Source organism: Brevibacillus sp. Leaf182, from assembly GCF_001423865.2.
GTDB classification, from domain to species: Bacteria; Bacillota; Bacilli; order Brevibacillales; family Brevibacillaceae; genus Brevibacillus; species Brevibacillus brevis_C.
Window position 1 is genome coordinate 115,344 of the sequence record NZ_LMPN02000026.1, and the last position, 57,671, is coordinate 173,014.

A 57,671-nucleotide genomic window follows, 5' to 3' on the forward strand; every position below is an offset into this window, starting at 1 on the left:
AATGGAGCCGTCTCCTTTCGCCGGGAGAAGTACGTACCGCTGGGTGGTCCAGCGGGTGGAGATGGCGGTCAAGGTGGAGATGTCGTATTTGTCGTGGATGAAGGTCTGCGTACACTGGTAGATTTCCGCTATCAACGACATTTCAAAGCCCCACGCGGAGAGCATGGCCGCAACAAATCTCAGCACGGAGCAGGCGCGGAGGATATGGTCGTGCGCGTTCCACCGGGAACAACTGTCATTGATGATGATACCAAAGAAGTGATTGCCGATCTGGTGGAGCAGGGCCAACGTGCTGTGATCGCAAAAGGCGGACGTGGAGGACGAGGCAATATTCGTTTTGCCAACTCTTCGAATCCAGCCCCACACATCTCGGAGAACGGAGAGCCAGGTCAAGAGCGTTACATTGTCATGGAGCTCAAGCTGATTGCAGATGTGGGCTTGGTTGGCTATCCGAGTGTAGGAAAATCCACGTTGCTGTCCAGTGTAACAGCGGCGAAGCCAAAAATTGCGGCGTACCACTTTACGACGCTGACACCGAATCTGGGTGTTGTGGACTTGGGCGAGCAGAGCTTTGTTATGGCTGACTTGCCAGGATTGATTGAAGGTGCGCATGAAGGTGTGGGTCTTGGTCACCAATTCCTGCGTCACGTAGAGCGGACACGCTTGATCGTCCATGTGATTGACATGGCAGCGGTAGATGGACGCGATCCATACGAGGATTATTTGCAGATCAACCGAGAGCTGACGATGTATAACCTGAAGCTCGAAGATCGTCCGCAAATTGTAGTCGCGAACAAAATGGAACTGCCAGAAGCAGAGGAAAACCTGCGTATTTTCAAGGAAAAGGCTCCAGATGTGAAGGTGTACGAGATCTCTGCTGCAACCCGTCAAGGCGTACAAGAATTGATGTATGCGATCGGGGATACCTTGGCGACGATTCCGGACAAGCCTGCTGTCGAGGAAGTTGCGGAAGTGGAAGAGCGCGTGGTGTTCCGAGCGGAAAAAGAACCAGAGGCATTCGAGATTACGCGTGATAACGAAGTATTCGTCGTCAGCGGTGAAAAGATCGAGAAGCTCGTACGCATGACCAATCTGAACAGCTATGATGCAGCCCAACGTTTTGCAAGACAAATGCGCAGCATGGGTGTAGATGATGCTCTGCGTAAGCTGGGAGCAAAAGACGGGGATACCGTTCGGATCGGCAAATTAGAGTTTGACTTTGTGGAGTGACAAAAACCATGATTGATATCCCATCACTGAACCCATTTTTGGGGGATAAACGACTCCAACGCGGTGCGGCGCTACCGCTAATCATCTCCAAGCAGGTGAAGACACCTGTCCAAGTTTTGGTTGAACATGCAAAGGGCAGTTATCTCGTAGTTTCCTACGAGATGAAGCCTGAAACAAAAGCAGAGCTTCTCGGATCAACTGTACGCATTCGTTGGGAGACGGATGCGGCAGTGAATACCATTGATTTGGAAGTAGTTTCGGAGCAAACGCTTTGGCCGATCAAGCTTTTAGGGATGATTCCGATTAGTGTAGGGGTAGAAATTACACAAAAGCGCAAGCAGGATCCCATCTCCCCAGATCTCGGTATTTCTGTCCCTTACAAGGTGATGGGAGCCAGACCGATCGAAGAAAAAGGCGAGGCAGTGTTGCTAAAATTCTCTCCTACCCGTCTTGTTTTGGGAACGGACGGTTATGTGTCGAAGGGCGATTTTCTCCACTTGTCTTTCAAGATACCGAAGCAAGCGCAGGAGATCGTCATGATGGCGAAAATCGTGGAAAAAACGTTCCAAGACAAGCAATCAATCATTGAATTAATCTTTACGGATATCAATGAAAAGCACCATGAACTCATCAAAGATTACTATAAAAAGCTCTCAACTACCGCTTCTTCCTAAGGAAGCGGTTTTTTTCCTTTGATGTTCCTGTGAAGAAGGTATATAGTAGAGTACATAGAGTTCTAAATCGAGCCTGTTCACTTCATGATTTGTTGTGTACGCTTTCCTGAATAAATACATGTGAAATCATTCACTTTTGATTATTCGAATCCGTTGTCTGCTTTACTTTGTGAAAAATGTTACAAACAATTTTTTACCGGATTTTCAGGGAGAATAGCGGCCGTTACTCGTATGAACAGGCATCGAGAATGAAAGGCCTCTATTCCAAAGCAAAGGAGGACGTTTTTTTTATGTCTCAAACAACTACGCAACAAGCTCAAGCTGCTGCTGAAGTAGCAAGCACTGCAACTCTGGCACCAGCGCAGCAACAAGATGTACTCGATCAGTTGATGAAACCGGAAATTCAAGAGTCACTGAACGTATTGGTGGCGAACCTGCCTAAATTGGCAGAACTGACTACTCTTTTGACCAAAACATATGATTTGGTACAAACAGTAGCCAATGATCATGTGTTGATCGACGACATCAAAGGCGGAATGGAAGAGTTCGTAAAACCGATCTCTGATAAAGCGAAAGGTATTGCGCAAGCAGCCATTGAAGCCAATGACCGTGTTCATGTAGAAGAGTCTACTATCGGTTTGTTCGGTATTCTCAAAATGCTCAAGGATCCGCAAGTACAAAAAACATTGCGTTTCGCACAAGCATTCCTGGAAGTATCAGCAGAACGTCAACAACAAAAACGCTAGTTTTTTTATTATGGAATGGAAGACAAGGACGGAGGATTGGGCATGGCGAAGCATATTCTGATTCTAGGCGGCGGTTATGGCGGTTTGCTCAGCGCATTGACCGCACGTAAATACATGACGGCTGAAGAAGCGTCGATCACGGTGGTAAACCGTTTTCCTACTCACCAAATCATTACGGAACTGCACCGCTTGGCAGTAGGAAACCTGTCTGAACAAAACGTGGCGCTCCCTCTGGAAAGATTGCTGCGTGGCAAAGAGATTAACCTCGTAGTAGATTCGGTAGAAAATATTGGCCTCGATTCCCAACGCGTAACATTGGCGAGCGGCGAGTCCATCAAATACGATGCTTTGGTAATTGCGCTGGGTAGTGAAACCGCATTCTTTGGGATCCCAGGTCTGCAAGAGTACAGCTTTACACTGAAGTCTGTAGAAGAAGCAAATCGTCTGCGTGCACACCTCGAAGAGTGCGTGATTGAATACAAGACGAGCAAAAATAAAGCAGATGCTACCTTCGTTGTAGGTGGTGGCGGTCTGACAGGTATTGAGCTGGTTGGGGAATTCGCTGATATGTTGCCAAATCTGTGCCACAAACACGGCGTTGACTTTACAGACGTATCCATCTACTGCGTAGAAGCAGGTCCATCCATTTTGGCTGGTTTTGCTCCTGACCTGGTTGAGCGTGCGAAAACGAGCTTGGAAAAACGCGGCGTTCAGTTCCTGACAGGCGTACCTGTAACGGAAATGAAAGAAACCACGGTTTGCCTGAAAGATGGCGGTACCATTGAAACCAAAACAATGGTATGGACAGGTGGCGTACAAGGAAATCGCGTAGTGGCGGAGTGCGGCGTGGAAGTAAACCGCGGACGTGCAACTGTTACCGAATTCCTGCAATCCACTTCTCACCCTGATGTATTCCTCGCAGGTGACAGTGCGGTCGTAATGGGGCCAGAAGGCCGTCCATTCCCTCCAACTGCGCAACTGGCATGGCAAATGGGCGAAGTAGTGGGACACAATCTCTTCGCGCACTTCAACGGCACCAAAATGGATACCTTCAAACCGGTATTCTCCGGTACATTGGGTAGCCTGGGCCGTAAAGACGCGATCGGAACAATTGGTGCAAGCCAACTGAAGCTGAAAGGCCTGCCAGCAACCTTGATGAAAGAAGCGAGTAACGTTCGCTACTTGACTCATATCAACGGTCTGTCCTCTTTGGCATACTAATCGAATCAGGAAAACCCGGGATCATGGTGTCCCGGGTTTTTTTGCGCTTGTTTATCCGTTTCCACTCGGATCTTCAATCACGTTGGGGGATTGTGCCATCTTTTTGCCCCGCATGTCATTGCCAAACTGTTCAAGACTGCTTGGCTTACCCGCTGGGTGATTGTTACGGCGCTCCGATTTATCTGACTTTCCACGTCCGGCCATTTGCCTTTCACCTCCTCCATACGATACGCATTATTGTGCGCGAAGAAGCTCCCCCTCATGTAATCAAAGAAAACCAAATATGATCCGATGAAAAAAAGTGACGGATAAGGATTGTCACATTACATGCTATCCGTTATAATGTCCTCTATGAAGAAACAACTGTTTTTCTCAGGAGGACACAACGCATGAAAAAGGAAGAAAAATTCTACTTGATTCGATCTGACATCCTGCCAGAATCGATTGCCAAAACGATTGAAGCCAAGAAGATGCTGGAATCAGGCGAAGTGGATACCGTGAATGAAGCGGTTGAACGCGTGGGATTGAGCCGCAGTGCTTTTTATAAGTACAAAGATGGCGTTTTTCCGTTCAATGCGATGATGAGCGAAAAAATTATGACGTTTACGTTCTCTTTGGATCACATGTCAGGTTACTTGTCCAAAGTGCTCACATATGTAGCCGATCAAGGTGGAAACGTGTTGACCATCAATCAGACGATTCCACTTCAAGGGATTGCTACCATATCCATGTCAGTCGATATGGCTAATCTTCGCGTATCTAGCACGGAGTTTTTGGATAACTTGCAGTTGATCCCGGGCGTTCGCAAAGCGATGATCGTCGGTAGAGGCTAAGTAAAAAAATAAAGAAAAGGCAGGGGAGAGACATGGAGAAGCAGAGCATTAAATTGGGATTAATGGGATTTGGGACAGTCGGGACTGGTGTCGTCCGCATTATTCAAGCACATCAAGAGGATTTGCAAAAGCAAACCGGCCTCAGTATTGAGATTTCCCGTATTCTTGTTCAGGATGCGGAAAAATCTCGGAATATTTCATCCATGGTGGGTGCGCTGACCACTGACCCTGCTAGTCTTTTGGATGATCCGGAAATTGAAGTCATCGTAGAAGTAATTGGTGGAATTCACCCTGCAAAGGAATACATTTTGGGTGCACTCGAACGGGGCAAGCACGTAGTAACTGCCAACAAGGATCTGATGGCGTTGCACGGGGCCGAAATTTTAGAGAAGGCGCAAGAAAAGGGCTGTGACGTCTTCTACGAGGCAAGCGTGGCAGGTGGCATACCGATCTTGCGCGCGTTAGTAGAAGGGTTCTCCTCAGACCGCATCGCGAAAATGATGGGGATCGTCAACGGGACGACCAATTACATCATGACCAAAATGAGTCAAGAGGGCGCAGAATATAGCGAGGTATTGAAAGAAGCGCAAGCACTGGGCTATGCGGAGCAGGACCCTACCTCCGATGTAGAAGGCTTTGATGCCGCCCGCAAAATGGCCATTCTGGCAACCCTGGGCTTCCGTGTACCGATGAAGCTCGAAGATGTGGACGTAAAAGGGATCAGTTCCGTGAGCAAGGAAGATATCGCCTATGGCAAACAACTGGGCTATGAAATCAAGCTGCTCGGACTGGCTCGCCGTGACGAAGAGGCGATTGAGGTAAGTGTGCAGCCGACTCTGGTTCCAAAATCTCATCCACTCGCTTCCGTAAATGGCGTCTTTAATGCCGTGTACGTACATGGGGAAGCGGTAGGGGAGACCATGTTTTACGGGCCGGGCGCAGGTGAATTGCCGACTGCTACCGCCGTTGTGTCAGACCTCGTCACTGTCGTCAAAAACAGAAAGCTAGGAGTGAATGGACGCGGAATGGTTGCTCCATACAAAGAAAAAGTATTGAAAGAAGACAGCGAAAAATTCTCGAAATACTTCCTGCGCATCGTCGTTGCGGATAAACGCGGTGTTCTTGCTCAAATTACTCAGCTATTGGCAGATAAAAATATTTCCCTTGAGCAGGTCATCCAGCAACCGTTTAACAACGGTGAGGCGGAGATTATCATGATTACACACCTGTCCTCAAAAAGTGATATGGATGCGGTACTGGCTTATATGGAGCAGATGGATATCGTATCAACTGTGCAGAGCTGCTACCGTGTAGAAGGGGGAGACAAATAATGGCATCTGATCGACAGTCTGGCATCCTTGCACGCTACCGGGAATTTCTCCCGATCACAGAAAAAACTCCGCTGGTTAGCTTGCATGAAGGAAATACTCCCCTGATCCATGCCCCGAACCTATCCAAACAATTGGGGGTGGAGCTGTACGTCAAGTATGAGGGACTCAATCCGACCGGCTCTTTCAAAGATAGAGGCATGGTCATGGCTGTAGTCAAAGCGGTAGAAGAGGGAAGCAGTACGATCATGTGCGCTTCGACGGGGAATACATCAGCAGCAGCAGCGGCGTATGCGGCACGCTCAGGATTGCGTTGCATCGTTCTGATCCCGAACGGCAATATCGCACTGGGTAAGCTGGCGCAGGCTATCGCCTATGGTGCAGAAGTCATCGCGATTGACGGTAATTTTGATGAAGCGCTGGATATCGTTCGCGAAATCACGGCGAAAGAGCCAATTACACTGGTGAATTCCGTGAACCCTTACCGAATTGAGGGACAAAAGACCGCGGCATTTGAAGTGTGCGATGCGCTGACGGACGCACCTGACATTTTGGCCATTCCAGTTGGCAATGCAGGTAACATTACAGCATATTGGAAGGGCTTCGAGGAATATTTCGCAGCCAAAAAATCGAGTCGCTTGCCTAAGATGTACGGATTCCAGGCAGCGGGAGCAGCTCCGTTAGTTCATGGCGAACCAGTAGCCAACCCTGAAACGATTGCGACAGCTATTCGCATTGGCAACCCGGCGAGCAAGGATGGCGCCTTGAATGCCATTTCGAAATCAAGCGGTCTCGTCGATAGCGTGACGGACGAAGAAATTTTGCATGCCTATCATTTACTTGCGAAGAGTGAAGGTGTGTTTTGTGAGCCTGCTTCGGCAGCATCGTTGGCTGGCATTATCAAGCTGCATAAGGCTGGAAAGCTTCAACCCGGCAGCCAGATCGTATGCGTGCTGACTGGAAACGGACTAAAAGATCCAAATATCGCTTTGAAGCTGGTAGGGGAAGAGCCACGCTCTGTTCCAGCGACACATGAAGCTGTTATGGAGCTGGTTCGTCAAAGTGGGAGAGAATTTGTATCATGAATGGGCAACGTGTAAAAGTAACCATACCGGCAACGACAGCGAATCTGGGACCGGGATTCGATGCGCTGGGAATGGCTTTCCAGTTGTATTCTGTCGTAGAAATGGAAATCAGTGATCATACGACAGTAGAGATGATGGGCAAGGAGCTACAAGGAACACCGACTGACAAAAACAATCTTCTGTACAAGGTTGCGGCGAGAGTGTTTCAGGAAGCAGGTCTCGCCATTCCTGAGCTCGCGATCCGTGCTTCCAGTGACGCTCCTCTGACGAGGGGCTTGGGGAGTAGTGCTGCTGCGATTGTAGGTGCACTCGTAGCAGCGAATCATCTCGCTGGCGAACCATTTACTCGTGAGCAACTGTTTGAAAAGGCAACGCGTCTGGAAGGGCATCCGGATAATGCGGGTGCTTCGATGTTTGGCGGTATCATTGTTGCGACGATGCCTGAAGTAGAAGGAGACCCCATTCCTTATGTGCGGTTTTCCGCTCCTGCGGGATTGCAAACACTCGTCGTGATCCCAGAATTCATGCTCGCGACAGAAAAAGCGCGGAACGTCTTGCCACAGGTGTACAGCAGAGAGGATGTTGTATATAATGTGGGTCATAGTAGTTTGCTAGTTGCTGCACTGGCACAAGGCAGACTAGACCTGATGGGACGGGCAATGTCGGATCGGTTGCATCAGCCGTATCGAGCAAAGCTTGTGCCTGGCTTGAACGAAATCCTGGACAAAGCGACTGAACACGGGGCACTGGGAGCTGCTTTAAGCGGCGCTGGACCAACGATCCTCTGCTTTTTCTCTTCGGATGAAGAATTAGAGAAGCTGCGTGCATTTGTGGACAGAGTGATGAAAGGGCACGACATCTCGTACCGCGTGATGATCTTGCAACCGGACGAAAATGGCGTACAGGTAGAAATCCATCAGAGATAGACCATAGTGGATAGGAGTAGCCATGGAGAAGAAACTTGCTTTTCTAGGACCGCGTGGAACGTTTACCGAAGAAGCAGGGCGGATATTGTCGCTCGGACAAAAGCTGTCTTTCGTTCCGTACCCAAGTATTATTGAAGTACTAAACGCTGTTTCCAAAAAGGAAGTGGCATACGGTGTCGTACCGATGGAAAACTCCATTGAAGGTACAGTCAATTCTACACTGGATTGGCTCATTCACGAAGTAGATTTGCCTATTTTGGCGGAACTCGCACTGCCTATTACGCAAAACCTGCTGGTGGCAAAAAGAGAGCAACCATTGCCATTGTCAGCGATTACGAGAGTGCTGTCACATCCTCAAGCGATTGCACAAAGTCATAACTTTTTGCGTGAGAATTTGCCAGAAGCAGCGATCGAAACGGTAAACAGTACGGCATTGGCCGCAAAAATGGTGAGTGAGCATCCAGAAGAGCCGTGGGCTGCTGTTGGTACTCGATTGAATGTAGAGATTTATCCTTTGGAGTTTGCGCGTGAACAAATTCAAGATTATTCGAATAACTACACGCGCTTTGTTCTCGTCGGTCAGGAAAGTCTGGATCTACCGGTTTCCCGCAAGGAAAAGACGACGATACTAGTCACGCTGCCAGAAGATTTTCCGGGAGCATTGTATCAAGTACTGGCTGCTTTTGCTTGGAGAAAGGTCAACTTGTCTCGCATCGAATCACGTCCGACGAAAAGAGCACTCGGAAGCTATTATTTTGTTATCGACATTGAACAGAAGATGGACGACGTCTTGTTGCCAGGAGCGTTTGCGGAGATTGAAGCCATTGGTTGTCAAGTTCGTCAGCTCGGGACGTATCCATTTTATATGCATCAGACCAATTCCTAGAGGGATTGGTTTTTTCTTTTTCTGCTCCTTCCCAACAAAGGAGTGGCGTCAAGGAGCAAAACGCCCATGACTGCATACGATGTTAGGGAGTTTGGTGCAAGGGAGGAGAAAAACATTGAGAATACACATCGTCCAAAAAGGCGATACGATGTGGAAGATCGCCAAAAAATATGGCGTCGATTACAAAGAACTGTTACGCCTTAATAGTCAATTAAAAACTCCCGATACAATTTATCCTGGAGCGAGAATCAAGATTCCGGCGAAACAAGTTCCTGTCCGACCATCGCAAAGAACGACGCCCCCCCATCCAATGAGTGAGGCGGCCCCTTATGTGAAAGAAAGACCGATTACGGAAGAGGAAGAGATGGAGGTACCGCAACAAATCGAAAGGCGTCCAATTGAGCCGGAAGAATCAGGAGAGGTACAAATCGAGTCCACGGAGGAGACCAGACCTACTCTACCGCCGGCTCCCATTCCTACGAGGCCACCCAAGGAGATGCCTAGACCTCCCAAAGAAATGCCAAGACCACCAGTCCCTTCTGTTTCACCAGAGGTAGTCAGGCCAACGGCACCACCAACATTACCACCTCCACCACCAACACAGCCTATTCCAAAACCAACGGAGCCGATCGAAAAACCAATCGAAAAACCGATTGAGAAGCCAACACCGTATAAACCACCGAACATTTCAGGGAAGCCAAATGTGCTGCCTCCGGTTCCACCTGTTCCTATACGTCCACTCATGCCGACTCCACCTCCAACCGGAGTGAGTCCGTATATTTATCCACCAGCAATTCCACCGAATCCAAATGTGCCCAGCATTCCATATAGACCACCTACACAGGTCTTGCCATTACAGCCTACACGACCGCCAGCATATGGATGCCCTCCTTGCCCACAGCCGAATTATCCGCCGCCACGGGTAAGTCCATTGCAACCGATGCAACCAAACTATCCACCGCCGCGGGTAAGTCCATTGCAACCGATGCAACCAAACTATCCACCGCCACGGGTAAGTCCGTTGCAACCGATGCAGCCGAACTATCCGCCCCCACGGGTAAGTCCGTTGCAACCGATGCAGCCGAACTATCCACCGCCACGGGTAAGTCCAGTGCAACCGATGCAGCCAAACTATCCACCCCCAAGGGTGAGTCCGTTACGTCCGCAGAAGCCGCCTTCAAAGGTGAGTCCACAACAGCAGCTCAAGCCGCCTTCAAAGGTGAGTCCACAACAGCAGCTCAAGCCACCTTCAAAAGTGAGCCCGCAACAGAAGCTGAAGCCATCGACGAGGGTAAGTCCAGAGCAACAGCGCAGGCCAATGCCACAGGTGCGTCCATTCCCGCCGTTCCCACCGACGTTCATGCCACCATTCCCGCCATTTCCGCCTTGCCCACCGTGGTTTAGCCCGTTTGTACCAAATCGACCGATTGTGAGTCCAGAACAATTTCGACCAATCAATCCATTTCCGCCTTGCCCACCACCGATTAGACCGATGCCGTTTCCTTATCCATGCCCACCACCATTTCCGCCCATGCCATTAAAGCGGCCACGAGCGAAGAAGCCTGTGTGCCCGGAACCAGTGGAGTCATCATCATGTGAGTGTTCTTCTGAAGTCTCGGAGTACAGAGGACGAAAAGGCAAGTACAATCGTTCTCCACAGGGGATTCACAATAACATGATGTTCCCACCTTCCCCGTGTATGGCTTCCATGCCTGAACAAGGGGTTTGGCCGAACTGGGGAGATGGGCATGAAGAATCCTCTTCTTACTGAGAGGGTATGGGATGAACAAGGGAATCTTATCCACCATTGAAAAGGCTTTTCGCTGTCAAATTTATGGGGCGAAGCCGAAGCGAAACGTCAACCTGTTAAAAACAGACCGGGGCCACTGGATACTCAAAGGATATAAGCAGGTCGAAAAAGCTGTGTGGGTGACAGAGTTAGCGGATGCACTGCATGAAAAGGGCTTTCATCATACCGTGCAGTATGTGGCGAGTCAGGAAGGGTCCAAAATTTTTGCATTTGAAGACCGTTATTACACCATCATGAAAATGATTGATGGGCATGAAGCAGATAACGCTTCTCTTTTCGATGTCAAAAAAACAGCGGAAACATTAGCACGTTTTCATGTTGCAGCTCAAGGTTTTCCTATTGCTCATACGTATGCGTATGAAGGAAAACCGGCTCTTTTAGATAAATGGGAGAGCCGCTTGGAATACTTTGAGCGGTTGATGTGGTCGGTGGAACAAAAAGGACCCCAGACAAAACTGGAGCAACTCATTTCGCACCAGGCAGATCACGTTCTTCGAGATGGCAAGGAGCTGCTGCAATCTGCCTACAAGCTGCCTTTGACGCCAGAAATGTTTTTAGCCATGGAGAAGGGGACACTCGCGCATAGAGACGTGGCGAGTCATAACTTTTTGCTTACGGAGCGAGGCAATTGCTATTTGATTGACCTTGATACAGTAGGTCATGATCTTCAGCTTGTTGACCTCGTGCAATTGATGTCGCGGATGCTATTGATGCAAGAGTACCGCATGGATTCCTTTGTGGAAGCGATGGAAGCCTATAGTAACGTCAACTATTTATCTGATACCCAGATTTGGGCTGTTCATCAATTGCTTCGCTATCCGGATAATTTCTTGCGGGAGGTAACGGGCTTGTATAGTCAGCGTCCAGGATACCACATGAAGGGCGTCATGCAACTGATCCAAATGGAAGGCAAATTGATGGCGAATCGCCAACGCTTTTTAAACGATGGAGAACGAATTTTCCAGCGCTCTCCGTGGGGTCAATACCATTTTGTCGGATAGTCGGATAAAACAAAACATCCCTCTCGAAAGAGGGATGTTTGTGTTGTCGACAAGCTTACTTGGAAGCAGGCTTAGACAGATCAATAGAGAATTTCGCAAACCCAGATTCCAATACGTTGATGAACTTGATATGGGACAATTTTTCAGCAAATGGTTTTGCGTCAGGAGAAGAAGTGAATGTAACATTCAGCTTCGCATCTACTGGAGCAAAAGACCAGTTGTTGTCTGCTGCTGGGTCGATATTTTTTTGGTTCAGGATGTAGTCGATTACGATTTGACGGTTTTCATCTGGAGAATCGATTATGATGTTTTTGCCATCCAGACCTGGGAACGCACCGCCGCCGCTTGCACGGTAGTTGTTGGTTACAACGATGAATTTGTCTTCAGGTTTTACTGGTTTGCCGTTATAAGACAGGTTTTTCACCCGGTTTGCATCTTTGTTTGCTACTTTTCCATCTACAGCGTATTTGGATGGCTGTGTAACATCGATTTGATAAGTAACACCGTCAATTACATCAAAGTTGTACGTTGGGAAAGACTCGTTGATGAGTGGCTGCTCATCAGTTTTCTTCGTATCGATTTGGTTGAACTGTCCAGCGGAGCGTTCCAACCATTCTTTCACCGTAGCTCCATCGACCAAAACTGCTTTCAATGTGTTCGGGTAGATGTACAGGTCAGATACGTTTTTGATGGCGATTGTACCAGCTGGGATATTGGAGTAGTAGCTTACTCCGTTACGGCCGCCTGCTTTAAATGGTGCACCAGCAGACAGAACTGGAATGCCTTCGTATTCTGTACCCTTCACGTTTTTCTCAACGAACCATTTTTGTGCATTGGTTACGATTTGGATAGATGGGTCATCTTGTACAAGTGCGAAGTAGCTGAAGATCGGGGAAGATGTTTTCCCTACAGCAGAACGAACCCATTCAACTGTTTTATCGTGATCTTCTTTTACTGCATCTACGATAGCTTTGTCTGCATCAGCCAAGGATGCTTTGTTCGCTTTGTCATAGATCGGAACTACTTTTGTAGCGGACTCAGCCACTGTCCATTTGCCTTTTTCTTGTTTCAGCGTCAGGTCGATCACGCCGAGGTGGTTACCCCAGAAGCCAGGCATAACGGCTGGTTTACCGTTGATCGTTCCTTTTTCTGCATCAACGCCTGGAATTTTATCGAATCCAGGACCAGGGAATACTGAGTGGGAATGTCCGAACAGGATCGCGTCGATACCATCTACTTTACTCAGTTGGTAGCTAGCGTTCTCCAATTGAGGACCACCCTCGATCGGGCCAATTCCGGAGTGAGGAACCGCGATGATGATGTCCGCACCTTTTTTCTTCATTTCAGGTACGAATTTATTGGCGGTTTCCACGATGTCCTTCGCGATTACTTTTCCTTCCAGGTTAGCCTTGTCCCATTGCATAATTTGTGGCGGAACAAAACCGATTACGCCTACTTTGAGTTTTACATCTTTGCCGTTCTCATCTTTAAAAGTACGCTCCAGAATTTCGTAAGGAGTGTACATGTTTTTGTCATTGTTCGGGTTTTTGTCCTTGTCGTCTACATAGACGTTGGAGTTTATGTAAGGGAATTTCGCACCCTTCAAGCTGGTGTCCAAGAACTCCAAACCAAAGTTGAACTCGTGGTTACCGATATTGGCAACATCATAGTCCATCAGGTTCATTGCTTTGTAAGCAGGGTGAGTATCTCCAGCTTTCAACGGGTCAATTTTTGCTACGTAGTCGCCCAATGGGTTTCCTTGCAACAAGTCACCGTTGTCAATCAGGATGCTGTTTTTCACTTCTTCTCTTGCTTTTTTGACCAATGTGGCTGTTTTTGCTAGGCCAAACTCGTCTGTGTTTTTGTCTTGATAGTAGTCATAGTTAACGATGTTGGTGTGGATATCTGTCGTTTCCAACAGGCGGAGCTTGAGGACAGAACCTGTTTGCGCGCTTACAGGAGTAAGAGGAAAAGAGAGTGCGCCAACAACCAAAGAAGTGCTGAGGAGAAAAGCAGTCAGCATTTTTTTGTTCGTTTTTTTCATGTTTGAAATGACCTCCATAAGTTTACAATAATGCCAAGCAAAAATAGTTTATCATTAGATTCAGACCCTGGATAGATAGCTAGATGAAATAGTATATTAATTTTTTGTATTGACAAAAATAAAAAAATATAAGATCAATCCCCCATTAGTCGTGTATGTCCATTTTTCTTTGTGGCAATGATAGGAAGAAAAGCCTATATAAAGAAGGGGTTCAATGTGAATGAGAAGAAAGCATGGATGGTCTATGCGACATGGGGTGCAGCATTAGCCACGGGCGTTGTAGTCGGTATCCTGTTAGTAGGAAAGGACGGAAATGATTCGGTCCTTGCCCGTTTCCTAAACTATACAGGCAAAGCGGATGTAGTAGCAGGTAATTCGTACGAACTGGTTTTAACTCGCCACTATTTGTGTGGGGTGCGAGATGAAGAACATGTGTCTGTTCATACCGAGCAACTGGCAGACGTCATGGGTAACTATCATGGATGGGAAATTGTACAAGCAGAACCTGTCAAGATGATCTTGATGAAACGCGAGCAGGATATAGCGCCAGCGTGCAAGGAGAATGGACATATCGGAATAGCTGCGGATGGTATGCTTACTCTCTTTCATGGTCTGCCTGCTGAACAGGATGTCGTGCAAACGTTTTATCGAATCGATACTGCGAAAATGGAAGCGAGTCTGCCAAAAGAGGAATGGGAGAATCTGAAACGGGGGATTCGCATTCGGAATTTGGCAGAGTATAACAGTGTGTTGTCCACCTATGGCGAATACCAATGGAGTGGCCAATGAAAACGGGTGAACCAAAAGAAATCCCTTTCGAGCCTTTCGTGTAACAAGCACGTATGGGACTGGAAAGGGATTTTTGATTCCATTGCTAAGGATTTAGTTCAACCGCAATGATTCGCCAACGTTCCCCCGGCACTTCCCGGTGCAAAAGAAACGTCCATGTCTGTCGAAAATTCCCGCCTTCCCGGGCGATGTATGAGAGCCGAACAGGAACCTCTATCAAGAAGGGACCGCGTTCGTCTGACGGGATGACGATTTCTGACGATCGCACAGATTCGATCGCGGTCAGCCCTTCAGGAAGTGAGAATCCGTCGGTTGTCATTCGCATAGCATGGGTGTCGTGCTCATGCAGAGCGGTGAGGAAATAGCCGACGAGTTCTTCAGGAGACGCCCCTTTTATTGTAGTCGCAAGTGCTCCGGAGGCTTTGAGAATCATCATGCTGTGACTTGGATCTGGCTCTGTTCGTCGATGGGTGGAGCTGCCGAAAAAGTGGATGCAAAAATGCCCCGGGAATTCATTTCCTTTAATCGCACCAGCGCCATGCGGCATTCCGTGCATGGATGCTGCAAAATAAGTACCGTCTACCTCTACCAGAATGGCTCTGCGCTTCCACGACCATTTTCCTTGATAAATGTTCTTCATGATTTGTGTATCCTTGCGTGTCAAAGGTTGAACATCAGCATGGCGACTACCTGCTCGGCGTTGGACATCAAATCGTTGTCCCGTCTCTAAATCAATGACGGTACCGAATTCCATCCGTTTCAACGTTTTTTTCACCTGTTCCCAGGGAATGGCTTGTGCAAAATGGATAGCTTCAACGGACTTGACCATTTCTTCAATCCGCTGGCGAACATCGTTTGCCAATATATAACGACGAGGCATTTTTTTCTCATAAAGCTGGCCATCGTGATCATATACATACGTTCGTTTTTTTACAGTCAATGTAGCGCGTATCCAGTGAGGGTTGTAAGAGGCGACTTCGGTAGTAGAACCCAATAGCCGCTTCGTAAATTGCTTTTGATCACGGAAGGACATGGTCGTTTGGAAGGAGGACTCGGGTGACACCGAAACGGTGACCGAGATGTTATTCTTGACTTTGGCAAACACAGAGTACGGCATTGACAGTGCGATTACGAAAAAGCATATACAAAAAATAAGGACTTTGCTTCGCAACAACCAACACCTCCACTGCTTATCGTTTCAATAAGATGTCTGGCTCATGTAGCGTAAATCTTGGTATCATAACGCCATTGCGCTTACGCCATACTGATTTCATACGGTGATCGAAGGAGGAGTCTTTAGACTATGTCTACCATGCCTAGAGGTAGCTACAAAGACCAGTTCCATCAGCGTTTGTACGTTCAGTTGAATCAGGGGCACAACAAGCTCAATTACCAACAGATCAATAAGATCAAAGAGCACATGCAGAGTGGCGTAGACGACTATGCCCACATGCAGCATGATGTGTCGGAGTCACTCGGAATGAACAAACACTAACAGACGCCGTATAACCCGTTCCTTATAAGAAGGAGCGGGTTTTTATATGGAAATGCACGTTCGCTTTTTTTGTGCTTTGTGTTACAGTAGAGAGTAGAATCTTTGCTCACGGAGAGTGGACTATGCGCATATTAGGAATTGACCCTGGCATTGCGATCGTTGGCTTCGGGGTTGTGGATAAAGAGGGCAGCCAATTGCGTCCCGTCCAATACGGAAGCATTCAGACAGAAGCAGGATTGCCAGTGCCACTTAGATTGAAACAGATTTTTGAGGCAATGCAGAGCCTTCTGGAAACATATCGTCCCGATGAAATGTCCGTCGAAAAGCTTTTCTTTAATAAAAACGTGACGACGGCCTTTACAGTTGGTCAAGCGCGAGGGGTTATTATACTTGCGGCAGAGCTGGCTGGTGTGCCGGTCTATGAATATACCCCGATGCAGGTCAAGCAAGCCGTGACTGGATACGGGGGAGCAGAGAAGAAGCAAATACAGGAAATGACGAAGCTCCTATTGCGGTTAAAAGAAGTACCAAAGCCTGACGACGTGGCGGACGCATTGGGCATTGCTATTACGCACGCACAGTTTCGCGCGTTCATTTCCATTTCGGAAGGGGTCAAGAAATGATTGATTTTGTAGAAGGTACACTTAGTTATCTCGATTCGGAATACATAGTTATCGAAACCGGTGGAATTGGTTATCGACTGTTCTGTCCAAATCCGTACCAATTCGTTCGATATGAAGGCAGCAAAACCAAATTGTTTACCCACCACCATGTGCGGGAAGATGCCATCCTGTTGTATGGCTTCGCTACCCGTGACGAACGCGATTTGTTCCGCAAGCTGCTTGATGTTAGCGGAATCGGTCCAAAGGGCGGATTGGCGATTCTGGCAGCGGCGACGCCTGAGCAACTGGTGATGGCGGTTCAACAGGAGAATGTTACCTATTTGACGAAATTTCCGGGGATTGGGAAAAAGACTGCCCAGCGCATTATCCTCGATTTGAAGGATAAATTGGTAGGGTACACACCATCTGCGATTTTGACTATTGCAGCGGGTGATTTGACAGCAGGCGAGCAAGCCGTGTCTGCACTGAACGAAGCACTCGATGCATTGACCGCACTGGGTTACTCTGATGGTGAACTGCAAAAAATCAGAAACGCGCTGTCTGAGAAATCAAAAGAGGGCGATGGTGTAGAAAAGCTCATCAAACAAGGGCTTGCGTTGCTCATGAGGGGGTAGGATTTTGGATTCTCGGATCATCACGACGCATATGAATTGGGAAGAAGATGCGGCGGAGCTGAGCCTCCGTCCTCGTTATTTAAACGAATACATCGGTCAGCAGCATGTGAAGGAAAACTTGAAAATCTTTATTGAAGCGGCCAAGATGCGGAAAGAGTCATTGGATCACGTACTGCTGTACGGTCCGCCTGGACTAGGGAAGACGACTTTGTCGCAAATTATTGCAAATGAGCTGGGTGTGAATATCCGAACGACGTCCGGTCCGGCAATTGAGCGCCCCGGTGATTTAGCCGCGATTTTGACGAATTTGCAAGAAGGCGACGTCCTGTTTATTGACGAGATTCACAGGCTCAACCGAAGTGTCGAGGAAGTTTTGTATCCGGCTATGGAGGATTTTGCGCTGGACATCATTATCGGTAAAGGGCCAAGCGCTCGCAGTGTTCGTTTGGATTTGCCGCCATTTACACTGGTCGGGGCTACGACGCGGGCTGGCATGCTGTCCGCACCGCTTAGAGATCGCTTTGGGGTTGTAAATCGCCTGGAGTTTTATACAGTCCCGGAACTGACCTTCATCGTTTCACGGGCAGCCGACATCCTTCAGGTTGTCATTCGAGAAGGCGGAGCAGAGGAGATTGCCAGGCGTTCACGGGGAACACCCCGAGTATCAAACCGTCTGCTGAAGCGAGTTCGCGATTTTGCCCAAGTAAAAGGCGAAGGCGTCATTACGACAGAGATTGCCAAAGAAGCGCTGGAAAGATTGCAAGTGGATGCCTGCGGTCTGGATCATATCGACCACAAACTATTGCTAGCGATTATTGATCGCTTTGACGGTGGTCCGGTTGGACTGGATACGATCGCAGCAACCATCGGAGAAGAGTCACAAACGGTGGAAGATGTTTGCGAACCATACCTCATGCAGATTGGCTTTATGCAGCGGACGCCGCGGGGGCGGGTTCTTACCCCGAGTGCGTACCAACACTTTGGTCGGGAGATGAAATCGTGAATCCTGTAGCCAAGCTACTTATTATTGGTGGTGCTGCTTTAATCGTAATTGGTCTTTTGTGGCAGGTAGGAGGCAGATTTTTGCCGCTGGGGCGTTTGCCGGGAGATATCGTGGTAGAAAAGGAAAACGTCAAGTTCTACTTTCCGATTGTGACTTGTATTGTGATTAGCATCGTTTTGTCTCTTGGCATGTATGTATTCCGGCTGTTTAAATAGGCAAGTGTGAAGGCCATCGGAGCTCATCGTTCCGGTGGTTTTTTTGCGTGCGGGCGTTTGGTCCCATTTTACGAAAAAGGCAGGAGATCAGCTTGCGATTGTCGAAAAACATGGGAAGACATGCCAATTTTTGTTGAAAATCAGGTGGAGAAAGGACAATGGACGACATGAGAAAGAAATGGATGGGGAAAGTCCTTTCGGTGGGCCTGCTATCAGTAGTTCTCGTAGGAGGACAAGTACCAGCGCAGGCAGCCGGCGACAATATTAGAGTTGCGCTATTTGTGGATACAGGACAAGGCTATCGGGGAGTAGTTCCTTCCGTTACGCTGACGGCTGAAAATGGAATGGAAGTCGTACTCAACGGACCCGAAGGCAAGACAGATTTACCCGAATTAAAGGGAGATGCAACTCGTTACCGGGTTGATGAATATCATTTGATCGTTGCCGAAACAGGTGACTGGAATCGCGCACAGCAGATTGCACAGCAAATGAGCCAACGAAAATACGAGGGCTCCATCCAGGTGGCAAAGCGCAACGGTCAGAACGTCTATCAGGTCGTAAGCGGGACGTATGACACGTATCAGGCTGCTGCCAATCAGGCAAAAACGGTTGCCCAAGCAATCGGGCAGAATCCGCTGGTAAAAGGTCCACATCGACTCGAAGCGGGTAAATTCAAAAGCCTAGAGGAAGCTGAACAATTCCAAGCGTCATTTGAAGCAGCAGGTATTCCTGCTTATCCCGTGATGGTATCAGATGGGGATAAAGTCAAATATGCGGTATGGATCGGCGACGAGGTTAGTCCAGAAGCTGTGAAAGAATTGAAACGAAGAGCAAACGCCGCATTTCCTTCCTTCTCCTATCAGGAGCCAGACAGTCAATCTTATGTTATATTGAAGCAGGATGTATACGGATCACCGGACGAAGTGATTTGGAAGTATGTATTTTCTCCTCAAGTAAAGCTGACTGTCGAAGCGAATAAAGCAGGCGATGAATCGGTGATTGGCGTTGTGGAGCGAGAGCAGCGCACCTATCGCGGTGAGATGGAGCTATCGGAATACAATGGTCACTTGACGCTAGTAAATGAGCTTCCTATGGAAGAGTATCTGTATGGAGTCGTTGGCTCTGAAATGGCTCCGGGCTGGCCGATGGAAGCATTGAAAACACAGGCAGTCCTGTCGAGAACTCGTGCTGTGTGGCAAGGCAATAAGTATGGAGTTGCCAATGTATCAGACACGGTTTTCGAACAGGCGTACTATGGCTATACAAAAGAGTCTGATGATGTACGGAAGGCCGTCGACGAGACAGAAGGCGAAATCATTTACTACCAAGGCAAACCAGCCGAGTCACTTTTCTATTCCAATGCTGGCGGCATGACTGCTGACGGCACAGAAGTATGGGGCAATCCAGTTCCTTATTTGCGATCTGTCGAGAGTAAAGACACCTATCCAATGGACAATGCGAGCGTATGGTACCGCGTAGCTTTAGCAGATGGAACGCTTGGCTATGTAAGAAATGATCTGGTAACTGAAACAGGCCAGAGCAATTCAGAGGGAAAAAGAATCGCGGTCATTTCGACCGAGAATACCAATTTGCGCTCAGGTCCAAGTACAACGACGCATCGTGTGTTGTCCGTACTCCCTACTGGTGCAGAAGTAACGATCCTCTCAGAAGTAAAAGAAGAAAATGCGTATTCGTGGACGCGCGGTCCGTTTACCTCTACAGAGGTTGCAGCTATGATCAATGCCGCGCATGACAAGAACAAAGCTCCGCGCATTTCAGGAAACGTAACGAGCCTGAAAGTGACAGAACGCGGTCCATCTGGACGTGTGATCGCGATGGAAGCAAACGGGAAGTCGATCGTCGTTTCTTCACCTGATGCTTTCCGTTCAGTTTTTCAACAAGGTGGCTCCCCTCTGCGCAGCACGAAGTTTGAAGTAGAAATGGTCAATGGCTCGCAATTCATCTTCCGAGGCACTGGCTTTGGGCACGGACTTGGTGTTTCGCAATACGGAGCTCGTGCAATGGCAGAGGAAGGGTATGACTACAAAGATATCTTGCAACACTACTACCAGGATGTGACAATCGAAAAGTAAGTCGTTTGCCACAAGATCTACCGCAAAAAGGAGCAACGATTTCGTGGACGTGCAACAATTTGATTTTGATTTGCCGGAGCATTTGATTGCCCAGCACCCGCTAGAAGACCGAACTTCATCGAGATTGCTCGTGTTAGAGAAACAAACAGGCAATATCGTTCACCAGCAATTTACCAATTTAATCGATCATCTCCAAGCAGGGGACGTACTCGTCATGAATGACAGCCGCGTTTTACCTGCCAGACTGATTGGAGAGAAGGCTGACACTGGTGCGAAAATAGAAATCCTTTTGTTGAAATCACTTGGTGACGATCGCTGGGAGACGCTGGTGAAGCCCGGGAAGCGGATGAAGCCGGGGACAGAAGTGGTTTTTGGTAACGGTTTATTGCGTTGTGTTTGTGAAGACGTGACCGAGACGGGTGGACGAATCGTGCGCTTTTTGTACGAGGGAATTTTTTATGAGATACTCGACCAATTGGGCTCGATGCCTTTGCCTCCGTATATTCACGCACAATTGGAGGACAGTGAGCGTTACCAGACAGTCTATGCGAAGGAGCGCGGTTCAGCAGCAGCTCCGACAGCCGGCCTCCACTTCACGAAGCCATACTTGGAGCAAATCGCTGCAAAAGGCGTACAGCTTGCTTACGTGACACTGCATGTGGGACTTGGGACTTTTCGCCCTGTATCAGCGGATTCCGTAGAAGAACATGTCATGCACGCGGAGTACTATGAGATTCCTGAGGAAACAGCAGAGCTGGTGAACCAGGCAAAAGCAGAAGGTAGAAGAGTAATCGCTGTCGGGACGACATCATGCCGCACATTGGAGACAGTAGGACGCGCGAATGGAGGAAAGCTGGTCGCAACCTCTGGTTGGACGGATATTTTCATTTACCCGGGCTACACGTTTTCCATCCTGGACGGGCTCCTGACAAACTTCCATTTGCCGAAGTCTACGCTTGTCATGTTAGTCAGTGCTTTGGCTGGGAAAGAGAATGTGATGCGTACCTACAAGACGGCTGTGGAAGAGGAATATCGCTTCTTCAGTTTTGGCGATGCGATGTTAATTTTATAAAAATGTGAACAACCCACCTGTATAAGTGTATACTTATTAGTCAGGTGGGTTTACTTCATCCAGAAGTTTTTCTATAATAGGTAAGACTTACATACATAGCTTGAGGAGTGCAAAGATTTGGCTGTACGCTACGAGTTAATCAAAACATGCAAACAAACTGGTGCACGTCTCGGTAAGCTACATACCCCTCATGGGACGATTGACACCCCTGTCTTTATGCCTGTCGGTACACAAGCGACAGTAAAGACGATGAGCCCCGAGGAGTTAAAAGCGATTGGCGCGGGCATCATCCTCAGTAATACCTACCATTTGTTTCTACGTCCAGGGCATGAAATTGTTCGGGAGGCAGGCGGACTGCACGGCTTTATGAATTGGGACCGTGCGATTCTGACTGATTCCGGCGGTTTTCAAGTGTTTAGCCTTAGTAACCTCCGCAAGATCACGGAGGAAGGAGTATCCTTCCGTTCCCACCTAAACGGCGAAAAGCTGTTTATTGGTCCTGAAGAGGCTACACAGATTCAAAACGCGTTGGGTGCTGATATTTTCATGGCATTCGATGAGTGTGCTCCTTATCCTGCGGAGTACGATTACGTAAAAAAATCAATGGAGCGAACAACCCGCTGGGCAGAGCGTTGTTTGAAGGCGCATACTCGTCCAAACGAACAAGCGTTGTTTGGAATCGTTCAGGGTGGTATGTTCAACGATTTACGGGCACAAAGTGCACGCGATCTCGTTTCCATGGATTTCCCAGGATACGCCATCGGCGGTTTGAGCGTGGGAGAACCGTTTCCTTTGATGTACGAAGTGCTGGAGCATACCGTTCCACTGCTTCCGACAAGCAAAGCCCGCTATTTGATGGGGGTTGGTTCGCCAGATGCTCTTATCGAGGGAGCGATCCGCGGCATCGACATGTTTGATTGTGTGTTGCCGACAAGAATTGCCCGCAATGGGACATGCATGACAAGCCAGGGAAGACTGGTCATCCGCAACGCAAAATACGCGCGCGACTTTACCCCACTTGATCCAAATTGCGATTGCTACACCTGCAAAAATTACACACGTGCTTACATCCGACACCTGGTCAAGTCGGAGGAAACCTTTGGAATCCGATTAACTACCTACCATAACCTGCACTTCTTGGTGAAGTTAATGGAACAGGTGCGTCAGGCGATTGCCGAAGACCGCTTGCAAGATTTCCGCGACCAGTTTTTCGCTCAATATGGATTGGGTGAAGATAGATCTTTTTAATCGAGGGGGATTTTTTTCATGGAAGGCTTGACTCAGTTTTTACCGATTATCATCATGTTTGCGATTTTTTACTTCTTGCTGATTCGTCCGCAACAAAAGAAGGCAAAACAACGCAACGCTATGCTTGGTGCTCTGAAAAAAGGCGACAAGATCGTAACAATCGGTGGAGTGCATGGAACGATCCAAGACCTGTCTGATGATACTATCACTTTGCGTATTGCTCACAACGTAAACGTTACGTTCGATCGTGGTGCGATCAACAGCGTAGTTTCTTCCAGCAACGAACCTGCAAAGAGTGAACCAGCAAAGATCGAGGAAGCAAAAGAAGAATCCAAATAATACATGCGAAAAGCAGGTGGGTGATCCACCTGCTTTTTTCTGTCTTGTTTTAGCGGCGAGGCTTGATAACTTTAGGTTTACTACCTTTATGTTTGTTGTTGGAATTGGCCGAATTCACGCCGAGAATCCCACCTAACGCAGCCACTCCAAAAGCGCCGAACAAGAACAGGAAGGTCCCCCATTGCATCGGGGCGTCAAAGCCGAGGAAGCCGATCAAGAGGATGAAAAGGAAGTAAGTGAGTCCGGTAAGTCCGCCATAGTACCAGCCCCTGCCGCCACAACGACGTCCAGTAACGAATCCCCCGATCAAGAGGGCGATGGCATTGATCACGTACGTAAAATAGGGCAGCGTGCCTTCCCGTATCGAGGTGAAGCTAAGGAGCAAGGTCGCGAGTAACGCTCCAATTAAAACAAGACATGTCGTATACAATAGACCTGTCAGTACAGAGGTGGATGCACTTCGCACGGTATGTACCCCCTTATTGGAAGTGTTTGTACATCTATATGAGAGGCTTGGCTCACGTATTCATCTTCGCGTTGAACATTGATAGGAATTTTCGTATGATGGATGGGGAACGAGACGGGGGTGAGGAAGATTGATCAAAACGTACTTTTATAACCACTCTGAACAGAAGATGTTTCACGACGTTGATCTGGCAACGAAGGATCAATGGCTGAAATCACCAGAGGATCTTCTCTGGATCGATCTGTATGATGTGGGAAACAATGAACTGCCCTATATTGCCAAGATTTTCGACTTTCACCCGTTGGCAATTGAGGACTGCCTGCACGTCAGTCCACGTGCCAAGGTAGACAAGTACGATGACTACTATTTCTTCGTTTTTCACGCCCTGCGTTACAATGAAGAAAGCGATGACGAGATCACAACGGTAGAACTGAACGTTTTTCTCGGCCCTAACTACATCGTGACGATCCACAAGTCCCCGATGAATACCATCGGTCGGATCGCTGCCATGTGTCACCGCAACATTTCTTACTTAAACAGAGGTCCTGACTATTTGCTGTATGCCATTGTAGACGGGATTACCGATGAATATTTTCCCATTATTGATCGGATTAGTGTGCGGATTGACGAGCTGGAGGACGAGATTTATGAACATCAGATGGAGGAAATTACCGAAGAGTTCCTGGCGTTGAAGCGAACGATTATTTTAATCAGGCGTGTGATCATGCCACAAAAAAGAATTTTCGCGAACGTCAACGGCCGCTACTCCTTCGATATTTCCGAGGAAAACGTTCCGTTCTACACCGACCTAACAGACCACTTGGAGCGGATTTCGGATTCGACGGAAACCTTCCGTGATCTGGTTAACGGTGCGTTGGATACGTACTACACCATCATTAGCGCCAAAACAACGGAGACGATGCGGGTTCTTACGATCATCTCTACGATCATCCTTCCGTTGACATTTATCACCGGACTATTCGGGATGAATACTTTTGCATGGCTGGGTGAAGAAGCCGAACCGTATATGCTGATCGTGGCACTCGTGATTATGCTAGCCATGACGTTTGCCATGCTCCACATTTTCCGCAAGCGAAAGTGGCTGTAATTGGTGCTAATACTTTCCCTGCCCCCTGTTGAACACTAGTATCAAATGTTCTTTGGGGGGCAGCGAAAGTGGATAATCTTACAATGGTGTTACTTCGCACCCTTTTCTCGTATTTTTTCCTCTTGATCTTAGTGCGGTTGATGGGAAAGCGGGAATTGGGAAAGCTGTCCGTTTTTGATGTAGTCATCTCGATCATGCTTGCAGAAATGGCTGCACTGGCGATTGAGGATGTCGATAAGCCCGCCCTTCGGTTTTACTTGCCGATGCTGTTGATTGCCTTATTGGAAGTCGCTTTCGCTTATGTGTCATTGAAGAGCAAGAAATTCCGCGATACTGTGGACGGCTCTGCCGATTTGATTATAGAAAATGGGCAAATCAGGGAGCAGGCGATGCGTCGCAATCGCTTGAACATGGATGACTTGATGGTACATCTGCGGCAAAAAGACGTAAAAAACATTGCCGATGTTGAATTTGCGTTGTTGGAGCCAACCGGACAGATGAGTGTGTTTTTAAAGGAGCAAAAAGAGAAGGTTACGAGGGAAGATCTCTCGTTGATGAAAAAGCAACAGGTCGGTCCTGTCTCGTATAAAGGTCTGCCCATCCCACTGATTCTCGATGGCAAGGTGAGGACGGAGGCACTGAACAAGATCGGACAAAACCAGCTTTGGCTGAAACGAGAAATCCGGAAATACGGAATCAAAGACATTCGAGAGGTTTCTTTTTGCAGCATTGACGAACGTGGCATCATGTATTTGGACAAAAAAGACAAGCCGCTGCAATAGCGCTAGCGGCGAGGGAAGAACACGGCGAGTTGTTCGCCGATCCACGGAATGCGACGCACGTCTTGCTTGCCCAAGACGCGCATGGCGACGAGCAGGACAAAGTACAGCAGGGTGCTAATGAAGGTGCTTGCAGTCAATAGCTGTCCAATCGATACGTCTGTAAACCAGTGCTTGGCAATGTAGGAACCGGAATAACCCATGAGTAGCATAGCGACCGCGATTTTGCCAAATTCCCGAAGGTCTACCGTAAAACCAATTTTTTTGATCAGGCTGGCAAAATGCAATAACGTTCCAAGTGTAATGCCGATATTAAGAGCAATGACAGCGCCGTGAATGCCGAATGCTGGATGTGCCGTGAAAAAAAACATGGCGACAGTTTTGACGATGGCACTGATCAGCGTATTTCGAAAGACGACCTGAGCGTAATCGAGGCCTTGCAAGGCGGCTGCAAGCGGTGCTTGGAAAAACAGGAAGACGGAGAACGGTGCCAGCTCTTTTAGCAGCACGCCAACCTCCCGATACTCATTGCCGTAGAGCAGGACACATAATGGTTCTGCAAAAATGGTGAGCAAGACGGTACAAGGTGCTCCGATGACGAGTGTAATCCGCATGGCTTGATAAATGCGGCGATGCACGAGTGGAGCATTTTTTTGATAGGCCGCTTCCGCCACAGCAGGAACGAGGGAAACGGACAAGGAATACGTTAAAAAAGTGGGAAAAAGTAACAAAGGGACGGCCATTCCAGCAAACTGCCCGTACAAACCAGTAGCAGTCGAGGTGGTAAAACCTGCGATGACGAGTGCGTACGGTACGAGCATCGGCTCTAGCACGTAAGCGATGGAGCCGATGATACGGCTAAGCGTGACAGGGAGTGCGACATGGATGAGTTGCGACAAGCTTTTTTTGCTTGCTGAAACCGTCATGAGAAGGGGCTTATCCAGAAGCTGAGCTGCTGCTTTTTTGCTGCCTTTGCGATACTGCCAGAGAATGTACAAGAGTCCGGCGGCTTCTCCAAAAATAATGCTGGCGACAGCGCCTGCTGTGGCGTACTCAATGCCTGCCGAAAGAAACGACATCGTCATAACAACGACCAATGCCATTCGGACGACCTGCTCTATAAGCTGAGAAACCGCAGTAGGGATCATGTTTTGCTTGCCTTGGAAGTACCCTCGCAGGACAAGAGAAATGCCGGAAATCGGGATGACCGGAATGGCAGCGAGCAAAACAATGTGTGCACGAGGGTCCGCAAATAGCATTCCAGAAATCCATTGAGAGAACAAGAGGAGCAGGACACAGATGAAGAGGCTGATCCCGCCGGCGACCGACAAGGCTAGTAACAGAAATCGGCGAGTCAGCCGCGGATTATTAGCCGCTTCCGTCTCTGCCACTTGCTTTGCAATGGCAACCGGAAGTCCGAATGTCGTCACAGTAATCAGAAAGTATAAAAGGGGCACAACCATTTGATAAAGCCCCATTCCTTCCGCTCCGATAATGCGCGACAACACGATCCTGTGAGCAAAACCAAACACTTTGGTGATGCCACCAGCAATAATGAGGATGACCGTTCCGTAAAAGAAGGATTGTTTCATGGAAGGCTCCTTTGCAAGGATAAATTCACTCAGTAAAGAATATGGACGTGCCGCTGTCGGCATGACTACTTTGAGGGGGAAATTGGGATGGACCAAGCGCAAAAACAGGAATGGTATGGGCAAGTCGCAAGTCTTTGTGCAAGTAAGGCAGAGGAATTTGCTCTCTTGGGGTACGACAACGTGGCACCTGAAGACGTTTGGGAATGCGTCACGAACAGCTATAAAGAAATGCCGCCGATTCACCAGCTTGTCAACGACATTTTGTCCTTGAAGCCAAACAAGTATATGAATTACCTCATGATTCAAATGTACAAAAATTCTTAGTGAAACTTCTTCTTATCTAAATCGTATAGGTAAAAACGCGCGATGCAAGATAAGGGGTTGGTTACCATGGTTCGCTTTTCCAGCATCAATTGACACGTTTTTTCTTACTTCGCTATAATGGGCATATTGGTTTTCGTGTCGACGACGAGGCACGGCTAGGAAAGAGGGGTATTACATGATTAAATGGAGCAGACTTGTTTTGTTCCTAGTTGTGGTAGGCTTGTTGGGCGGTTTGTTTACCACGACTGGACAAGTAGCAAGCAATATCACACTAGGATTGGATCTAAAGGGTGGCTTTGAGATTTTGTATCAGGTAGAGCCCCTGAATGAAGGACAAAAGGTCGATACAACATTATTGGCTGCAACAGCGCAAATGGTTGAAAAACGGGTGAATATCGGTGGCGTTACTGAACCAGAGGTAAACGTCGAGCTGCCGGACCGAATCCGCGTGAAGATTGCTTCCCATGATGCTGATCAGGAAAAGCTTCGCGAGTTGATCGGCAAGCCAGCCGTACTTACGTTCCGTGACGTACAAGGTAAGACGTTGATGAGAGGTAGCGATTTGGCGCCAGGGGGAGCAGCAGTCGGTTACGACGAACTGAAAAGACCGTTGGTTACCGTCAAATTTAAAGAACCAAAACTTCTAGAAGACGTGACTCGTGCAAATCTTGGGAAACCAATGGGAATCTTCCTAGATGATACAATGCAGACCAACCCAACGATTCAGTCTGTCATTTCCGGTGGTAGTGCACAAATTACCGGTAACTACACGCAAGAATCGGCGCAAGAGTTGGCTGACTTACTTAACTCCGGTGCAATGCCGGCCAAACTGATTGAGAAACAGGTAACATCTGTAGGGGCTACACTTGGTGCGATGTCCTTGGAAAAAACCTTGTATGCAGGATATATCGGTGGAGCCTTTATCTTCCTGTTCATGCTGGTGGTTTATCGTTTGCCAGGTCTGGTCGCGAATATTACATTGGCAGCTTTCATCTATCTCTCCCTGCTCTTCTTGGATTGGATGGATGCGACGCTTACACTGCCAGGGATTGCTGGTTTCATTTTGGGAATCGGGATGGCCGTGGACGCGAATATTATTACCTATGAACGTATTCAGGAAGAGATCCGTTCCGGTAAGACGATTCTATCTGCATTCCGTGCAGGTGAACGACGTTCCTTGGTCACCATTTTGGATGCGCAGGTTACGGCTTTGATCGCAGCTGTGGTATTGTATTTCTTCGGGACTAGCTCTATCCAAGGCTTTGCGATTATCTCGATGCTGACAACGATCGTAAGTATTTTTACAAACGTTTTTGCCTCTCGCTTCCTCCTCGGCTTGTTGATCCGTACGAACCTATTCAAGAAGCCGTCTTGGTTCGGGGTAAAGGAGAGTGAAATTGGTGAGTTATAGAGCACTAGAGTATGCTGATAAGTACAACATTGTAAAAAACCGTAAGAAGTTTTTTGTGATTTCATGGATTATTCTTGCATTGGGCCTGCTGTCCATGTTCACTTTTGGGTTGAATCTCGGGGTTGATTTTAAAGCAGGTACACGTCTGGATATGTATATCGGGAAAGACTTCTCGACTACTGATATTGATGCGATTGTCCGGGAAAAGCTACCGGAGACGCATTTTACGAATGTGACAGCCTATGGGGAAAAACAGGCTTATACACGCTTTGAAGAAACCATTCCGCCAGAAAAGCTGACGGAGATTGAACAGGCATTGATAGCTAAGTATGGTGATCAGGTAACCAAGCAAGAGTCTACAGTTGATCCGATTATTGCACAAGAATTGGTACGCAATGCGGGGCTGGCAATTTTGTTCGCTGCACTTGGGATTGCCATCTACGTAGCCTTCCGCTTCCAGTTCTTGATCGGGGTCGCGTGTGCGATTGCTCTCTTGCATGACGTATTTATCCCGATCGCGTTGTTTTCCGTGTTTCGACTCGAGGTTGACTTGACCTTTATCGCAGCGATTTTGACGATCGTTGGTTATTCGTTGAACGATACGATTGTTATTTTTGACCGTATCCGTGAAAATGAACGCGTGATGAAGACCAAGACAATTGAAGACCTGGAACACCTGGTAAACGTGAGCTTGTGGCAGACCATGCGCCGCTCTGTCTTTACCGTAGTTACCGTTTTGGCGACAGCCGTTGCGATTGTGTTCTTGGGAAGCGAAGGGATTCGCAACTTCTCCCTCGTCCTGATTTTCGGATTGCTCAGTGGTTCCTACTCTTCGATCTTTATCGCTGCGCAAATCTGGGTTTCTTTGAAAAAGAGAGAAATGAACAAGAAGCGCTTTTCAACTGCTCCAAACGAAAGCTAATCCGAAAGCCGCGGGGATATTCCCGCGGTTTTCTCCTTTTTTTACCGGAGAAAGCCTCACTATTGTCAGGCTTGTGCTCCATCCTCTATAATGAATGAGGATTGGAGGAAAGCCCATGCTGAAAGCGAAAACACGCTGGAAACTGGCCACCTATGATGAGCAGCTTGCTGCTAGTATTGCCGCAGATTGCCAGCTTACTCCGCTCGTATCCAAGCTACTGGTGATACGTGGCATTGATACATCACAAAAGGCTCGTGACTTTTTACAAGCCGGCCCAGAATTGTTTCATGACCCTTTCTTGCTGGATGGAATGGAACAAAGCGTGCATCGCATTCAACAAGCCATTCAAAGGCAAGAACCGATTTGCATATACGGCGATTACGACGCCGATGGGGTTAGCTCCACATCGCTAATGGTACATCTACTGCGCCAACTCGGCGCTGTTTTTGACTACTACATTCCCAACCGTTTTACAGAAGGGTATGGGTTACATAAAGACGCATTGGCGCATCTGCATCATAGCGGCTATAAGCTGATCATCACTGTCGATACAGGGATCAGTGCAGTGGAGCAGGTAGCGTACGCGAATCAGTTGGGTCTTGACGTCATTGTAACCGACCATCACGAACCTCCGGCAATCATCCCGGAGGCATTTGCTGTGATTAACCCCAAGAAGCCCGGCTGTTCGTACCCGTTTGATATGTTGGCGGGAGTGGGGGTCGCCTTTAAAGTGGGGCATGCCTTGCTGAAAGAACCGCCATTGCATTTAGTTGATTTGGCTGCATTGGGGACGATAGCGGATTTGGTGCCGTTGGTAGATGAAAATCGCATTCTTGCTCGAGCAGGATTAAAGCGCTTAAATCATACAAGGAATCTTGGTCTGCAAGCCTTAATCCGAGTTTGTGGGTTGTCCGATACCGAGCTGTCTGCGGGACATGTAGGCTTTGCGCTAGGACCGCGTCTGAATGCGAGTGGAAGGCTGGAGACGGCTGAATCTGCTGTGAAATTGCTGACGACTTCGGATATGGACGAAGCAGAGAAATGTGCCCAGGCGCTGGACGACTTAAACCGCGAACGTCAGGAAATTGTCGCAGCGATGACTGAGGAAGCTGTACAGATGGTGAATGAGCTGTATCCGCCTGACCAGAACAATGTTCTCGTTCTGGCTAAAGAAGGCTGGAACGTGGGTGTGGTAGGGATTGTAGCTTCCCGATTGGTCGAGCTTTTTTATCGTCCAACGATTGTGCTTGGCATTGATCCGGAAAAAGGAACAGCAAAAGGCTCGGCACGAAGCATTGCAGGTTTTGATATGTATGAAGGTCTGACTGCTTGCAAGGAGTGGCTACCGCATTATGGCGGTCATACAATGGCAGCGGGGATGACCTTGCCTGTAGAAAATCTCGACTTATTACGCCAAAAGTTAAACGAGCTCGCTGGAGAGTGGTTGTCCGCGGAAGACTTCACGCCGATGACCAAAGTGGACGTTGCGATGAGCATGGAAGAGATCAGCTTGACCGCGGCGGAGCAACTCGAACAGCTCGCTCCATATGGAATGGGGAATCCAACACCGCTCGTTTTATTAGAAGAAGTAGAAACGCAAGGGATGCGCACCATTGGGCGCGATGACAATCATTTGAAGTGTACTTTGAACAAAGCGGGTACCTCGTTGGATGCAATTGGCTTCAACTGGGCACATGTAACAAAGAGAGTAACGCCCAAGGCACGTTTTCACGTATTGGGAGAATTGTCTGTAAACGAATGGAACGGAAATCGAAAGCCTCAGCTTACGATCCGTGATTTGTCTGTTGGACACCAGCAAGTGTTTGACTGGCGAGGCAGTCGTGACAAGATAGAGAAATGGCAGCAAGTAATGGCGGAGTCAAATTCGGTGACCGTTCTGTTTCGCGAGGAAAGCTACGAGCCATTGGCAGCGAAAGCGACTAGCGATCAGGTGAATTTCTTGTTCGTGGTTGGTCAAGAGGGGGTGAATATCACAGCCTCTTCCAACGTGATTTTGTATGATTTGCCGAAGCATCGTTCCGAATTGGAAGTGGTTCGTGTCTTGCTCAAACAAGCGGAGCGCATATACTGTTTGTTTGGTGATCCGGATTTGGGAATGGAGCGGCTTTCCTGTCCGGGCCGGGATCATTTTAAACAGTTGTACCAGTTTTTCGTCCAGGTGCCAACTGTTAAAAAAATCCACATGGATGCATTGGCCAGAAAGCTGCAATGGAAAAGAAATCTATTGGACGGCATGATCGCCATCTTTATGGAGCTGGAGTTTTTAGTAGAAGAGGCCGAGCAGTACACGTTGCAGGCCAACACTGCGAAAAGGCCGCTCGAGAGCTCTATGCTCTACGCGAATTGGAAGGAAGAGGCACAGCTTGCTACAGATTTATTGCTTTCTTCTTCTGATGCAATGATTCAAGCGCTTCATCAATTGGTGGAACCAACCACCGTTTAGGAGGAATTTTTCATGGATTTTAAACAATACATTCGTGTTATCCCAGATTTTCCACAGCCAGGTATTCGTTTCAAGGACATCACTACTCTCTTGAAGGATGGCCCTGCTTACAAAGCTGCGATTCAAGACTTGGCTGTGTTCGCTCGTGAAGTACAAGCAGACGTGATTGCGGGTCCAGAAGCACGTGGATTCGTAGTAGGTGCTCCACTGTCGTATGAAATGGGAATTGGCTTTGTACCGATCCGCAAGTCTGGTAAGCTGCCATATGAATCCATCAAGGCGGATTACGACCTGGAGTATGGAAAAGATGCACTGGCTGTACACGTAGATGCTATCCAACCAGGTCAGCGTGTTCTGATTGCAGACGATTTGCTGGCGACAGGTGGAACAATTGAGACAACAATCAATTTGATTGAGCAACTCGGAGGCAAAGTAGTAGGAGCTGCCTTCTTCATCGAACTGTCTTACTTGGATGGACGTAGCAAAATAGGTGAAATTCCTATCAAATCGCTCGTTCAATATTAATTGATGCAACAAGGGAAAACGGGTGAAATGCCCGTTTTTTTCTTTTTTCTGGGGCTGTACATACTTTACAGGGGAATTCAGCTTTACAAGACGAACGACATACAAGATAATAGTATGAAATAGACAGACATGATACGTGCAAGTAAGCCTTCGCCTGCGCCAAAAGGCTTGGCAAAGCCCAAGTTTTCTAGACGTATAGGAAAGTTCAAGTGCTTCACAGTGCGAAATGCGTCCAGGCTTAAACTTTCCGGAGCGCATCACGAAGTGCCTCAGCGTCTGCTTCCGGCAATACTTCGGTGAAACTTTCCGCTATAATGCGGTCGCTCCTCCGTGAGAAGGCCTCGAACGAGGTTATTTTACTGAGAGGATAAGGGAAGGGAACTATGATTACCGGCATTGATGAGGTAGTAAAAAAAGCAAGCACCTATTTATCACAATCGGATTTGGACCTGATTACACGTGCCTATCAGCTTGCCGAAAAAGCGCATGAAGGGCAAATACGCAAATCAGGTGTTCCTTACATTATGCACCCAATCGCTGTGGCGGGTATTCTTGCAAACCTGCACATGGATGCCGTTACGATTGCGGCTGGATTTTTGCATGATGTCGTGGAAGATACCGAGATTACGCTTGATCATCTCCGTGAGCAGTTCGGACCGGATGTAGCTCTCCTGGTAGATGGAGTGACCAAGCTGGAAAAAATTAAATACAAGTCCAAAGAAGAGCAGCTCGCCGAAAACCACCGCAAGATGCTGGTTGCCATGGCACAGGACATCCGCGTCATCATGATCAAACTGGCAGACCGTCTGCACAACATGAGGACACTTCGGCACATGTCCGAGGAGAAGCAACGCGAGATTTCCGATGAAACGCTGGAAATCTTTGCGCCACTTGCCCATCGCTTGGGGATCGCTTCTGTCAAATGGGAATTGGAAGATACGGCGCTTCGGTATTTGAATCCGCAACAGTATTATCGGATTGTGAATTTGATGCAAAAGAAACGGGTGGAGCGCGAAGCCTACCTGAATGAAGCATCGGATACGATCAGAGAAAAGCTGGGCGAGTTAAACATCGAGGCTGAAATTTCGGGACGTCCGAAGCATATCTACAGCATTTTTAAAAAGATGACGAGACAAAACAAGCAGTTCAACGAGATTTATGACCTGCTTGCGTTGCGGATCATCGTGAATGACATCCGCGACTGTTATGCGGTTCTCGGTATCGTGCACACCTTGTGGAAGCCGATGCCAGGCAGATTCAAAGATTACATTGCCATGCCAAAGACGAACATGTACCAATCTCTTCATACCACAGTGATTGGGCCAAAAGGTGAGCCATTGGAAGTGCAAATCCGTACTTGGGATATGCACCAGACAGCTGAGATCGGGATCGCGGCTCACTGGGCGTACAAGGAAGGCAAAAGCATCGTGCAAGGCTCGTTTGCAGAGAAGCTCGGTAGTCTGCGGGAGATTATTGAAGGTGGATCGGAAGAAGCTCCGAACGCGCAAGAGTTCATGGAGAGTCTCAAGCAGGATCTTTTCTCCGATACGGTTTTCGTCTTCACGCCAAAAGGCGATGTAGTCGAGTTGCCGAAAGGCTCTGTACCACTGGACTTCTCCTATCGGATTCACTCTGCGGTAGGAAACAGAACAATCGGCGCCAAAGTGAATGGCAAGATTGTCCCGCTCGACTATGCGATGAAAACAGGCGATATCGTCGAAATCCTGACCTCCAAGCATTCGTACGGTCCTAGTCAGGATTGGCTAAAGATGGCCAAATCCGCGCATGCTCGCAATAAAATTAAACAGTGGTTTAAAAAAGAGAAGCGGGAAGAGAATGTCGCCAAAGGTCAGCAGATGGTGGAAGCGGAGATCAAGTCGCGTAGCTTTGATATTAAAGAAGCGATGACGGAAACAAACTTGAAGGAAGCGGCAGCCCGGTTTAATTTCCAAGGGGCAGAAGACATGTTTGCCGCAGTTGGCTATGGTGGCATTACGGCTTCGCAAATTGCGACTCGTCTTGTAGACAAACTCCGTCGGGAGCGCGAAGAACAAAACCCGACGATTCCTGAGGTCAAACCGAATCCAGCAGATCGTTCTGCCAAGAGTGAATCTGGCGTCAAAGTCCGTGGCTTGGATAATTTGCTCGTCCGTATTTCTCGTTGCTGTACACCTGTTCCAGGTGACCAGATTATCGGTTTCATTACAAGAGGTCGTGGGGTATCGGTGCATCGACTGGACTGTCCGAACGTACTGACAGACGAATGTACAGAGCGTTTGATTGATGTGGAATGGGATACCGATTTCAAACATAATTTCCATGTAGAGATCGAGATCACGGGCAATGATCGGAGCGGACTGTTAAACGATGTCTTGCAGGTTGTGGCAGAGACAAAGACAAACATTGCGGCTGTCAGTGGCAAGTCTGATAAAAATCGAGTGGCAACGATTCATATGACCATCTCGATTAGCAATGTGGATCATCTGTTGAAAGTAGTAGAGCGCATCAAGCGCATCAAAGATATTTATTCGGTTCGCCGGATACTGAGCACCTGATCCTTTGTGGATTGGGTGTTCTTGTTTAGCTAACAGGAAGGATGAGTCAGTGTGAGGGTTGTCGTACAAAGAACGAGAGAAGCGAGTGTTACCGTAGCAGGAGAGATCGTCGGGCAAATTGAACACGGCTTAATGCTACTGGTAGGTATTACGCATGAAGACACAGAAAAAGAAGTAGAATTTGTCGCAGACAAAATTGCGAACTTGCGTATTTTTGAAGACGAGGAAGGCAAAATGAACTTCTCTGTTTTAGACAAGGGTGGCCAAATTTTGTCCGTATCACAATTTACGCTGTATGGCGATTGCAGAAAGGGCAGAAGACCCAACTTCATGGCTGCCGCACGCCCCGAGCAGGCTGAACCGCTGTACGAGCTGTTTAACGCCAAGCTGCGTGAAAAAGGGCTCCAGGTGGAAACAGGACGCTTTGGCGCAATGATGGACGTACGTCTGTTAAATGATGGCCCTGTCACGCTGGTTGTGGAATCGTAAACACAACCATCAGGGGGGTGAAAACATGGCCAAAGAAGCATTGGTGATTGGTGCGAGTGGCATGCTTACAGAGGTCTCCCGCTGGCTGGCTCGCCAAGGTTATCAAGTAACCGTGCTTGGTCGTGATCCAGTCAAATTAAGCCGTGTCAGAGACGGTTCCACTCATCCAGAATCGATTCATTTGCTGCCTCAAGACTATCACCAGACAGACGGCTTGCGAAAGGCTATGGGAGAGCTCGTACAGAAGAGAGGGCCGATGGATGTGGTTGTCGCGTGGATTCATTCGACTGCACCGCATGCACTGCCTGTGATCGTGGAAGAACTGTCCCGTCCTGAGAAGTGCTGGCAATTGCTGCATGTGTGTGGGAGCGGTGCGTGGAGAAATCCACCAATAGAACTTACATCAGAAGTTTGTGTATATCGGAGAGTCGTCCTCGGGTTTAGATGTACAGATGAGCATTCACGCTGGCTGACGAATGATGAAATCGCGGCTGGGGTGATTGATGCTCTGCAAACAACTGAACGGCAAATGATCGTCGGTCAGGTCGAGCCGTGGGAAAAACGTCCGACGTAGTAACACAGATAGCGAAGTCAAAAACAAAAACGATTGCCGGGTGCAATCGTTTTTGTCGTTTCAGTACTAATCGGGTCAGTGAATGAAATTGGTTGCAGGGAGGATCAGATTTTTGCCGATCAGGTTTGCGGAAATTGGCTTTTTCCCGATTTCCCATGCCCATATGGATAGCTGCCCGACATGGTGGATTTCATGAGCGATCATGTGCCGCATAATTTCACCCCATGTGTACGTAGCGATGCTTCCGTCTGGCTTCGTATCCTGAAAGGCTCTTGTTTCCATACTTTCATCCCAATTGCGCAAAAATTGAAGCACATCCGGGCGAAAAGTCGCCTCCAGGTCACGAACTTTTTCCAACCGGTTGTGCAGGTCGAAGCTTTCTTGGAAATCAGGCCTCCCAAGCATGACTTGAATCCAGCTCCACTCTACATCAATGACATGGAACAATGTGTGCAAAATACCCCCGACACCACCGATGCGCGTACGAAGCAATTCTTTCATGGGGACATCCTCGCACCATTTCAGCCATTCTTCACGAACGATCCAATTGTACTCAAACATCGTTTTAATAGAAATCACTCCATTTTCAAAGGTTAACTTGTGATCACCTGCGTCCATACCGTACGTTTGTTGATGTTGTGATTATTTTTCATCCGTCATCACTCCTTTCGATGCCTTATGATATTCGCAAACCCTCTTGGAATTCCTGCCTGTCTTGCTTTGATGCAATCGAGTGCGCCATAAAAGAACCCCCACACGAGAGAGCTTGAGCCAGCTTCTTTCGCATGGGGGGTGGAAGAGAGGGGATCAGCCTCCCTGATTGCTTTGTGTATTAAAGTACTGGACAATCCCTTTGAACAGACCTTCCGCTGCAAGATCCTGCTGTTTCTCGGAACGTGCGCGAATCTCGTCGTTGTAGTTGGATAAGAAGGAGATCTCGGCCAAAATGGATGGCACCGGGTTTTCGCGTAAAACGAAATAGTTACCGTATCGATAATTCATGTCCTTGTAGCTCGTCGCCTTCACCAGCTCCGTTTGAACCAGGGAGGCCAGCTTGCTAGAGTTACCTTGGCTGTAGTAGAAAATAATCGAGCCATTCGTTGCTGAGTTTGGATGCGTATTATGATGGACGCTGACAAAAATATCTGCCTGATTTTGAATCGCGATGTCGACGCGCTGTTGCAGGGTCAATTTGCGATCATCAGCCCGTGTCATGATGACTTTGGCACCTGCTGCTTCCAACTTGTTGCGCAGGAGCAGAGAGACTTGCAGATTGACCGTTTTCTCTAGAGTAGAGAAGCTGGAGCCGGTCGAACCACCATCTGTACCACCATGACCAGCATCGACGACGATGACTTTGCCGGCGAGATCATTACTGCGTACTACTGCTGGGGCACCATTAGCAGAAACGAGCCAGCCTGCAATGTAGCCTGTGGAGCCGTCAGGGAAGTTTACTTGGAACCACTCGCCTGATTTATTGGCAATCCCGTATTTTTCGCCAGGCTGTACCTGTTTGATAACATTGTGATCGGTACTCGGACCAGAACGAACATTGGTATCTGGATTCATAATCGTTACGTATGGGCCACTCGGAGTAGGCATACTTGGTTGATTCACCGTAATGTGCCAACCTGCCACCCAGCCAGTTTTTCCGGCCGCCGTGTTGATGCGGTACCAGTCTCCTTGTTTTTCCAAAACAGTCAGCGCGCTTCCGGCTGGAAGTGTCGCTTGAATGGCACTCGTTGTGTTCGGTTCACTGCGCAGATTCAATCCGTCCGTTTTTACTGTGGCGGTTTGACTTGAAGAAGACGGTTGTCCAGTCTGAGGTTGCGTGTTTCCGTTTCCATTTTCGGGCAGAGTCGGTTGACCAGTGTCCGGGTTGGTTTGATCGGTGGAGAGCCAAGCGTTGACTCCATCGTAAGGGAATTGAATCCAACCATTTTGTCTGTTCAAGACCGTGATTTTCTCGCCCGCATGTAGTTGACCGATAGCCGGTGTACTGGCATCTGGCGTGGCATATACGTACGGAGCGAAATCCAAGGTTAGGCTGGCTCCTTGTACGGCGGGAGGCTTCGGTTGTGAGCCCGTTCCCGCAGGATTGGTTGTTGGGGGGGTGCTACCAGTAGAGGGAGGAGAAACTGCTTGTCCCGCACCTACTTCTTTTACTAGCCAGTTTGCGACCCAGCCTTTTGTTCCTGCGTTGAGTTGAATTTGGATCCATTCGCCACTCTTTTGCACGATGGGGTAGCGCGTACCTGGATTGATTGTTTGAACGACTGCATATGTCTGACCGGGTCCAGAACGAACATTGAGATTCGTCGTGTTGCTCTCCACTTGCTTGGCAGATGCAGTTGCTGGTTTCTGTTGTTGTTGCTGCTGTGTGTTGACGAGCCAGTTCGCTACCCAACCGATTTGACCGTTCGGAAGCTTTACCTGAATCCAGTCATTTTTTGTGGAGATGACGGGCAGCACAGTTTTGTTCGGCAGTGTAGTGACGATAGTGTCTTGGAGGCTAGGACCTGAACGGACATTGAGCTTGTCCACGGTGACCTGAACAGAACCGGCGGCCCAGGCTGCAGAAACGGGGAGGGAAATGGCACAGACGACAGTCAGGAGACTCCTCAGGATTTTTTGACGAACAAACACGATAGACATCCTTTCCGAAATACGTAGCTTTTTAAATCCATTGCACTCTTGCATGTTTTTACCAAAATAATCACTTCGCTATTTCTCCTGCTTTTTCCTGCAAAATACGACAAAGTTCTGCATGGGTTCCCTGATTGCTTTTCGGCAGGCAAGGCAATACTAGATTTTACTAGATGCTAGCGAACGCAGCTTTTCAGGAGGAATTCATCGTGAGACAGTCAAAGAAGGAAACATTCGCGCAAGGATTAAATCGGCAGTTTTTGTCTGTTGATTTTCAAGACGATTTAGAGAAAGAAATGTCACTACAAAATGTAGAAATGGCCCAAGATTTTCATCCAGGCTTGCGGGATATCCAACATCCTCGGCAAAAACGGAAATGATTGTTTTTGCCACCTTGCACACGATGCCACAACTTGTCTAGTTGACCCGAGTAATTCTCGTCGGCTATGATGAGGAGTGGCATTTTTGAAAAAAGCAGGTGAACTCCATGATACAGATCATATGTGAGGGACACGCATTCGAGCGGGAACTCTCCTTAATTCTCGCGTTATTTTATGAAGATCCAGCACTCACTTTTGTGCCCGAGTGGACAGGTGAGGCTAATTTGAAAATCAAGCTGGCACTGACCGTGCAAGAAAATGGAGTCGTAGCTTCGGGGGAGTTAAACGATGGCAAGCAACACATCTCCCATCAGGTGGAGCGAGACTACGTAGCACGTGATGAAAAAGCGATGAAAAAGACGGCTAAGCAAGCTCTTTGCTATGCGCTGCTATTGATGCTGGAAGAATACACGGGTATGGAGCAAGGTTGGGGTATTTTGACCGGGATACGCCCGACGAAACTGCTGCACCAGTTGAACGCCGTTGGTGTAGACAGACAGGAAGCACACAGGAGATTGCAGCAGGATGTCATATTGCGTCCATACAAGCTAAAGCTATTGCAAGAAATCGTAGACAAGCAGCTCTGCGTCGTGCCTGATTTGTATCACATTGATCGCGAACTGTCCGTGTATATCGGCATCCCATTCTGTCCGACGAAGTGTGCATACTGTACATTTCCTGCTTACGCGATTCGCAGTCACACGGCTTCGGTTAATCCGTTTCTCGAAGGTCTTCATTACGAGATGGAGCGGATGGGAGAGTGGCTTCGTGCGAATGACCAACGGATCACGTCCATTTATTTCGGTGGCGGAACCCCTACGAGTATTACCGCAGATGACATGAACCAGCTTTTTGAGACGATGCATCGCTCTTTTCCACACATGGAAGATGTTCGTGAGTTGACAGTTGAGGCGGGAAGACCCGACACGATTACACGCGAAAAGCTCGATGTGATGAAGCAGTGGGAAGTGGATCGGATCAGCATTAATCCACAGTCGTTCACACAGGAGACGCTCCAGGCAATCGGACGTCATCACACCGTCGAAGAGACGATTGAGAAATACCATCTGGCTATGGAGATGGGCCTGACTAATATTAATATGGACCTGATCATCGGGTTGCCAAATGAAGGCGTAGCCGAGCTGGCGCACAGCCTCCAAGAGGTAGAAAAGCTGATGCCCGCCTCGCTGACGGTGCATACGCTGTCTTTTAAAAGAGCCTCAGAGATGACACAGAACAAAGAGCGCTACAAGGTCGCCAGTCGCGAAGAAATTAGCAAGATGATGGAGATGGCCTCCGAGTGGACAGCAGCGAATGGCTATGACCCGTACTATTTGTATCGGCAGAAAAACATTTTGGGAAATCTGGAGAATGTCGGTTATGCCCAGCCAGGGCAGGAGAGCATCTACAACATCATGATCATGGAAGAGGTACAAACCATCCTTGGTCTCGGCTGTGGTGCAGTATCCAAGCTGATGGCTCCAGGAAGCGGCAAGCTGACGCGCTTTCCGAATCCAAAGGACCCGAAAACGTACAATGACACATACAAGGTTCTGGTGGAAAACAAGCTCCGTGATTTGGATGAAATCTATTCAGGTGCGAAAACGGCTGGACAGGTATCTGGGCAGTGAGTGATGGATATACTTGTTCTTAATAAAAAAAGTTTTATTCGAGCGCCTGTTGACGGCTGTTGGCGGGTTTGCTATGATTCACATTAAGCTTTTTATTGAATAAGAAATGATCTGATGACGGGAACAAGTATCCAAAGAACCGATACCCAGAGAGAAAGCGCCGTGGCTGAGAGTGCTTTCGTATAACGGCTTGGTGAATGACATCCCTGAAGACCGCAGTGAACGGCTGAAAGAAATCTCTTTCCCCAGTAACTGGCAGGCGTGTGCCGGCGTTAACGGCTAATAAGTGGGATAGCCTTTGTGATGTAGGGCTATTCAAACAGGGTGGCACCACGGGAGTATAACCAGTCTCTCGTCCCTGACATGCGGCGATTTGCTAAATGTCAGGAGACGAGGGACTTTTTTATTTGGTCATAAATAAAGGTTCCTTGATCCTGAAGGTTTGGCTTTAGCCCGAGTTTGTGAAAAGACATGGAGGTTCGAGAGGAATGACAAGAATCCAGATCCCACGCGGTACGCAGGATATCATGCCTGGTACTGTAGAGCTGTGGCACTACGTGGAGGCCAAGGCCCGCGATCTGTGTCGCCGCTCCAATTACGCGGAAATTCGTACGCCGCTGTTTGAGAGCACAGAGTTGTTCCAACGGGGGGTAGGCGAGACCACGGATATCGTGGAAAAAGAAATGTACAGTGTAGCCAATCCGCGCAGTACGGATGCTCTCACGCTGCGTCCAGAAGGGACAGCGGGTGTTGTTCGCTCTTACGTGGAAAACAAGCTGTACGGTGTGCCTAATCAGCCTACCAAGCTGTACTACTTAGGACCGATGTTCCGTCACGAGCGTCCGCAAGCAGGCCGCTATCGCCAATTCGTCCAATTCGGTGCAGAAGCGATCGGTTCAAGCGATCCAGCGATCGATGCAGAAGTAATTGGCCTTGCGATTCGTCTGTATCAGGAGCTCGGATTGACAGGACTTTCTGTGGAATTGAACAGCGTAGGTACGGTAGAAGACAGAGCGCGTCACCGTGAGCATTTGCTCGCACACTTGAACGGCGTTCGCTCTGAGCTGTGTGAGGATTGCCAATCACGTATCGATCGCAACCCGCTGCGCGTGCTCGATTGCAAAAATGAAACATGCAAAAGACTGACGATGGACGCTCCGTCCATTTTGGACTACTTGAGCGAAGAATCCGCGGCACACTTCGAAGCCGTACAAAACTACTTGACCGCGCTGGATATTCCGTTTCATGTAAATCCTCGTCTGGTTCGCGGCTTGGACTACTACACACTGACCGCATTTGAAATCAAAATGGCAGAGATCGGTGCGGTAGAAACGCTTTGTGGAGGTGGTCGCTACAACGGACTGGTTGCAGAGCTCGGCGGTGACGATATGCCGGGCATCGGCTTCGCACTCAGTATCGAGCGTCTGCTGTTGGCTCTGGAAAAGCAAGGTGTTCAACTGCCGATCTCGGGTGGCATCAACTGCTTCGTAGTGGTGCAGACACCAGAAGCAAAAACAACAGCTTTCGTCCTCGTCGACCAATTGCGCCAAGCAGGGATTGCGGCTGAGCTGGATTATCTGGATCGGAAAATGAAAGCACAGCTAAAGCAAGCAGATCGCCTACAGGCTCGTTTTACCGCGATCATCGGTGAGTCTGAATTGGCAAATGGCACGGTTGTTCTAAAGGAAATGGCAACAGGCGAGCAACAAGAAGTGAAACGCGACGAACTCGTTGCGGTACTTGCTGCAAAAGCAAATCAATAAAACAAATCGTTGGGGGAAATGATCATGTCTTGGCAATATCGCACCGTACATGGTGGAGAAGTAACAACAGCACACGTTGGGCAGGAAGTTGTACTGAACGGCTGGGTACAAAAGCGTCGTGACCTCGGAGGCGTCATCTTCATCGACTTCCGTGACCGCACAGGTATCGTTCAAATCGTATTCAATCCGGAGTACAACAAAGAAGCTTGGGAAGCGGCTGACAAGGTTCGCAGCGAATACGTACTGGTTGTAAAAGGGAAAGTGGTAAACCGTGCACCGGAAGCAGTCAATCCGAAGCTGAAAACCGGCGAAGTAGAAGTGCACATCTCTGAAATCGAAATTTTGAACGATGCAAAAACGCCTCCGTTCCTGATTGAAGACGAGATCGATGTAGATGAACAAGTTCGTCTGAAATACCGCTACCTGGACTTGCGCCGTCCAGAAATGCAGCGCTCCCTGATTTTGCGCAGCAAAGCAGCGAAAGCGTTCCGTGACTACTTGGATGAGAACAACTTCGTGGAAGTAGAGACACCAATTCTCCAGAAGAGCACTCCTGAGGGCGCACGCGACTACCTCGTGCCTTCCCGTGTACATCCAGGCGAGTTCTACGCACTGCCGCAATCGCCACAGTTGTTCAAACAGCTTTTGATGGTATCCGGTTTGGAGCGCTATTACCAAATCGCTCGTTGCTTCCGTGACGAAGACCTGCGTGCTGACCGTCAGCCTGAATTTACTCAAGTGGACATTGAAACCTCTTTCCTATCTATGGAAGAAATCCTGCCAATGATGGAAAAGATGGTCGCTCACGTATTCAAGCAAACGGTTGGTGTAGACGTACCGACTCCCTTCCCTCGTCTCACGTATGCGGATGCAATGGCGCGTTACGGTTCTGACAAACCAGACGTACGCTTCGGCATGGAGCTGACAGACGTATCTGATCTGGTTGCGACAAGTGACTTCAAGGTGTTTGCAGCAGCAGTAGCTGGCGGCGGACAAGTAAAAGCGATCAATGCAAAAGGTTGCGGACACTACTCCCGTAAAGAAGCAGACGACCTGGGCAAATTCGCTTCCCGTTATGGTGCGAAAGGCTTGGCTTGGATCGGCTTCAAAGACGGCGAAGTCAAAGGGCCAATTGCGAAGTTCTTTAAAGAAGAAGAACTTAACGAGATGAAAGCACGCTTGGCAGTAGAAGAAGGCGACTTGCTCCTGTTCGTTGCTGACAAACCAAAGGTAGTAGCAGATGCACTGGGTGCTCTGCGTTCCAAGCTGGGTGCTGAACTCGGTCTGATTGACCAAAGCCAGTTCGCATTCCTCTGGGTAGTAGACTTCCCGCTGGTTGAGTGGGATGAGGATGCAAAACGCTACGTTGCCCTGCACCATCCGTTCACACGTCCAAAAGACGAAGACCTGCACCTGTTCGACACCGATCCAGGTCAAATGCGTGCACAAGCGTACGACATGGTTCTCAACGGATACGAGCTTGGCGGAGGCTCCATGCGGATCTTCAAGCGCGACGTGCAAGAAAAAATGTTTACCACACTTGGTTTTACCCTCGAAGAGGCGCGTAAACAATTCGGCTTCCTCATGGATGCATTCGAATACGGTACACCTCCACACGGTGGAATCGCTCTTGGCTTGGACCGCCTGATTATGCTTTTGGCTGGCCGCACTAACCTGCGCGAAGTCATCGCATTCCCGAAAACAGCAAGTGCGAGCGACCTGATGGTAAACGCTCCAGATGTAGTAGACGGAAAACAATTGAAAGAGCTGTCCATTGCAACAATTGTCACAGAAGAAGAAAAGGTGGAAGCGTAATCGACTTGCGCAACTGCATTGCTCTTTGATACATTGGTAATACTATGATGAAAGCCCTGCGATGCTCGTGACATCCGATAGTTTTGAGCCACAAAGTTTGTTTAGGGAGTTTTTCGTCCGTGATTGTAAAGGCATGCCTCCTTAGAGTGGACGTCTGTAACAGTTCGGCAAGACACCCACCTGCGATGAGCAGGTTCAAAACTAAGGAGCAACACGGCATAATGGGGCTCCTTTTTTCTACTTCAATCCTACTTTTCCGATTGACTATAAGTTGCGCGTTGAACTGCCCAATAATCTCGCTTGCGAATGAAAGGTGACACGAAATATGCTTCATCAATTTTCTCGTTGTGAATTGGCCTTCGGTCCAGAAGGTTTGGAAAAAATGAAAAATAGCCGCGTTGCTGTATTAGGAATTGGCGGAGTAGGTTCCTTTACAGTAGAAGCACTCGCGCGTACAGGTGTAGGCAAGCTCGTTTTGGTAGATAAGGATGTAGTAGACATCACGAACATCAACCGCCAAATCCATGCGACGCTGAACACAGTTGGTCAAAAAAAGGCTGAGCTCATGAAGGAGCGTATTGCGACGATCAATCCAGAGTGCGAGGTCGTAACTCTCCATATGTTCTACAATGAAGAAACAGCACATGAGCTGTTTGAGCATGAACTGGATTACATTGTGGATGCCATGGACACCATGTCCGCGAAGCTCCATGTAATTAAAGAAGCGAAACGCCGCAATATCCCTATTATTTCTAGCATGGGTGCGGCCAACAAGATGGACCCGACCCGTTTTGAGGTTGCCGATATTTCCCAAACGAGTTATGATCCGATTGCAAAGGTCATTCGTCGTGAGTTGCGGAAAAGCGGGATCTACAAAGGGGTAAAAGTTGTATACTCCCGTGAGATTCCCGTCACCGTACGTGTAGATGTACGTGAACAGATCGTTTCCAACCCGGATTCACCGATTAGCAAAGTGCGGATGCCTCCAGCAAGTAATGCTTTCGTGCCTTCTGTGGCTGGTTTAATTTTAGCCAGTGTAGTGGCAAGAGATATTTTGGAGTGGCAGCCTGTAAAAGGATAGTGGAACATGGATGATTTATTCACGTTTGCCTACGACCAGCAGGGTGGTGGCAAACAGAAGCCATTGGCTGCACGAATGCGGCCGCAAACGATTCAGGATGTAATCGGGCAATCGCATATTTTGGCTCCTGGAAAGCTGCTCCGACGCGCGATTGAAGCAGATCAAGTGTCCTCTGTCATTTTTTACGGACCTCCAGGTACTGGGAAAACAACGCTGGCAAAAGTCATTGCTCGAACCACACGCACACATTTCTCCGAGTTAAATGCCGTTACGGCTGGTGTCGCTGACATCCGCAAAGTGGTGGATGCGGCAAAGGAGCGGCTCGTCATGGACAGTCAGCGGACAACGTTGTTCGTAGACGAGATTCACCGCTTCAACAAATCGCAACAGGACGCCCTTCTTCCTTATGTGGAGGAAGGCACAATCATTTTGATTGGCGCTACGACGGAGAATCCTTTTTTCGAGGTGAATCCGGCGCTTTTGTCGCGTTCACAAGTGTTTTCCCTTCAATCGCTTTCCCATGAGGAATTGAAGCAGGTCATGGATCGGGCGCTTCGTGATGAAGAAAATGGATTGGCGGAGCTATTTGTCACTGTTGAACCGGAAGCGGCAGAGCATTTGATTCAATATGCCGAAGGGGATGCCAGACGTTTGCTGAACGCATTGGAACTGGCAGTGACAACGACGCAACCAGGTGTGGATGGACGCATTACAGTGACGCTGGACGTCGCCGTAGAATCCATTCAGCGCAGGGCTGTACGCTACGATAAGAGTGGGGACAACCATTACGACACGATCTCTGCTTTTATTAAATCCATTCGTGGTTCTGATCCGGACGCAGCTCTTTACTGGCTAGCGAGAATGATCGATGCCGGAGAAGATCCGCGGTTCATTTCTCGCCGTTTGGTCATTTCGGCTTCAGAGGACATCGGAAATGCTGACCCGCAAGCGATCACAGTTGCGATTTCCTGCTTTCAGGCGGTAGAATTGGTGGGAATGCCTGAAGGGCGTATCCCTTTAGCACAAGCGACGACGTACCTGGCAACCGCCCCCAAAAGCAATGCCGCTTACAACGGAATTAATTCTGCGTTGGATCGTATCCGAACGGATGGTCACAAGCAAGTGCCGATTCATCTGCGAGATTCTGCTTACAAGGGAGCTGCGAAGCTGGGACACGGTCAGGGATATCTGTATCCGCATAACTATCCATATGGCTATGTACCTCAACAGTATCTGCCTGACGGTGTAAACTACTCGTTCTACCAGCCAAAGGACCACGGCTATGAGCGTCACATTCGCCGCTTCCAGGAAGAAAGACAGAAGATGGATGAACGTGGATTGCCAAGGAAAAACTCCCCCGAATAAATAGGGGGAGCTAACATTTACGTGCGGACATTTCCGCCTGGTTTATTGGGCAAATCACCGTTTTCATTCGGCTGTTTGCTCTGCTCACTCGCACCGTAACGGGCTTTGTGAGCAATCGTGCCTGCGGGTTGGTCGTACAAGGTTTCGGACGGATGGTTGGGACCTCGTTCCGAGCGTTTGTTCGTTGTCATCTGCATATCACCCCCTAAGATGTTAGTGTGTCCCTCGATACAGAAGACATGTAGGGGGCGGGCGCGTATTACCGATACAAAGAGGAGAGTTGTTAACGTGAAGATTTCGACGAAAGGACGTTACGGGCTGACGATCATGATGGAATTGGCCAACCGTTGCGGAGAAGGGCCGACTTCACTGCGAAGCATCGCCCAAAAACACGATTTGTCCGAGCATTATTTGGAGCAATTGATTGCACCTCTGCGTAACGCGGGTTTGGTAAAAAGCATTCGTGGCGCATATGGCGGTTATGTTCTGGCGAAACAGCCGGATGAGATTTCCGCTGGCGATGTGATTCGCGTGCTGGAAGGGCCGATCAGCCCTGTGGAATTTGCAGAGGAAGAAGATCCGGCTAAGCGTTTTTTATGGCTGCGTATTCGGGATAGTATTTCCGCTGTTCTGGATTCGACTTCTCTTCAAGACTTGATCAGTTTTGAAGGCGATGGTCCTGCTGATAATTATATGTTTTACATCTAGAATATAAGAGGTTGTTCAAAAAGTCGTCTTTTGATCACGAAGTAGCTCAGAAAGCTAATTCGACATCGAATATGGCGTTCACCTCCGAAGTCCGGTGCTCATGTAGATTCCCTACACTCCGCTCCTCCTTCGTTCGGTTCTCGCCATCTTCTCGGTGCTAAAAAGCCGACTTTTTGAACACGTACTATAAGTTGGTAGAAGGTGACAGCAGTGTCAGATCTAATGTATTTTGACCATGCAGCTACTACGCCAGTACATCCGCGGGTTGTTGCTGCTATGACTCCCTATTTGACTCAAGTATACGGGAATCCATCCAGTGTCCATGGTGCAGGTCGCGAAGCGCGAAAAGCGTTGGAGCATGCGAGAGACACGATTGCCGACTTTATGGATGCTGATCCGCAATCGCTCATCTTTACGAGTGGCGGGACAGAAGCGGACAATATGGCAATCATCGGTGCTGCAATGGCACAGCGCGAACGTGGTCGTCACGTCATTACTTCGCAAATCGAGCACCATGCAGTCTTGCATGCTTGTGAATTTTTGGAGCAGGCAGGATTTGAAGTGACGTACCTGCCTGTTGACCAGACAGGCATGGTTCGCTTGGAAGACCTGAAACAAGCGGTTCGCCCGGATACGGTACTGGTGTCCATTATGTACGGGAACAACGAAGTAGGAACGATCCAGCCAATCGAGGAAATCGGTACCTTCCTGCGGGAAAAAGGGATTGTTTTTCATACGGATGCCGTACAGGCTTTTGGTGTACTGCCTGTCCATGCACGGAAGCTGCCTGTGGATATGCTCTCGGTATCCGCTCATAAAATTAATGGTCCAAAAGGAGTCGGCGCTTTGTATTTAGCGCGTAAGGTTCCGTTTTCCCCGATTTTGCACGGCGGTTCTCAAGAGCGCAAACGCAGAGCGGGAACGGAAAACCTGGCTGGGATTGTTGGGTTTGCCGAAGCGACAAAGGTCGCTGGAGAAGAAATGGCCGAGCGGGTTGAAAAGTATGAGCAGATGAAAGCTGCGATGATCGCAGTCTGGCAGGAAGCAGGAATTACGTTCTGCCTGAATGGACATAGCGAGCAGGCATTGCCGCATATTTTAAATGTGTCCTTCCCTGGTGCCCATACAGAAACCATGCTGATGAATCTGGATATCGCCAAGATTGCAGCCGCGAGTGGCTCAGCTTGTACATCCGGATCATTAGAGCTGTCACATGTTCTGAAAGCGATGCACTTAGACGATAAGATTGCTCTTTCAGCTATTCGTTTTAGCTTTGGGATTACGAATACAGTGGAAGAGGCGAAGCAGGCTGCTACAGCGATTGCTGCGATTGTAAAGCGTTTGGTTCGTGAATAACGAAGGATGAAAGCCGTTTGGGATAAGCCAAGCGGTTTTTTCATTTGAGCAAAAGCGGGTTTCTTATTGGAGTTTGGTGGTGAATTGTGGAAGAGGATGGTAAAATAATTCTGTAGTACTATTCCTGAAGAACTATACAACTCGGACCATCCGATAAGGAGAGGACTTTCATGTTGGCCAGACGCTACTCTATTCGCTACAAACTGGTGTTTACGATACTCATCCTAACTATGCTCCCACTAATGGTCGTCGGCTATATCCAATTTGAAAATGCACGCAGTGCGCTATATAAACTGGCGGTATCTGACTTGCAATACATAACAAAAATGAAGGCACGTGAGCTGGCTCTTTACGCTCAAGATGCAACGATTAGTGAGGGAAACAGACAGAAAATTAACGAAATAACACGCGAGGTGGCCGAAGACTACTACAAGCCAAATGGTATGGTTGGCTACGCCTATATCTTGGATACGAGTGGAATTGCCATCTTTCATCCAGACCCGAAAGTCGAGAATACCTCTTTGGCGAATGAAGAATTCACGCAAGTCATGCTCGCTCAAAAAAACGGCTGGATCGAATATGAATTCGGAGGCTCTCCCAAAGTGGCGGCCTATAAGCAACTGCCGAACGGGTGGATTCTAGTCATTGGCAGCTACGAGAATGATTTGCTGACGACGATTGAGAGCAGTCGTCCGATGATGTTTCTCCTCAATCTGATAAGTGCCACCTTAGCGCTGGTCACAGGTATTTTTATTGTTAACAAGCTCGTTCGACCGCTAAAAGAGCTGGTATTGGCAATGAAGCGTGCAGAGACAGGAGATTTGACCACCCAAGTGACTGTCCGTTCCCAGGACGAGCTTGGGGAATTATCGTCGATGTACAATGAGATGATGGGGGTATTTCGCGGCATGGTCAACGAGGTGCAGCGAGTAGCCCAGCAGGTCGCGGCAGCTTCGGAAGAATTAACAGCGAGTGCGACAGAAAGTGCACGTGCTTCCGAACAGATTTCCATGGCTTCTTCGGAAATCGCTACGGGTTCCGAACAACAAAAACAAACGGTGACAGATACAGTACGCTTTTTGTCTCGCATCGGTGGAGATATCCAACTCATTGCGGCCTCGACCTCTCAAGTAAATGCTGATGCCACAGACGCGAATCGCTTGGCACAGGTTGGGGAAGGCAAGCTGCAAGAGCTCGTACAAGAAATGGATCAAATCACGGATCATGCCCGTCGAACGGAGCAGGTTATCCGCGAGCTTGGCTCTCAATCCGAGCAAATCATCGGAATTATCACGACTATTCGTCAAATATCCAATCAGACGAATCTATTGGCTTTGAATGCCGCCATCGAGGCAGCACGGGCGGGGGAACAGGGACGTGGCTTTGCGGTTGTGGCCCAGGAGGTACGTAAGCTGGCTGAGCAATCGGGTGAGGCTGCAGAAGAGATCGCAGGCTTGATTCATACGATCCATACAGATATTCTCGCGGCTGTGTCGGAAATGGGAACGACTGCTGTCGCTATACAGGATGGACGCGAAGGAGTGGCCCAGGCAGGAGATGGCTTCCACCAAATCCTGGTGGCCGTTCAAGACGTCAGCCAGCAAGTACATCGTATGAACGATGCAGCCCAAGCGATTCATCGCGATACAGTCCAATTGGTGAGTCACTCTGAAAAAATAGCTGGACTTGCGGAAACAGCAGCCAGAGATACACAGGAAGTGGCAGCAGCGTCCGAAGAACAGCTAGCAACCTCCGAGGAAATGACAGCAGCATCGGAAACGCTTGCGAAAATGGCTGAGCAGTTGTCAGAACAAGTAAAACGATTTACAATTTAAGACGAGCCTATGAGAAATCCACTTTCGAGAGAAGTGGATTTTTCCTTTCTGGAACGGTTTTTATGTAAGGAGGCGTTTAGATGGACGAGCAGCAGTCAATCTCGCTGTTTGCGGAAAGCTTCATTCGAGGATTTATTTCTCAAGAAATTTTTTACAAGGAAGAAACGTGGTACGGAGTTATCCGTCTTAAGATAGAAGAGACTACCGAATCGATTAAAGAATCGGAGGTCATTATAGTCGGGAATTTTCCTCGCCCGCATCCAGACGAGCTGTACACCTTTTACGGTGAATGGAAGACACACCCTCGTTTTGGTCAGCAGTACGTAGCAAAGCGCTATGAACGTGAAACGCCGAAAACATTGGCTGGGGTTGAGCGATACTTAGCCAGTGGCTTGTTTCAAGGGATCGGAAAGAAGATGGCCAAACGAATTGTCGAGCAGCTCGGGGTAGATGCGCTGTCGATTATCGCGGACTTCCCGGAGCGATTGGCTGAGGTACCCGGCATTTCTGAACAACGTGCCAAAACGATCTACGATTCAGTAGTCGAGCATCGTTCCTTGGAAAGTGCCATGGTTTTCTTGTATGACTTCGGCATTGGTGTGAACATGGCGCTGCGTATTTATCAGACCTACAAGCTGGAAACGATGACAGTGCTAAAGGAAGAGCCTTACCGGTTGATCGAGGATGTCGTAGGAATCGGCTTTAAGCGGGCAGATGACATTGCACGAGCAACTGGAATTGCTGCTTCCTCAGAAGAACGGGTGAAGGCAGCGGCTCTCTTTGTCTTGCAGGAGGCTTCGTATTCAGAAGGACATGTTTATTTGCCTGTGGAGGAGCTTTGTGAAAAAACACTGCGCCTTCTCGAAGAGTGCGGGGGGCACGACTTTTCTGGAGACGATATTCAACTGGCCGTGGAAGCTCTGTTTGTGTCGAGCAAGATTGCCTGGGAAGATGAGCGGGTGTATTTGCCCTCGCTGTTTTTTGCCGAGCTCGGTCTTGCCAAAAGACTGCGTCACTTCGCTGCGCGGGATGAATTCGGTACGTTCCCGACATCAGAATTTTACCGTGCGTTAGGGGCGGTCGAGGATGAGCTGGGGATCACGTATGCCCAGACGCAGCGTGATGCCATTGAACAGGCAATCAAAGCGGGTCTGATGCTGTTGACAGGTGGACCTGGTACGGGGAAGACGACAGTCATTCGTGGGATTTGTCGTGTCTTTTCTCAGCTTCATGGATTGTCTTTGGACTTGAAAAAATACAACGAAGAAAATCCATTCCCGATCGTTCTTGTGGCTCCTACCGGGCGTGCAGCAAAACGTATGACAGAGACTACGGGATTACCAGCAATGACCATCCATCGCTTGCTCGGTTACAAAGGGGAGAGCTTCGAGCATGACGCGGAGCACCCAATCCGTGGCCGGCTGTTAATTGTGGATGAAATGTCCATGGTCGATATCTGGCTCGCCAATCAATTGTTTCGTGCCGTTCCAGATGACATGCAGATCATCATGGTTGGTGACCCTGACCAGTTGCCTTCCGTAGGACCAGGCAACGTCCTGTTGGATATGATTCGCTCTGAATTGCTGCCGTTGGTACAGCTTACAGAAATTTATCGGCAAGCAGAAGAGTCCACGATTATTCGGTTGGCCCATGATGTACGAAAGGGGAATGTACCGGCAGATTTGCTTCACACCACCCCGGATCGGCGATTCTTCACAAGTTTGCCACAAGAAGTTCCGGAAGCAGTGAAACAAATTTGCTTCGGAGCCGTAAAAAAAGGATATACGGCAAAAGATGTTCAGGTATTAGCCCCTATCTATAAAGGTAATGCCGGTGTGAACCGGTTGAATGAAGAATTGCAGGAGCTGTTTAATCCAAAAACGCCGCAAAAGCGTGAAGTTACCTTCGGAGAGACGACTTTCCGTACAGGAGACAAGGTCCTGCAATTGGTGAACAATGCTGAAGAACAGGTGTTTAACGGTGACATGGGTGAGATCGTCGCCATCTTTTTCCCGAATGAAAATGCGGAGAACCAGGAGATGCTGGTCGCTGCCTTTGATAACAGAGAAGTGGTGTACAAGCGTTCGGATTATCATCAGCTAACGCTTGCCTACTGCTGCTCAGTGCATAAGTCTCAAGGCAGCGAATTTCCGATTGTGATCATGCCGTTTGTCAAAAGCTACTATCGTATGCTCAGACGTAAGCTGGTCTATACCGGGATTACCCGGAGCAAATCATTCCTCATCATGTGTGGAGAGCCGGATGCGTTCCGTGCTGCTGTAGAGTCAGATGAGGAGGGGGTACGGTACAGTTACCTGGAGGAACGGCTGAAGCAAGAGTGAAGTTGGAACCATTTGCGCCGAATGGACGTGTTCATTTCGCCTGATACTAACAAGGCGGAAGGGGGATGTCCCACATGCGCAAGGCAATGGATGCAGTCGGATTGCCAGTTGTTTGCCTCCAAACAGGGGAGACGATTGGAACCGTGCGTGACATTCTTTGCGACTCCACTTGGCATGTACGAGGAGTCTTGCTGAGCGAACAGGGCTGGTTCCAATCAGGTACCTATATTCCTACCGAACATATTCATGCGGTCGGGGAGTCCTGCCTTACCGTATCGGGAAAAGACGCGATCACGCCCTTACCTCATCTCGCCGGACTAGAGCCTGTCGGCATTGTGACGGGAAAGACGAAGTTAAAAGGAAAAGCGGTGATAACCGCATCCGGAGAGTGTTTGGGGAGGCTGGAAGACGTTTACTTTTCAGCCAACTGGGAGAAACTTGTAGGGTACGAACTATCGAATGGCTGGCTTGCAGATATTACGGAAGGACGAAAGCGCCTCCCTGCACCAGCATCCGTTATCATCGGGGAAGAAAACCTGATCGTGCCGGACTAGTTCGTGGCCAGGCGTGAAAGGGAGGAAAAAGCGTGATACGTGTCATATGCCCGAATTGCAGTTCCAAAGACGTAGGAAAGATTGGAACCAATCAATACTATTGCTGGAACTGCTTTATAGAAATGAGCGTTTCCAATGAGCAGATCGCTTCTGTCTACCAAGTGGAGGAAGATGGATCTTTGCATTCGCTCAACGATCTGTTCATTGAGGAACAGACAGTAACCGCTCACTTGAATATGTAGTGGATTTGAGCGGCAAAACCAATGGAGGTGGCACGTTTGTTCATTCGAGGCCTGTTGCGGATTCTTGCCACAAGCGGAATTGTGGCGATCATTGGCTATTGGATGGCTCCACGACGTCGCAGTCGGTTTTCATTGAATTGGAATCAGTTGCCCTTCTCCATGCGTGATATGACGCGTATGTGGAAATCAGGTCGCAAGCTGATGCGTGCCGTTACTCGTTAACACAAAATGTGCAGTGGAACGTAAATAAACACCCGAACATACACTGTGTTCGGGTGCTTTTTTTGATGTACATGAAAAAGCTCCGTCGCGGAAACGACGGAGCCTTGCTTTGCATTAAGATTGTTCTGCCAAGCGTTTTTGCTGTTGGCTTTTCATGCGTCCGATCAACAGGACACCAACCACAACAGCTACGATGAATACCCATTTCACCCAAGGATAAGCGGCAAAGAATGGTGTGAGGAACTTCTCGCTTGTTACCATGCTCGCAGCGGTATACGCCAATACGGCAGAACCGATATATATAACAATCGGATATTTCTCGATCAGCTTCAAGATCAATGTGCTACCCCATACCATGATCGGAACACTGATGATCAAACCGATAACTACCAGAAGGAAATCACCATGTGCGGCACCAGCAACCGCGATAACGTTATCCAAGCCCATTACTGTGTCGGCTACGATAATCGTCCAAATCGCTGCTCCAAGTGATCCGCTTGCCTTCATATTCTCATGACCGTTATCTTGAATCAGCAACTTGAGGGCGATCCAAATGAGAATCAAACCACCTACAAGCAGCAGACCAGGAATCTTCAACAACCAAACGACAGCGAGTGTCGCCAATGCTCGAATGACAATTGCACCAACGGTTCCCCATATGATAGCTTGCTTTTGCTGATGAGCAGGCAGGTTACGAGCCGCCATCCCGATGACGAGGGCATTGTCCCCGGCCAGCACTAGGTCGATGATAACGATAGAAAGTAATGCGGTCCAAAACTCAGGGCTTAACAATAAATCCATTTCTCTTCCTCCTCCTAATCCATTTTGGAAGCGAATAATCCGCTGGCCGTTTTCTTGATACCTCCTATAGTGTGTGTAAAGGGGCGAAAAAGAAAACGACCTTTCCCGGGACAGGAAAAGGTCATTTGAAAAACAAAAATAGACCTTTTACCTGGTCGGCAAAGGTCTTGCTTACAACATTTACGAAAATGTTGCCAACATAGCCGGGGAAAAATCCCGTAATGACGACTATGTTGCGAAAAAGCTACTCCCCTTTGGAGATATCCTCTTGTAATTACATACTACTGAACACGAAATTGTGTGTCAATAGGTTACATGAAATTTATGTGAATGAGACAAGCTAAAAAAGATGTTTGCAAATAGGGAGGAGTTGGGGAACGTGGATGAACTTCGGCGAAGTCGTCTATTTGCTGCTGCTGTTTGGCTCATCGCACTTTTGGTCATCGGCAATCTGCTTTGGCTGCTCCGACCAGTCCTGTCCCAGTTGTTTTCGCTCATAAAGGAAGTGCTCGTTCCCGTCATATTGGGACTCGTCATCGCTTACTTGCTCCATCCGGTCGTGCAATTGCTGGAAAAAAGAAGAGTTCCGCGCTTGATGGCAGTTCTGCTCATTTATGGCTCATTTGTTTTGGTAATTACGATTGCGATCATCAACGCGATTCCTGTTTTTACGAAACAATTGGTGGAGCTGTCAGACGATATTCCCCGCCTGATGGATTGGTACTATACATGGATGAGTGAGTGGGAGGCGCGAAAATATTTCTTGCCGGATAGCATCTCGAAGGGTGTGGACCGGGTGATCATCCAGTCGAATGAAGGGATGTCTCACTCTGTATCGAAAATCGTGGATAATGCTCGTCATTCGATGGGAAAGCTGTTTGCTTTTGCTATCGTGCCGTTTATCGCTTTTTACTTTTTGAAGGATATGAAGCAATTGCATGAGACGGGGATGTCGATTGTTCCAAAGGCTTATCGGAAGCAAGTGCTGATTGTCTTGCGGGATATTAATGAATCCTTGGGTAAATACATACATGGACAAATGATTGTCGCCCTGATCGTAGGCGTTTTCGCATACTTGGGCTATTGGTGGATCGGCATGCCGTATCCTTTTGTACTGGCTGCATTCGTATGTCTTACCAACATCATTCCGTACATTGGACCCTTGATTGGGGCGGCACCGGCAGTTGTGATCGCAATTACGATTTCCACCAAGACACTTCTACTCGTTCTCGTTGTCAATCTCATCATTCAAATTGTAGAAGGGAACATTTTGTCCCCAAACATCGTTGGTCGTTCTTTGCATTTGCACCCGCTTCTCATTATCTTGGCACTGCTGGTAGGGGAAACGGTAGGGGGGATCATTGGGTTAATTGTTGCTGTTCCGATTCTTGCCGTTTGCAAAGTGATCGTTAGCCGAATCGCTGTCATGATGCACGAAAGTTGACAGTGATCAGGGAAAATATTTATAATATGGACAAAGTGATTTATGTGAAATCAATGAGGGAACGAGTATGTTGCAGACCTTTTACAGAGAGGGCGCTCCATGGTTGAGAGGGCGACCAAAAGAAGAGCAGCAGAAGGCTACTCCTAAGACCGGGCAAAACCCGGCGGCTTGGCACCGTTAGACGCCACTTAAGCGACAGGCCTTGGCTAAGATACGTGTAGCGAGCCTGTAAGCAGGGTGGTACCGCGAGAAAATCAGTTCTCGTCCCTGAGGGGATGGGGACTTTTTTTATTTTTAGATGAGGAGAATGTAGATGAAGAAACTGACAGGCAATCAAATCCGCCAGATGTTCCTCGACTTTTTTGTAGAAAAAGGACATCGCATTGAGCCTAGCGCTCCATTGGTTCCAATCGACGATCCTTCCCTTCTGTGGATCAACAGCGGTGTGGCGACCCTCAAGAAGTACTTTGACGGTCGAATCATCCCGGACAACCCGCGCATCACGAACTCGCAAAAGTCTATTCGTACAAACGATATTGAAAATGTGGGACGTACTGCTCGCCACCATACCTTTTTTGAAATGCTGGGTAACTTCTCTATTGGTGAGTACTTCAAGGAAGAAGCGATTGAATGGGCATGGGAGTTTTTAACGAGCCCAAAATGGATCGGCTTTGATCCGGCGTTGCTTTCCGTTACGATTCACCCAGAGGACGAAGAAGCATTTGAGCTGTGGAGCAAGAAAATCGGTGTTCCAGAAGAGCGAATCATCCGACTGGAGGGCAACTTCTGGGATATCGGAGAAGGCCCAAGCGGACCGAACACGGAAATTTTCTATGACCGTGGAGAAGCGTTCGGAAACGACCCGAGCGACCCTGAGCTGTACCCAGGTGGGGAGAACGAACGCTACCTGGAAATATGGAACCTGGTATTCTCTCAGTTCAACCACAATCCAGACGGTACCTACACGCCGCTGCCTAAGAAGAACATTGATACGGGGATGGG

Annotated in this window: 56 protein-coding genes, 1 other RNA gene, 1 pseudogene and 1 other annotated feature (2 of these 59 cut by a window edge); of the genes and pseudogenes, 48 read left to right on the forward strand and 10 right to left on the reverse strand. The window is 48.5% G+C overall.

Annotation, left to right across the window (positions count from 1 at the left end):
• The 4 genes from obgE to ASG16_RS18925 all read left to right on the forward strand — a co-directional run.
• Positions 1-1,230, forward strand: the 3' portion of a protein-coding gene (gene obgE, locus ASG16_RS18910; RefSeq protein ID WP_048032115.1) for a GTPase ObgE. The gene continues 48 nt to the left of window position 1, outside the view; only the last 1,230 of its 1,278 coding nucleotides appear in the window; its start codon lies off the left edge, out of view; the stop codon is at positions 1,228-1,230.
• 8 nt (positions 1,231-1,238) lie between these two features.
• A complete protein-coding gene (locus ASG16_RS18915; RefSeq protein ID WP_056497550.1) occupies positions 1,239-1,904 on the forward strand; it encodes a PilZ domain-containing protein in 666 nt (221 codons plus the stop codon).
• Between the two features lie 290 nt (positions 1,905-2,194).
• A complete protein-coding gene (locus ASG16_RS18920) occupies positions 2,195-2,650 on the forward strand; it encodes a helical membrane plugin domain-containing protein (protein WP_007728644.1) in 456 nt (151 codons plus the stop codon).
• Positions 2,651-2,692: 42 nt separating this feature from the next.
• Positions 2,693-3,871, forward strand: coding sequence for an NAD(P)/FAD-dependent oxidoreductase (locus ASG16_RS18925; RefSeq protein ID WP_056497548.1), 1,179 nt, complete (start codon positions 2,693-2,695; stop codon positions 3,869-3,871).
• Between the two features lie 51 nt (positions 3,872-3,922).
• On the opposite strand, the gene ASG16_RS30955 is transcribed toward ASG16_RS18925, so the two are convergent.
• Positions 3,923-4,075, reverse strand: a complete 153-nt coding sequence (locus tag ASG16_RS30955) for a hypothetical protein (RefSeq protein ID WP_007728640.1) — start codon at positions 4,073-4,075, stop codon at positions 3,923-3,925.
• A gap of 185 nt (positions 4,076-4,260) precedes the next feature.
• On the opposite strand from ASG16_RS30955, the gene ASG16_RS18930 reads away from it, so the two are divergent.
• The 6 genes and pseudogenes from ASG16_RS18930 to ASG16_RS31270 form a co-directional block, all read left to right on the forward strand.
• Positions 4,261-4,704, forward strand: coding sequence for an ACT domain-containing protein (locus ASG16_RS18930; RefSeq protein WP_048032118.1), 444 nt, complete (start codon positions 4,261-4,263; stop codon positions 4,702-4,704).
• Positions 4,705-4,736: 32 nt separating this feature from the next.
• Positions 4,737-6,035 (forward strand): homoserine dehydrogenase, encoded by a 1,299-nt coding sequence (locus ASG16_RS18935; protein WP_048032119.1) that lies wholly within the window; start codon positions 4,737-4,739, stop codon positions 6,033-6,035.
• The gene (thrC, locus tag ASG16_RS18940) at positions 6,035-7,117 is read left to right on the forward strand and encodes a threonine synthase (protein ID WP_056497545.1); all 1,083 of its coding nucleotides are present in this window, start codon (positions 6,035-6,037) and stop codon (positions 7,115-7,117) included. Before ASG16_RS18935 ends, thrC begins: the two co-directional genes overlap by 1 nt.
• On the forward strand, positions 7,114-8,043 hold the full coding sequence (gene thrB, locus ASG16_RS18945; protein ID WP_056497542.1) for a homoserine kinase: 930 nt from the start codon (positions 7,114-7,116) through the stop codon (positions 8,041-8,043). The genes thrC and thrB overlap by 4 nt, the downstream gene beginning before the upstream one ends.
• A 22-nt stretch (positions 8,044-8,065) precedes the next feature.
• On the forward strand, positions 8,066-8,929 hold the full coding sequence (pheA, locus tag ASG16_RS18950; RefSeq protein WP_056497538.1) for a prephenate dehydratase: 864 nt from the start codon (positions 8,066-8,068) through the stop codon (positions 8,927-8,929).
• A 148-nt stretch (positions 8,930-9,077) separates the two neighbouring features.
• Positions 9,078-9,131 (forward strand): annotated as a pseudogene (locus tag ASG16_RS31270) (LysM peptidoglycan-binding domain-containing protein); the annotation flags it as partial.
• A 125-nt stretch (positions 9,132-9,256) separates the two neighbouring features.
• Here ASG16_RS31270 and ASG16_RS31275 read toward each other — a convergent pair.
• The gene (locus tag ASG16_RS31275) at positions 9,257-9,673 is read right to left on the reverse strand and encodes a hypothetical protein (RefSeq protein WP_056497537.1); all 417 of its coding nucleotides are present in this window, start codon (positions 9,671-9,673) and stop codon (positions 9,257-9,259) included.
• Positions 9,674-9,820: 147 nt separating this feature from the next.
• Here ASG16_RS31275 and ASG16_RS31280 point away from each other — a divergent pair, with 147 nt between their 5' ends.
• Together ASG16_RS31280 and ASG16_RS18960 are read left to right on the forward strand one after the other, a co-directional pair.
• Positions 9,821-10,333, forward strand: coding sequence for a hypothetical protein (locus ASG16_RS31280; RefSeq protein ID WP_056497534.1), 513 nt, complete (start codon positions 9,821-9,823; stop codon positions 10,331-10,333).
• A gap of 378 nt (positions 10,334-10,711) precedes the next feature.
• The gene (locus ASG16_RS18960) at positions 10,712-11,740 is read left to right on the forward strand and encodes a YutH/CotS family kinase-like spore coat protein (RefSeq protein WP_056497531.1); all 1,029 of its coding nucleotides are present in this window, start codon (positions 10,712-10,714) and stop codon (positions 11,738-11,740) included.
• Positions 11,741-11,795: 55 nt separating this feature from the next.
• On the opposite strand, the gene ASG16_RS18965 is transcribed toward ASG16_RS18960, so the two are convergent.
• Positions 11,796-13,784 carry a bifunctional 2',3'-cyclic-nucleotide 2'-phosphodiesterase/3'-nucleotidase gene (locus tag ASG16_RS18965; RefSeq protein ID WP_056497528.1) on the reverse strand — a complete coding sequence of 663 codons (1,989 nt, stop codon included), beginning with the start codon at positions 13,782-13,784 and terminating at the stop codon, positions 11,796-11,798.
• Between the two features lie 216 nt (positions 13,785-14,000).
• On the opposite strand from ASG16_RS18965, the gene ASG16_RS18970 reads away from it, so the two are divergent.
• A complete protein-coding gene (locus tag ASG16_RS18970) occupies positions 14,001-14,573 on the forward strand; it encodes a BofC C-terminal domain-containing protein (RefSeq protein ID WP_056497526.1) in 573 nt (190 codons plus the stop codon).
• An 85-nt stretch (positions 14,574-14,658) separates the two neighbouring features.
• Here the strand turns inward: ASG16_RS18970 and ASG16_RS18975 are convergent, their stop codons facing one another.
• Entirely contained in the window at positions 14,659-15,744 is a 1,086-nt protein-coding gene (locus ASG16_RS18975; RefSeq protein ID WP_241970794.1) for a hypothetical protein, read from the reverse strand.
• 132 nt (positions 15,745-15,876) lie between these two features.
• Between ASG16_RS18975 and ASG16_RS18980 the strand changes: the two genes are divergently transcribed.
• From ASG16_RS18980 to yajC, 9 genes are all read left to right on the forward strand, one after another.
• Positions 15,877-16,068 (forward strand): hypothetical protein, encoded by a 192-nt coding sequence (locus ASG16_RS18980; RefSeq protein ID WP_048032130.1) that lies wholly within the window; start codon positions 15,877-15,879, stop codon positions 16,066-16,068.
• 122 nt (positions 16,069-16,190) lie between these two features.
• Positions 16,191-16,691, forward strand: a complete 501-nt coding sequence (gene ruvC / locus ASG16_RS18985) for a crossover junction endodeoxyribonuclease RuvC (protein WP_012685580.1) — start codon at positions 16,191-16,193, stop codon at positions 16,689-16,691.
• Positions 16,688-17,305: a Holliday junction branch migration protein RuvA gene (ruvA, locus tag ASG16_RS18990; RefSeq protein ID WP_056497520.1), complete on the forward strand. Its 618-nt coding sequence runs from the start codon at positions 16,688-16,690 to the stop codon at positions 17,303-17,305. The genes ruvC and ruvA overlap by 4 nt, the downstream gene beginning before the upstream one ends.
• Positions 17,306-17,309: 4 nt before the next feature.
• Complete coding sequence (gene ruvB, locus ASG16_RS18995; RefSeq protein WP_048032132.1) at positions 17,310-18,308, forward strand: Holliday junction branch migration DNA helicase RuvB; 999 nt, start codon at positions 17,310-17,312, stop codon at positions 18,306-18,308.
• On the forward strand, positions 18,305-18,523 hold the full coding sequence (locus tag ASG16_RS19000; protein ID WP_056497517.1) for a DUF2905 domain-containing protein: 219 nt from the start codon (positions 18,305-18,307) through the stop codon (positions 18,521-18,523). The genes ruvB and ASG16_RS19000 overlap by 4 nt, the downstream gene beginning before the upstream one ends.
• A 158-nt stretch (positions 18,524-18,681) precedes the next feature.
• Positions 18,682-20,616 (forward strand): SpoIID/LytB domain-containing protein, encoded by a 1,935-nt coding sequence (locus ASG16_RS19005; RefSeq protein ID WP_056497515.1) that lies wholly within the window; start codon positions 18,682-18,684, stop codon positions 20,614-20,616.
• 43 nt (positions 20,617-20,659) lie between these two features.
• On the forward strand, positions 20,660-21,688 hold the full coding sequence (gene queA / locus ASG16_RS19010; RefSeq protein WP_056497513.1) for a tRNA preQ1(34) S-adenosylmethionine ribosyltransferase-isomerase QueA: 1,029 nt from the start codon (positions 20,660-20,662) through the stop codon (positions 21,686-21,688).
• Positions 21,689-21,805: 117 nt separating this feature from the next.
• Complete coding sequence (tgt, locus tag ASG16_RS19015; RefSeq protein ID WP_012685587.1) at positions 21,806-22,936, forward strand: tRNA guanosine(34) transglycosylase Tgt; 1,131 nt, start codon at positions 21,806-21,808, stop codon at positions 22,934-22,936.
• A gap of 18 nt (positions 22,937-22,954) precedes the next feature.
• Positions 22,955-23,275: a preprotein translocase subunit YajC gene (yajC, locus tag ASG16_RS19020; protein ID WP_048032136.1), complete on the forward strand. Its 321-nt coding sequence runs from the start codon at positions 22,955-22,957 to the stop codon at positions 23,273-23,275.
• Between the two features lie 49 nt (positions 23,276-23,324).
• Here yajC and ASG16_RS19025 read toward each other — a convergent pair whose 3' ends face one another.
• Positions 23,325-23,741 (reverse strand): TIGR04086 family membrane protein, encoded by a 417-nt coding sequence (locus ASG16_RS19025; RefSeq protein WP_056497510.1) that lies wholly within the window; start codon positions 23,739-23,741, stop codon positions 23,325-23,327.
• Positions 23,742-23,871: 130 nt separating this feature from the next.
• On the opposite strand from ASG16_RS19025, the gene corA reads away from it, so the two are divergent.
• Positions 23,872-24,849: a magnesium/cobalt transporter CorA gene (gene corA, locus ASG16_RS19030; protein WP_007717563.1), complete on the forward strand. Its 978-nt coding sequence runs from the start codon at positions 23,872-23,874 to the stop codon at positions 24,847-24,849.
• A 68-nt stretch (positions 24,850-24,917) separates the two neighbouring features.
• Entirely contained in the window at positions 24,918-25,631 is a 714-nt protein-coding gene (locus tag ASG16_RS19035; RefSeq protein ID WP_056497507.1) for a DUF421 domain-containing protein, read from the forward strand.
• A 2-nt stretch (positions 25,632-25,633) separates the two neighbouring features.
• Here the strand turns inward: ASG16_RS19035 and spoVB are convergent, their stop codons facing one another.
• The gene (spoVB, locus tag ASG16_RS19040; protein ID WP_048032139.1) at positions 25,634-27,220 is read right to left on the reverse strand and encodes a stage V sporulation protein B; all 1,587 of its coding nucleotides are present in this window, start codon (positions 27,218-27,220) and stop codon (positions 25,634-25,636) included.
• Positions 27,221-27,307: 87 nt separating this feature from the next.
• On the opposite strand from spoVB, the gene ASG16_RS19045 reads away from it, so the two are divergent.
• The 8 genes from ASG16_RS19045 to ASG16_RS19080 all read left to right on the forward strand — a co-directional run bounded on the left by ASG16_RS19045 (position 27,308) and on the right by ASG16_RS19080 (position 36,484).
• Positions 27,308-27,544 carry a post-transcriptional regulator gene (locus ASG16_RS19045; RefSeq protein WP_048032140.1) on the forward strand — a complete coding sequence of 79 codons (237 nt, stop codon included), beginning with the start codon at positions 27,308-27,310 and terminating at the stop codon, positions 27,542-27,544.
• Positions 27,545-27,719: 175 nt separating this feature from the next.
• Positions 27,720-28,955: a protein translocase subunit SecD gene (gene secD, locus ASG16_RS19050; protein WP_048032141.1), complete on the forward strand. Its 1,236-nt coding sequence runs from the start codon at positions 27,720-27,722 to the stop codon at positions 28,953-28,955.
• Positions 28,945-29,877 carry a protein translocase subunit SecF gene (secF, locus tag ASG16_RS19055; protein ID WP_048032142.1) on the forward strand — a complete coding sequence of 311 codons (933 nt, stop codon included), beginning with the start codon at positions 28,945-28,947 and terminating at the stop codon, positions 29,875-29,877. The genes secD and secF overlap by 11 nt, the downstream gene beginning before the upstream one ends.
• 115 nt (positions 29,878-29,992) lie before the next feature.
• The gene (gene recJ / locus ASG16_RS19060) at positions 29,993-32,341 is read left to right on the forward strand and encodes a single-stranded-DNA-specific exonuclease RecJ (RefSeq protein WP_056497504.1); all 2,349 of its coding nucleotides are present in this window, start codon (positions 29,993-29,995) and stop codon (positions 32,339-32,341) included.
• 12 nt (positions 32,342-32,353) lie between these two features.
• The gene (locus ASG16_RS19065) at positions 32,354-32,866 is read left to right on the forward strand and encodes an adenine phosphoribosyltransferase (RefSeq protein WP_017247577.1); all 513 of its coding nucleotides are present in this window, start codon (positions 32,354-32,356) and stop codon (positions 32,864-32,866) included.
• 383 nt (positions 32,867-33,249) lie between these two features.
• Positions 33,250-35,421, forward strand: a complete 2,172-nt coding sequence (locus ASG16_RS19070) for a RelA/SpoT family protein (protein WP_048032144.1) — start codon at positions 33,250-33,252, stop codon at positions 35,419-35,421.
• A 51-nt stretch (positions 35,422-35,472) separates the two neighbouring features.
• Complete coding sequence (gene dtd / locus ASG16_RS19075) at positions 35,473-35,910, forward strand: D-aminoacyl-tRNA deacylase (RefSeq protein WP_056497502.1); 438 nt, start codon at positions 35,473-35,475, stop codon at positions 35,908-35,910.
• 25 nt (positions 35,911-35,935) lie between these two features.
• Complete coding sequence (locus tag ASG16_RS19080; protein WP_056497499.1) at positions 35,936-36,484, forward strand: short-chain dehydrogenase; 549 nt, start codon at positions 35,936-35,938, stop codon at positions 36,482-36,484.
• 75 nt (positions 36,485-36,559) lie between these two features.
• Here ASG16_RS19080 and ASG16_RS19085 read toward each other — a convergent pair whose 3' ends face one another.
• The gene (locus ASG16_RS19085) at positions 36,560-37,054 is read right to left on the reverse strand and encodes a DinB family protein (RefSeq protein ID WP_056497775.1); all 495 of its coding nucleotides are present in this window, start codon (positions 37,052-37,054) and stop codon (positions 36,560-36,562) included.
• Positions 37,055-37,291: 237 nt separating this feature from the next.
• Positions 37,292-39,139 (reverse strand): N-acetylmuramoyl-L-alanine amidase family protein, encoded by a 1,848-nt coding sequence (locus tag ASG16_RS19090; protein WP_370444405.1) that lies wholly within the window; start codon positions 39,137-39,139, stop codon positions 37,292-37,294.
• 200 nt (positions 39,140-39,339) lie between these two features.
• Between ASG16_RS19090 and ASG16_RS30960 the strand changes: the two genes are divergently transcribed.
• From ASG16_RS30960 to ASG16_RS19120, 7 genes are all read left to right on the forward strand, one after another.
• A complete protein-coding gene (locus tag ASG16_RS30960; protein ID WP_173618896.1) occupies positions 39,340-39,510 on the forward strand; it encodes a hypothetical protein in 171 nt (56 codons plus the stop codon).
• Between the two features lie 107 nt (positions 39,511-39,617).
• On the forward strand, positions 39,618-41,141 hold the full coding sequence (locus ASG16_RS19095; protein WP_056497493.1) for a coproporphyrinogen III oxidase: 1,524 nt from the start codon (positions 39,618-39,620) through the stop codon (positions 41,139-41,141).
• Positions 41,142-41,246: 105 nt separating this feature from the next.
• Positions 41,247-41,504 (forward strand) — a binding site (T-box leader).
• A 125-nt stretch (positions 41,505-41,629) separates the two neighbouring features.
• The gene (gene hisS, locus ASG16_RS19100) at positions 41,630-42,904 is read left to right on the forward strand and encodes a histidine--tRNA ligase (RefSeq protein ID WP_056497490.1); all 1,275 of its coding nucleotides are present in this window, start codon (positions 41,630-41,632) and stop codon (positions 42,902-42,904) included.
• Positions 42,905-42,928: 24 nt separating this feature from the next.
• Positions 42,929-44,719: an aspartate--tRNA ligase gene (gene aspS / locus ASG16_RS19105; RefSeq protein ID WP_048032150.1), complete on the forward strand. Its 1,791-nt coding sequence runs from the start codon at positions 42,929-42,931 to the stop codon at positions 44,717-44,719.
• Positions 44,720-44,769: 50 nt separating this feature from the next.
• A non-coding RNA gene (gene ssrS, locus ASG16_RS19110) (6S RNA) lies at positions 44,770-44,951 on the forward strand.
• A 93-nt stretch (positions 44,952-45,044) separates the two neighbouring features.
• Complete coding sequence (locus ASG16_RS19115) at positions 45,045-45,800, forward strand: tRNA threonylcarbamoyladenosine dehydratase (protein WP_048032151.1); 756 nt, start codon at positions 45,045-45,047, stop codon at positions 45,798-45,800.
• A gap of 6 nt (positions 45,801-45,806) precedes the next feature.
• Entirely contained in the window at positions 45,807-47,165 is a 1,359-nt protein-coding gene (locus ASG16_RS19120; RefSeq protein WP_048032152.1) for a replication-associated recombination protein A, read from the forward strand.
• Positions 47,166-47,182: 17 nt separating this feature from the next.
• Here the strand turns inward: ASG16_RS19120 and ASG16_RS30965 are convergent, their stop codons facing one another.
• Positions 47,183-47,356 (reverse strand): hypothetical protein, encoded by a 174-nt coding sequence (locus ASG16_RS30965; protein ID WP_016739245.1) that lies wholly within the window; start codon positions 47,354-47,356, stop codon positions 47,183-47,185.
• 97 nt (positions 47,357-47,453) lie between these two features.
• On the opposite strand from ASG16_RS30965, the gene cymR reads away from it, so the two are divergent.
• The 7 genes from cymR to ASG16_RS19155 all read left to right on the forward strand — a co-directional run bounded on the left by cymR (position 47,454) and on the right by ASG16_RS19155 (position 54,424).
• Entirely contained in the window at positions 47,454-47,873 is a 420-nt protein-coding gene (cymR, locus tag ASG16_RS19125) for a cysteine metabolism transcriptional regulator CymR (protein WP_048032153.1), read from the forward strand.
• A 210-nt stretch (positions 47,874-48,083) separates the two neighbouring features.
• The gene (locus ASG16_RS19130) at positions 48,084-49,229 is read left to right on the forward strand and encodes a cysteine desulfurase family protein (RefSeq protein ID WP_056497486.1); all 1,146 of its coding nucleotides are present in this window, start codon (positions 48,084-48,086) and stop codon (positions 49,227-49,229) included.
• Between the two features lie 170 nt (positions 49,230-49,399).
• The gene (locus tag ASG16_RS19135; RefSeq protein ID WP_056497483.1) at positions 49,400-51,064 is read left to right on the forward strand and encodes a methyl-accepting chemotaxis protein; all 1,665 of its coding nucleotides are present in this window, start codon (positions 49,400-49,402) and stop codon (positions 51,062-51,064) included.
• Positions 51,065-51,144: 80 nt separating this feature from the next.
• Complete coding sequence (recD2, locus tag ASG16_RS19140; protein ID WP_056497480.1) at positions 51,145-53,406, forward strand: SF1B family DNA helicase RecD2; 2,262 nt, start codon at positions 51,145-51,147, stop codon at positions 53,404-53,406.
• A 74-nt stretch (positions 53,407-53,480) separates the two neighbouring features.
• Positions 53,481-53,960 (forward strand): PRC-barrel domain-containing protein, encoded by a 480-nt coding sequence (locus tag ASG16_RS19145; RefSeq protein ID WP_048032157.1) that lies wholly within the window; start codon positions 53,481-53,483, stop codon positions 53,958-53,960.
• 35 nt (positions 53,961-53,995) lie between these two features.
• Entirely contained in the window at positions 53,996-54,202 is a 207-nt protein-coding gene (locus ASG16_RS19150) for a YrzR-like zinc ribbon domain (RefSeq protein WP_012685613.1), read from the forward strand.
• Positions 54,203-54,229: 27 nt separating this feature from the next.
• Positions 54,230-54,424: a hypothetical protein gene (locus ASG16_RS19155; RefSeq protein WP_235617730.1), complete on the forward strand. Its 195-nt coding sequence runs from the start codon at positions 54,230-54,232 to the stop codon at positions 54,422-54,424.
• 114 nt (positions 54,425-54,538) lie between these two features.
• On the opposite strand, the gene ASG16_RS19160 is transcribed toward ASG16_RS19155, so the two are convergent.
• Positions 54,539-55,225: a TerC family protein gene (locus tag ASG16_RS19160; RefSeq protein ID WP_048032159.1), complete on the reverse strand. Its 687-nt coding sequence runs from the start codon at positions 55,223-55,225 to the stop codon at positions 54,539-54,541.
• Between the two features lie 379 nt (positions 55,226-55,604).
• Between ASG16_RS19160 and ASG16_RS19165 the strand changes: the two genes are divergently transcribed.
• Both ASG16_RS19165 and alaS read left to right on the forward strand, forming a co-directional pair.
• On the forward strand, positions 55,605-56,669 hold the full coding sequence (locus ASG16_RS19165) for an AI-2E family transporter (protein ID WP_048032160.1): 1,065 nt from the start codon (positions 55,605-55,607) through the stop codon (positions 56,667-56,669).
• Between the two features lie 313 nt (positions 56,670-56,982).
• A protein-coding gene (alaS, locus tag ASG16_RS19170) for an alanine--tRNA ligase (protein WP_056497478.1) crosses the window boundary here: on the forward strand, positions 56,983-57,671 show its 5' end (the start). The gene runs 1,960 nt beyond the window's last position; only the first 689 of its 2,649 coding nucleotides appear in the window; the start codon lies at positions 56,983-56,985; its stop codon lies beyond the right edge, outside the window.

Excerpts from the sequence above, each read along its gene's own strand:
- ASG16_RS18915 (WP_056497550.1), top strand. The coding sequence starts at position 1,239 with ATGATTGATATCCCATCACTGAACCCATTTTTGGGGGATAAACGACTC.
- ASG16_RS18920 (WP_007728644.1), top strand. The coding sequence starts at position 2,195 with ATGTCTCAAACAACTACGCAACAAGCTCAAGCTGCTGCTGAAGTAGCA.
- ASG16_RS18925 (WP_056497548.1), top strand. The coding sequence starts at position 2,693 with ATGGCGAAGCATATTCTGATTCTAGGCGGCGGTTATGGCGGTTTGCTC.
- ASG16_RS30955 (WP_007728640.1), bottom strand. The coding sequence starts at position 4,075 with ATGGCCGGACGTGGAAAGTCAGATAAATCGGAGCGCCGTAACAATCAC.
- ASG16_RS18930 (WP_048032118.1), top strand. The coding sequence starts at position 4,261 with ATGAAAAAGGAAGAAAAATTCTACTTGATTCGATCTGACATCCTGCCA.
- ASG16_RS18935 (WP_048032119.1), top strand. The coding sequence starts at position 4,737 with ATGGAGAAGCAGAGCATTAAATTGGGATTAATGGGATTTGGGACAGTC.
- thrC (WP_056497545.1), top strand. The coding sequence starts at position 6,035 with ATGGCATCTGATCGACAGTCTGGCATCCTTGCACGCTACCGGGAATTT.
- thrB (WP_056497542.1), top strand. The coding sequence starts at position 7,114 with ATGAATGGGCAACGTGTAAAAGTAACCATACCGGCAACGACAGCGAAT.
- pheA (WP_056497538.1), top strand. The coding sequence starts at position 8,066 with ATGGAGAAGAAACTTGCTTTTCTAGGACCGCGTGGAACGTTTACCGAA.
- ASG16_RS31275 (WP_056497537.1), bottom strand. The coding sequence starts at position 9,673 with ATGAGTGGACGTATAGGAACAGGTGGAACCGGAGGCAGCACATTTGGC.
- ASG16_RS18960 (WP_056497531.1), top strand. The coding sequence starts at position 10,712 with ATGAACAAGGGAATCTTATCCACCATTGAAAAGGCTTTTCGCTGTCAA.
- ASG16_RS18965 (WP_056497528.1), bottom strand. The coding sequence starts at position 13,784 with ATGAAAAAAACGAACAAAAAAATGCTGACTGCTTTTCTCCTCAGCACT.
- ASG16_RS18980 (WP_048032130.1), top strand. The coding sequence starts at position 15,877 with ATGTCTACCATGCCTAGAGGTAGCTACAAAGACCAGTTCCATCAGCGT.
- ruvC (WP_012685580.1), top strand. The coding sequence starts at position 16,191 with ATGCGCATATTAGGAATTGACCCTGGCATTGCGATCGTTGGCTTCGGG.
- ruvA (WP_056497520.1), top strand. The coding sequence starts at position 16,688 with ATGATTGATTTTGTAGAAGGTACACTTAGTTATCTCGATTCGGAATAC.
- ASG16_RS19005 (WP_056497515.1), top strand. The coding sequence starts at position 18,682 with ATGGACGACATGAGAAAGAAATGGATGGGGAAAGTCCTTTCGGTGGGC.
- yajC (WP_048032136.1), top strand. The coding sequence starts at position 22,955 with ATGGAAGGCTTGACTCAGTTTTTACCGATTATCATCATGTTTGCGATT.
- spoVB (WP_048032139.1), bottom strand. The coding sequence starts at position 27,220 with ATGAAACAATCCTTCTTTTACGGAACGGTCATCCTCATTATTGCTGGT.
- ASG16_RS19045 (WP_048032140.1), top strand. The coding sequence starts at position 27,308 with ATGGACCAAGCGCAAAAACAGGAATGGTATGGGCAAGTCGCAAGTCTT.
- secD (WP_048032141.1), top strand. The coding sequence starts at position 27,720 with ATGATTAAATGGAGCAGACTTGTTTTGTTCCTAGTTGTGGTAGGCTTG.
- recJ (WP_056497504.1), top strand. The coding sequence starts at position 29,993 with ATGCTGAAAGCGAAAACACGCTGGAAACTGGCCACCTATGATGAGCAG.
- ASG16_RS19065 (WP_017247577.1), top strand. The coding sequence starts at position 32,354 with ATGGATTTTAAACAATACATTCGTGTTATCCCAGATTTTCCACAGCCA.
- ASG16_RS19070 (WP_048032144.1), top strand. The coding sequence starts at position 33,250 with ATGATTACCGGCATTGATGAGGTAGTAAAAAAAGCAAGCACCTATTTA.
- ASG16_RS19080 (WP_056497499.1), top strand. The coding sequence starts at position 35,936 with ATGGCCAAAGAAGCATTGGTGATTGGTGCGAGTGGCATGCTTACAGAG.
- ASG16_RS19090 (WP_370444405.1), bottom strand. The coding sequence starts at position 39,139 with ATGTCTATCGTGTTTGTTCGTCAAAAAATCCTGAGGAGTCTCCTGACT.
- ASG16_RS19095 (WP_056497493.1), top strand. The coding sequence starts at position 39,618 with ATGATACAGATCATATGTGAGGGACACGCATTCGAGCGGGAACTCTCC.
- hisS (WP_056497490.1), top strand. The coding sequence starts at position 41,630 with ATGACAAGAATCCAGATCCCACGCGGTACGCAGGATATCATGCCTGGT.
- aspS (WP_048032150.1), top strand. The coding sequence starts at position 42,929 with ATGTCTTGGCAATATCGCACCGTACATGGTGGAGAAGTAACAACAGCA.
- ASG16_RS19115 (WP_048032151.1), top strand. The coding sequence starts at position 45,045 with ATGCTTCATCAATTTTCTCGTTGTGAATTGGCCTTCGGTCCAGAAGGT.
- ASG16_RS19120 (WP_048032152.1), top strand. The coding sequence starts at position 45,807 with ATGGATGATTTATTCACGTTTGCCTACGACCAGCAGGGTGGTGGCAAA.
- ASG16_RS30965 (WP_016739245.1), bottom strand. The coding sequence starts at position 47,356 with ATGACAACGAACAAACGCTCGGAACGAGGTCCCAACCATCCGTCCGAA.
- ASG16_RS19135 (WP_056497483.1), top strand. The coding sequence starts at position 49,400 with ATGTTGGCCAGACGCTACTCTATTCGCTACAAACTGGTGTTTACGATA.
- recD2 (WP_056497480.1), top strand. The coding sequence starts at position 51,145 with ATGGACGAGCAGCAGTCAATCTCGCTGTTTGCGGAAAGCTTCATTCGA.
- ASG16_RS19145 (WP_048032157.1), top strand. The coding sequence starts at position 53,481 with ATGCGCAAGGCAATGGATGCAGTCGGATTGCCAGTTGTTTGCCTCCAA.
- ASG16_RS19160 (WP_048032159.1), bottom strand. The coding sequence starts at position 55,225 with ATGGATTTATTGTTAAGCCCTGAGTTTTGGACCGCATTACTTTCTATC.